General features: G+C 48.6%; 61 protein-coding genes and 1 tRNA gene (1 of these 62 running past the window's edge). 39 read left to right on the top strand and 23 right to left on the bottom strand.

What is annotated here, in order from left to right:
* From BBD38_RS06735 to BBD38_RS06710, 6 genes are all read left to right on the top strand, one after another.
* A protein-coding gene (locus tag BBD38_RS06735) for a transketolase (RefSeq protein ID WP_066686057.1) crosses the window boundary here: on the top strand, positions 1-684 show its 3' portion. Its footprint begins 159 nt before the window's first position; the window shows 684 of its 843 coding nt (coding positions 160-843); its start codon lies beyond the left edge, outside the window; it ends in the stop codon at positions 682-684.
* Between the two features lie 10 nt (positions 685-694).
* Positions 695-1660: a transketolase family protein gene (locus BBD38_RS06730; RefSeq protein ID WP_066686055.1), complete on the top strand. Its 966-nt coding sequence runs from the start codon at positions 695-697 to the stop codon at positions 1658-1660.
* A 5-nt stretch (positions 1661-1665) separates the two neighbouring features.
* Positions 1666-2574, top strand: coding sequence for an allose kinase (gene alsK, locus BBD38_RS06725; RefSeq protein ID WP_066686053.1), 909 nt, complete (start codon positions 1666-1668; stop codon positions 2572-2574).
* A gap of 12 nt (positions 2575-2586) precedes the next feature.
* Positions 2587-4065, top strand: a complete 1479-nt coding sequence (locus BBD38_RS06720) for an L-fucose/L-arabinose isomerase family protein (protein WP_066686052.1) — start codon at positions 2587-2589, stop codon at positions 4063-4065.
* A 101-nt stretch (positions 4066-4166) separates the two neighbouring features.
* The gene (locus BBD38_RS06715) at positions 4167-5189 is read left to right on the top strand and encodes a carbohydrate kinase family protein (protein ID WP_066686479.1); all 1023 of its coding nucleotides are present in this window, start codon (positions 4167-4169) and stop codon (positions 5187-5189) included.
* Positions 5190-5290: 101 nt separating this feature from the next.
* On the top strand, positions 5291-5875 hold the full coding sequence (locus tag BBD38_RS06710) for an HD domain-containing protein (protein WP_066686051.1): 585 nt from the start codon (positions 5291-5293) through the stop codon (positions 5873-5875).
* 75 nt (positions 5876-5950) lie between these two features.
* Here the strand turns inward: BBD38_RS06710 and BBD38_RS15075 are convergent, their stop codons facing one another.
* Positions 5951-6733, bottom strand: a complete 783-nt coding sequence (locus BBD38_RS15075) for a prepilin-type N-terminal cleavage/methylation domain-containing protein (protein WP_066686050.1) — start codon at positions 6731-6733, stop codon at positions 5951-5953.
* A gap of 570 nt (positions 6734-7303) precedes the next feature.
* Between BBD38_RS15075 and BBD38_RS06700 the strand changes: the two genes are divergently transcribed.
* The 7 genes from BBD38_RS06700 (at position 7304) to BBD38_RS06670 (ending at position 12635) form a co-directional block, all read left to right on the top strand.
* Entirely contained in the window at positions 7304-8968 is a 1665-nt protein-coding gene (locus BBD38_RS06700; RefSeq protein ID WP_066686049.1) for a DEAD/DEAH box helicase, read from the top strand.
* Positions 8969-9309: 341 nt separating this feature from the next.
* Positions 9310-9498, top strand: a complete 189-nt coding sequence (locus BBD38_RS06695) for a hypothetical protein (protein ID WP_066686047.1) — start codon at positions 9310-9312, stop codon at positions 9496-9498.
* Positions 9499-9597: 99 nt separating this feature from the next.
* A complete protein-coding gene (locus BBD38_RS06690; RefSeq protein ID WP_066686045.1) occupies positions 9598-10014 on the top strand; it encodes a hypothetical protein in 417 nt (138 codons plus the stop codon).
* Positions 10015-10122: 108 nt separating this feature from the next.
* Complete coding sequence (locus tag BBD38_RS06685) at positions 10123-10479, top strand: hypothetical protein (RefSeq protein ID WP_066686041.1); 357 nt, start codon at positions 10123-10125, stop codon at positions 10477-10479.
* Positions 10480-10608: 129 nt separating this feature from the next.
* Positions 10609-11787, top strand: coding sequence for a tyrosine-type recombinase/integrase (locus BBD38_RS06680; protein ID WP_066686037.1), 1179 nt, complete (start codon positions 10609-10611; stop codon positions 11785-11787).
* A gap of 166 nt (positions 11788-11953) precedes the next feature.
* Entirely contained in the window at positions 11954-12142 is a 189-nt protein-coding gene (locus BBD38_RS06675) for a hypothetical protein (protein ID WP_066523086.1), read from the top strand.
* 295 nt (positions 12143-12437) lie between these two features.
* Complete coding sequence (locus BBD38_RS06670; RefSeq protein WP_066686036.1) at positions 12438-12635, top strand: hypothetical protein; 198 nt, start codon at positions 12438-12440, stop codon at positions 12633-12635.
* 130 nt (positions 12636-12765) lie between these two features.
* Here BBD38_RS06670 and BBD38_RS14475 read toward each other — a convergent pair whose 3' ends face one another.
* On the bottom strand, positions 12766-12942 hold the full coding sequence (locus BBD38_RS14475) for a toxin-antitoxin system HicB family antitoxin (protein WP_147568113.1): 177 nt from the start codon (positions 12940-12942) through the stop codon (positions 12766-12768).
* 197 nt (positions 12943-13139) lie between these two features.
* Here BBD38_RS14475 and BBD38_RS06665 point away from each other — a divergent pair, with 197 nt between their 5' ends.
* The 3 genes from BBD38_RS06665 (at position 13140) to BBD38_RS06655 (ending at position 16450) form a co-directional block, all read left to right on the top strand.
* Entirely contained in the window at positions 13140-13859 is a 720-nt protein-coding gene (locus BBD38_RS06665) for a zinc-ribbon domain-containing protein (protein WP_066686029.1), read from the top strand.
* Positions 13860-14124: 265 nt separating this feature from the next.
* A complete protein-coding gene (locus tag BBD38_RS06660) occupies positions 14125-16182 on the top strand; it encodes a hypothetical protein (RefSeq protein ID WP_066686024.1) in 2058 nt (685 codons plus the stop codon).
* Positions 16183-16373: 191 nt separating this feature from the next.
* A tRNA-Met gene (locus tag BBD38_RS06655) sits at positions 16374-16450 on the top strand.
* A 53-nt stretch (positions 16451-16503) separates the two neighbouring features.
* On the opposite strand, the gene BBD38_RS06650 is transcribed toward BBD38_RS06655, so the two are convergent.
* Together BBD38_RS06650 and BBD38_RS06645 are read right to left on the bottom strand one after the other, a co-directional pair.
* A complete protein-coding gene (locus BBD38_RS06650; protein WP_082903340.1) occupies positions 16504-17718 on the bottom strand; it encodes a tyrosine-type recombinase/integrase in 1215 nt (404 codons plus the stop codon).
* 4 nt (positions 17719-17722) lie between these two features.
* Positions 17723-18859, bottom strand: a complete 1137-nt coding sequence (locus BBD38_RS06645; RefSeq protein WP_066645987.1) for a DUF6076 domain-containing protein — start codon at positions 18857-18859, stop codon at positions 17723-17725.
* A 239-nt stretch (positions 18860-19098) separates the two neighbouring features.
* On the opposite strand from BBD38_RS06645, the gene BBD38_RS06640 reads away from it, so the two are divergent.
* The 3 genes from BBD38_RS06640 to BBD38_RS06630 all read left to right on the top strand — a co-directional run bounded on the left by BBD38_RS06640 (position 19099) and on the right by BBD38_RS06630 (position 20843).
* A complete protein-coding gene (locus BBD38_RS06640; RefSeq protein WP_066645986.1) occupies positions 19099-19305 on the top strand; it encodes a helix-turn-helix domain-containing protein in 207 nt (68 codons plus the stop codon).
* 171 nt (positions 19306-19476) lie between these two features.
* Positions 19477-19782, top strand: a complete 306-nt coding sequence (locus BBD38_RS06635; RefSeq protein WP_052740382.1) for a plasmid mobilization protein — start codon at positions 19477-19479, stop codon at positions 19780-19782.
* Positions 19770-20843 carry a relaxase/mobilization nuclease domain-containing protein gene (locus BBD38_RS06630; RefSeq protein ID WP_066645985.1) on the top strand — a complete coding sequence of 358 codons (1074 nt, stop codon included), beginning with the start codon at positions 19770-19772 and terminating at the stop codon, positions 20841-20843. The genes BBD38_RS06635 and BBD38_RS06630 overlap by 13 nt, the downstream gene beginning before the upstream one ends.
* Before the next feature lie 236 nt (positions 20844-21079).
* On the opposite strand, the gene BBD38_RS06625 is transcribed toward BBD38_RS06630, so the two are convergent.
* The 7 genes from BBD38_RS06625 to BBD38_RS06600 form a co-directional block, all read right to left on the bottom strand.
* Positions 21080-21484 carry an arsenate reductase ArsC gene (locus BBD38_RS06625; RefSeq protein ID WP_066645984.1) on the bottom strand — a complete coding sequence of 135 codons (405 nt, stop codon included), beginning with the start codon at positions 21482-21484 and terminating at the stop codon, positions 21080-21082.
* A gap of 9 nt (positions 21485-21493) precedes the next feature.
* Positions 21494-23233 (bottom strand): arsenical pump-driving ATPase, encoded by a 1740-nt coding sequence (arsA, locus tag BBD38_RS06620; RefSeq protein ID WP_066645983.1) that lies wholly within the window; start codon positions 23231-23233, stop codon positions 21494-21496.
* Entirely contained in the window at positions 23233-23535 is a 303-nt protein-coding gene (locus BBD38_RS06615) for an arsenic metallochaperone ArsD family protein (RefSeq protein WP_082903339.1), read from the bottom strand. Before BBD38_RS06615 ends, arsA begins: the two co-directional genes overlap by 1 nt.
* Positions 23513-23899: an arsenite efflux transporter metallochaperone ArsD gene (gene arsD, locus BBD38_RS06610; protein ID WP_066645979.1), complete on the bottom strand. Its 387-nt coding sequence runs from the start codon at positions 23897-23899 to the stop codon at positions 23513-23515. Before arsD ends, BBD38_RS06615 begins: the two co-directional genes overlap by 23 nt.
* A 22-nt stretch (positions 23900-23921) precedes the next feature.
* Positions 23922-24986 carry an ACR3 family arsenite efflux transporter gene (arsB, locus tag BBD38_RS06605; protein ID WP_066645977.1) on the bottom strand — a complete coding sequence of 355 codons (1065 nt, stop codon included), beginning with the start codon at positions 24984-24986 and terminating at the stop codon, positions 23922-23924.
* 48 nt (positions 24987-25034) lie between these two features.
* Positions 25035-25337, bottom strand: a complete 303-nt coding sequence (locus tag BBD38_RS14280) for an ArsR/SmtB family transcription factor (protein WP_074025754.1) — start codon at positions 25335-25337, stop codon at positions 25035-25037.
* A gap of 107 nt (positions 25338-25444) precedes the next feature.
* Positions 25445-25924 carry a hypothetical protein gene (locus tag BBD38_RS06600; RefSeq protein WP_066645975.1) on the bottom strand — a complete coding sequence of 160 codons (480 nt, stop codon included), beginning with the start codon at positions 25922-25924 and terminating at the stop codon, positions 25445-25447.
* A 337-nt stretch (positions 25925-26261) separates the two neighbouring features.
* Here BBD38_RS06600 and BBD38_RS06595 point away from each other — a divergent pair, with 337 nt between their 5' ends.
* The 7 genes from BBD38_RS06595 to BBD38_RS06570 all read left to right on the top strand — a co-directional run bounded on the left by BBD38_RS06595 (position 26262) and on the right by BBD38_RS06570 (position 31280).
* On the top strand, positions 26262-26672 hold the full coding sequence (locus BBD38_RS06595; protein ID WP_147553983.1) for a helix-turn-helix domain-containing protein: 411 nt from the start codon (positions 26262-26264) through the stop codon (positions 26670-26672).
* Between the two features lie 562 nt (positions 26673-27234).
* Positions 27235-27909, top strand: a complete 675-nt coding sequence (locus tag BBD38_RS06590) for a response regulator transcription factor (RefSeq protein WP_066686023.1) — start codon at positions 27235-27237, stop codon at positions 27907-27909.
* Positions 27897-29063, top strand: a complete 1167-nt coding sequence (locus tag BBD38_RS06585) for a sensor histidine kinase (RefSeq protein WP_066686022.1) — start codon at positions 27897-27899, stop codon at positions 29061-29063. Before BBD38_RS06590 ends, BBD38_RS06585 begins: the two co-directional genes overlap by 13 nt.
* 59 nt (positions 29064-29122) lie before the next feature.
* Positions 29123-29272, top strand: a complete 150-nt coding sequence (locus tag BBD38_RS14670; RefSeq protein WP_172807781.1) for a hypothetical protein — start codon at positions 29123-29125, stop codon at positions 29270-29272.
* A 1-nt stretch (position 29273) separates the two neighbouring features.
* A complete protein-coding gene (locus BBD38_RS15190; RefSeq protein ID WP_066686021.1) occupies positions 29274-30107 on the top strand; it encodes a 4Fe-4S binding protein in 834 nt (277 codons plus the stop codon).
* Positions 30104-30706, top strand: coding sequence for a TlpA family protein disulfide reductase (locus BBD38_RS06575; protein ID WP_082989536.1), 603 nt, complete (start codon positions 30104-30106; stop codon positions 30704-30706). Before BBD38_RS15190 ends, BBD38_RS06575 begins: the two co-directional genes overlap by 4 nt.
* A 34-nt stretch (positions 30707-30740) precedes the next feature.
* The gene (locus BBD38_RS06570; protein ID WP_066686018.1) at positions 30741-31280 is read left to right on the top strand and encodes a TlpA family protein disulfide reductase; all 540 of its coding nucleotides are present in this window, start codon (positions 30741-30743) and stop codon (positions 31278-31280) included.
* A gap of 168 nt (positions 31281-31448) precedes the next feature.
* Here BBD38_RS06570 and BBD38_RS06565 read toward each other — a convergent pair whose 3' ends face one another.
* The 7 genes from BBD38_RS06565 to BBD38_RS06535 form a co-directional block, all read right to left on the bottom strand.
* On the bottom strand, positions 31449-32630 hold the full coding sequence (locus BBD38_RS06565; protein WP_066686016.1) for an ABC transporter permease: 1182 nt from the start codon (positions 32628-32630) through the stop codon (positions 31449-31451).
* Positions 32627-33298 carry an ABC transporter ATP-binding protein gene (locus BBD38_RS06560; protein ID WP_066686477.1) on the bottom strand — a complete coding sequence of 224 codons (672 nt, stop codon included), beginning with the start codon at positions 33296-33298 and terminating at the stop codon, positions 32627-32629. The genes BBD38_RS06565 and BBD38_RS06560 overlap by 4 nt, the downstream gene beginning before the upstream one ends.
* Before the next feature lie 62 nt (positions 33299-33360).
* Positions 33361-34971 carry a hypothetical protein gene (locus BBD38_RS06555; protein WP_066686014.1) on the bottom strand — a complete coding sequence of 537 codons (1611 nt, stop codon included), beginning with the start codon at positions 34969-34971 and terminating at the stop codon, positions 33361-33363.
* A 50-nt stretch (positions 34972-35021) separates the two neighbouring features.
* Positions 35022-35522 carry a MarR family winged helix-turn-helix transcriptional regulator gene (locus BBD38_RS06550; RefSeq protein WP_066686012.1) on the bottom strand — a complete coding sequence of 167 codons (501 nt, stop codon included), beginning with the start codon at positions 35520-35522 and terminating at the stop codon, positions 35022-35024.
* 326 nt (positions 35523-35848) lie between these two features.
* Positions 35849-36358, bottom strand: coding sequence for a permease prefix domain 1-containing protein (locus BBD38_RS06545; protein ID WP_066686010.1), 510 nt, complete (start codon positions 36356-36358; stop codon positions 35849-35851).
* Positions 36358-36690: a PadR family transcriptional regulator gene (locus tag BBD38_RS06540; protein ID WP_066686009.1), complete on the bottom strand. Its 333-nt coding sequence runs from the start codon at positions 36688-36690 to the stop codon at positions 36358-36360. The genes BBD38_RS06545 and BBD38_RS06540 overlap by 1 nt, the downstream gene beginning before the upstream one ends.
* A 103-nt stretch (positions 36691-36793) precedes the next feature.
* Entirely contained in the window at positions 36794-37312 is a 519-nt protein-coding gene (locus BBD38_RS06535; RefSeq protein ID WP_235829108.1) for a nitroreductase family protein, read from the bottom strand.
* 156 nt (positions 37313-37468) lie between these two features.
* On the opposite strand from BBD38_RS06535, the gene BBD38_RS06530 reads away from it, so the two are divergent.
* Positions 37469-38377: a pseudouridine synthase gene (locus BBD38_RS06530; RefSeq protein WP_066686008.1), complete on the top strand. Its 909-nt coding sequence runs from the start codon at positions 37469-37471 to the stop codon at positions 38375-38377.
* A gap of 27 nt (positions 38378-38404) precedes the next feature.
* On the opposite strand, the gene BBD38_RS06525 is transcribed toward BBD38_RS06530, so the two are convergent.
* Positions 38405-39076: an RluA family pseudouridine synthase gene (locus tag BBD38_RS06525; RefSeq protein ID WP_066686006.1), complete on the bottom strand. Its 672-nt coding sequence runs from the start codon at positions 39074-39076 to the stop codon at positions 38405-38407.
* Positions 39073-39930, bottom strand: a complete 858-nt coding sequence (locus tag BBD38_RS06520) for a class I SAM-dependent methyltransferase (protein WP_066686004.1) — start codon at positions 39928-39930, stop codon at positions 39073-39075. The genes BBD38_RS06525 and BBD38_RS06520 overlap by 4 nt, the downstream gene beginning before the upstream one ends.
* A gap of 114 nt (positions 39931-40044) precedes the next feature.
* On the opposite strand from BBD38_RS06520, the gene ispE reads away from it, so the two are divergent.
* The gene (ispE, locus tag BBD38_RS06515) at positions 40045-40902 is read left to right on the top strand and encodes a 4-(cytidine 5'-diphospho)-2-C-methyl-D-erythritol kinase (protein WP_066686002.1); all 858 of its coding nucleotides are present in this window, start codon (positions 40045-40047) and stop codon (positions 40900-40902) included.
* A gap of 86 nt (positions 40903-40988) precedes the next feature.
* Here the strand turns inward: ispE and BBD38_RS06510 are convergent, their stop codons facing one another.
* Positions 40989-41702, bottom strand: coding sequence for an SGNH/GDSL hydrolase family protein (locus BBD38_RS06510; RefSeq protein ID WP_066686000.1), 714 nt, complete (start codon positions 41700-41702; stop codon positions 40989-40991).
* A gap of 253 nt (positions 41703-41955) precedes the next feature.
* Here BBD38_RS06510 and BBD38_RS06505 point away from each other — a divergent pair, with 253 nt between their 5' ends.
* From BBD38_RS06505 to BBD38_RS06475, 7 genes are all read left to right on the top strand, one after another.
* The gene (locus BBD38_RS06505) at positions 41956-42807 is read left to right on the top strand and encodes a substrate-binding periplasmic protein (RefSeq protein WP_066685998.1); all 852 of its coding nucleotides are present in this window, start codon (positions 41956-41958) and stop codon (positions 42805-42807) included.
* A gap of 7 nt (positions 42808-42814) precedes the next feature.
* Entirely contained in the window at positions 42815-43312 is a 498-nt protein-coding gene (locus BBD38_RS06500; RefSeq protein WP_066685996.1) for a hypothetical protein, read from the top strand.
* 145 nt (positions 43313-43457) lie between these two features.
* The gene (locus tag BBD38_RS06495; RefSeq protein WP_046442406.1) at positions 43458-43691 is read left to right on the top strand and encodes a hypothetical protein; all 234 of its coding nucleotides are present in this window, start codon (positions 43458-43460) and stop codon (positions 43689-43691) included.
* 182 nt (positions 43692-43873) lie between these two features.
* The gene (locus BBD38_RS06490; RefSeq protein ID WP_066685994.1) at positions 43874-47092 is read left to right on the top strand and encodes a PD-(D/E)XK nuclease family protein; all 3219 of its coding nucleotides are present in this window, start codon (positions 43874-43876) and stop codon (positions 47090-47092) included.
* A gap of 51 nt (positions 47093-47143) precedes the next feature.
* Positions 47144-50476, top strand: coding sequence for a UvrD-helicase domain-containing protein (locus BBD38_RS06485; RefSeq protein WP_172807780.1), 3333 nt, complete (start codon positions 47144-47146; stop codon positions 50474-50476).
* 35 nt (positions 50477-50511) lie between these two features.
* On the top strand, positions 50512-51261 hold the full coding sequence (locus BBD38_RS06480) for a DUF4190 domain-containing protein (protein ID WP_066685989.1): 750 nt from the start codon (positions 50512-50514) through the stop codon (positions 51259-51261).
* Positions 51261-52001, top strand: coding sequence for an AAA family ATPase (locus BBD38_RS06475; protein WP_066685987.1), 741 nt, complete (start codon positions 51261-51263; stop codon positions 51999-52001). The genes BBD38_RS06480 and BBD38_RS06475 overlap by 1 nt, the downstream gene beginning before the upstream one ends.
* Positions 52002-52022: 21 nt before the next feature.
* Here BBD38_RS06475 and BBD38_RS06470 read toward each other — a convergent pair whose 3' ends face one another.
* Both BBD38_RS06470 and BBD38_RS06465 read right to left on the bottom strand, forming a co-directional pair.
* The gene (locus tag BBD38_RS06470) at positions 52023-52601 is read right to left on the bottom strand and encodes a GrpB family protein (RefSeq protein WP_066685984.1); all 579 of its coding nucleotides are present in this window, start codon (positions 52599-52601) and stop codon (positions 52023-52025) included.
* Position 52602: 1 nt separating this feature from the next.
* Complete coding sequence (locus BBD38_RS06465) at positions 52603-53595, bottom strand: lipoate--protein ligase (RefSeq protein ID WP_066685982.1); 993 nt, start codon at positions 53593-53595, stop codon at positions 52603-52605.
* Positions 53596-53681: 86 nt separating this feature from the next.
* On the opposite strand from BBD38_RS06465, the gene BBD38_RS06460 reads away from it, so the two are divergent.
* The 4 genes from BBD38_RS06460 to BBD38_RS06445 all read left to right on the top strand — a co-directional run bounded on the left by BBD38_RS06460 (position 53682) and on the right by BBD38_RS06445 (position 55854).
* On the top strand, positions 53682-54416 hold the full coding sequence (locus tag BBD38_RS06460) for a PHP domain-containing protein (protein WP_172807779.1): 735 nt from the start codon (positions 53682-53684) through the stop codon (positions 54414-54416).
* 109 nt (positions 54417-54525) lie between these two features.
* On the top strand, positions 54526-54732 hold the full coding sequence (locus tag BBD38_RS06455) for a DUF1858 domain-containing protein (RefSeq protein ID WP_066685978.1): 207 nt from the start codon (positions 54526-54528) through the stop codon (positions 54730-54732).
* 47 nt (positions 54733-54779) lie between these two features.
* Positions 54780-54938, top strand: a complete 159-nt coding sequence (gene rd / locus BBD38_RS06450; protein ID WP_066523108.1) for a rubredoxin — start codon at positions 54780-54782, stop codon at positions 54936-54938.
* A 217-nt stretch (positions 54939-55155) separates the two neighbouring features.
* Positions 55156-55854 carry a hypothetical protein gene (locus tag BBD38_RS06445; RefSeq protein ID WP_066685976.1) on the top strand — a complete coding sequence of 233 codons (699 nt, stop codon included), beginning with the start codon at positions 55156-55158 and terminating at the stop codon, positions 55852-55854.
* Positions 55855-56018: the final 164 nt, after the last annotated feature.

Genomic DNA, 56018 nt, shown 5'->3' with positions numbered 1-56018 from the left:
CCGAAGGACCCGCAAAAAAAAGAACGGGACAGGCTGGTTGTCTCCAAGGGACACGCGGGGCCGGCGCTTTATGCGGCGCTCGCGCTCAAGGGCTTTTTCCCGATGGACTGGCTCGATACGCTGAACCAGGGCGGGACGCACCTTCCAAGCCACTGCGACGGCAATAAGACGCCGGGAATCGACTGCACGACAGGCTCCCTCGGGCAGGGGCTCTCCCTTGCGGCGGGCATGGCGTACGGACTCAAGCTTGACGGGATGCCGAATATGGTATACGCGATTTTGGGGGACGGCGAATGCCAGGAAGGGCAAATCTGGGAGGCGGCGCTTGCCGCGCCGAAATTCGGGCTGGATAACCTCGTTTGCTTTGTGGATTACAACAAAATACAGCTTGACGGCACGGTGGAGGAGATTATGCCGCTCGAAAGCCTGTTTATGAAATTTCGTTCCTTTGGATGGCATACGCAGCAGGTAAACGGCAACGACCCGGCGTCGATCTTCGCAGCCGTGGAGCTTGCGAAAAAAGAGACGGGCCGCCCGAGCGCAATATTGCTCGATACCGTAAAAGGATACGGATGCAGCGAGGTTGCGGCGCTCGGCTGCCTGAGCCACCATATGGATATGCCGGAAGACCTTGCGCAGCGCTGCATGGCGGAGCTTGAGGAGCAGATGAAACAATACGAATAGGAGAAGCGATATGAAAATTCAACTTGCATTTCATAACGAGACGGAAGCCGCGCCGCTGAGCTCGGCCTATACGGATACCATTGCGGAATTAATGGAGGACGACAGGGATGTGGTTTCCCTTGACGCGGACCTCATGAAGGCGATCAAAATCGACCAGATACAGGAACGGTTCCCGGACCGCGTGCTAAACGTCGGCATCCAGGAAGGGAATATGATCGGTATGGCGGCAGGCATGGCGCGCGTAGGGAAGAAGGTCTATGCGCATACGTTCGCGCCGTTCATTACACGCCGGGTTTTTGACCAGATATTTATTTCCTCGGCCTATGGGAAAAACCCGATCCGCCTGTATGGAAGCGATCCGGGCATCTGCGCGAAATTCAACGGCGGCACGCATACCACGTTTGAAGATATTGCCATGATGCGCACGCTTCCGGACATTTACCTGTTCGAGATCACGGACAGCACGATGTTCAAAAGCCTGATGCACGCGACCCGGGACGAAAACAGGATTATCTATTTCCGCGCGGACCGTGCCCCGGCTGTGAAGGTATACGACGACTCGAGCGAATTCGCGCCCGGAAAGGGCGCCGTTCTGAAAGAGGGAACGGATGTAACGGTCATTGCCTGCGGAATTATGGTAAGCGAAGCCCTTGTGGCGGCGGAAAAGCTGGAGCAGGAGGGAATCTCCGCAGCGGTCATCGATATGTTCACCATCAAACCGATCGATCGGGAACTGATTGTGGAATATGCGAAGAAAACGGGCGCAGTTGTGACGGCGGAGAACCATAATGTAAACGGCGGCCTCGGGGACGCGGTGGCGTCCGTACTCGCGGAAGAACAGCCCACGGTGATGCGCAAGCTGGCTGTGCGCGATGAATTCAGCGAGGTAGGCCCGATGGATTACCTGCGGGAACGCTTTCATCTGAATGCGGAAGGCGTGACCGCGGCCGTAAAAGACGTTCTGCAGCATAAATAAGAAAAATGAAAAGCGCGATTGGGATTGACATCGGCGGCACCAATTTCCGGATCGGATGGGTACGCGAAGACGGCGCGGTGCTTTGCTCGGATAAAAAACCGAGCGAAGCCCTGTGCGCGGGCGGAAAAGCGGTGGATTTGCTGGCCGGGGAGATACGGGCGTTTATGGAAGCAAACGGCGTTGGAGACGCGGCGGCCATTGGCATCGGCTTCCCGGCCCCGGTCTCGTCGGACGGGAAAACAGTATTTCCCTGTCCGAACCTGAAAAACCCGGTGGAGGGCTTCGGAAACGTCGATGTGGTAAGCAGGCTCATGGAAAGCACCGGCCTGCCTGTGGCGATTGCCAAGGATACGGATATGCTGCTCCAGGCGGAAATCACGGTGCGGAAGACGGGCCCGCAGGACATTGTGACGGCGTTCTATTTTGGAACGGGCGTGGGCAACAGCGTCTATTACCGCGGGAATATGCTGCGCGGGGCGCACGGAAGCGGCTGCGACATCGGGCATATTCCTGTGCTGGGGGGAACGCGGACCTGCGGATGCGGGAAAAAGGGCTGTATCGAATGCTATGCGTCGGGCACATACCTTGCCTCGCTATGGAAAAAGAAGTTTGCGGACTGCGCCCTTCCCGATATTTTCCGGGTGCATGAAGGGGCCCCCGAGCTGGCGGACTTTATAGAGGCCTGCGCAATTCCCGTGGCGGCGGAGGTCACGATCTTCGATCCGACGCTTGTGGTCCTCGGGGGCGGCGTACTCGAAATGGAACATTTTCCGTATGCGGAGTTGACAGAGAAAATTTACGGGCATGTGAAAAAACCATACCCCGCGGAGGCAATGAAAATTGAACGGGCAATGGCGGGAAAGGATGCGGGCATACGGGGCGCGGCATGGTATGCGCTTGCGCATGCCCTTTAAAGGGGAAATAGTATGAAAAATATACCGGAAGTGCGGCTGGGAATCATAGCCGTAAGCAGGGACTGCTTTGTGGCAAGCCTTTCAGAGCGCCGCCGCAAAGCGGTTGCGGAAGCCTGCGCACAAAAAAAGATCGGTCTTTATGAGGTGCAGACGCTTGTGGAAAGCGAACGCGATGTGCAAAAGGCCCTCGGTGAGGCGCGGCGCGAAGGATGTAACGCGCTCGTCGTATTCCTGGGGAATTTCGGGCCGGAAACGCCGGAAACGCTTCTTGCGGAGAAATTCGGCGGCCCGGTGCTTTATGTGGCGGCCGCGGAAGAAACGGGAAAAGACCTGGTGGGCGGCCGCGGAGACGCATACTGCGGCATGCTGAATTGCTCTTACAACCTGGGGCTGCGCAAGCTGCGCGCGGTAATCCCGGAATCGCCGGTCGGCACAGCGGAAGAAATCGCGGGGCAAATAGGGGAATTCCTTCCCGTGGCGCGCGCCCTGCTGGGGGTGCGTTCCCTTAAGGTGATTACCTTCGGACCCCGGCCGCAGGATTTTTTTGCCTGCAACGCACCGATTAAAGGCCTGTACGACATGGGGATCGAAATCCAGGAGAATTCGGAGCTCGATCTCCTGGTGGCCTTCCGCGCGCATGAAAATGACAGCCGGATCGGCGGAATCGTTGACGAAATGAAGGAAGAACTGGGAGGAGCGCCCTATCCCGACCTCCTGCCGCGCATGGCGCAGTTTGAACTGACGCTTCTCGACTGGGCGGCGGAAAACAGGGGGGCAAGGGAATATGTGGCCTTTGCCAACAAGTGCTGGCCCTCGTTCCTGAAAGAATTTGGTTTTGTACCCTGCTATGTGAACAGCAGGCTCACAGCAAAGGGGTATCCTGTCGGATGCGAGGTGGATATCTACGGCGCGGTCAGCGAATACATCGGGACGTGCGTTTCCGCCGACGCGGTGACGCTCCTCGATATCAACAATACGGTCCCGCAGGACCTCTATGAAGAAGAAATCAAAGGACGCTGGGATTACCGCCTGCACGAAACCTTCATGGGTTTCCATTGCGGCAATACCCCGATCTGCAAGCTTTCGGAAGGGAAGCTGCGTTATCAGCTGATCCAGAACCGCCTGCATGAACAGGGCGGCGAACCCGGCTTTACCCGCGGGACAATGGAAGGGGATATTATGCCCGGGCCGGTGACGCTGTTCCGGGTGCATGCGCATGCGGATACATCCCTTGCGGCATATATCGCGCAGGGAGAGGTGCTGCCCGTGCCCACACATTCGTTTGGCGGGATTGGTGTGATTGCGGTTCCGGAAATGGAACGGTTTTACCGCCATGTGCTGGTCGGAAAGCATTATCCGCACCACGGCGCCCTCATGTTCGGGCATGCGGGGAAAGCGCTTTTTACCGTTCTCGATTATCTGGGGATTGGCGACATTGCGTTCAATCAACCCAGGCATATGCTTTATCCGGGGGAAAATCCATTTGTATGAAAATGCGGATCGGTTTTTCCGCAACGTTTGAAAGTGTGCGGGGCTGCGGAGTCCTCCTGCCGCAGCATCCCCGGCACACTTGGGGAGAAAGGGAGAGAGCGATGAGGGAAGGAATCTGCGTGGCAGGAAGCGTTCTTGTCGATAAGGTATACCCGATCGAGATATATCCGCCCAAGGGAGAGCTTACAACAATTACGGAGGGAATCACCCAATCCACCGGCGGCGCGCTCAGCAATGTAATCCAGGACCTCGCGAGGCTTAACCCAAAGCTGCCGCTGCAGGCGGTCGGCCTGGTCGGCGCGGACGAAGAAGGCCGCTTCATCAGGGACGAATTCGCAAAATATCCGAATATCGACCTGCGCGGGCTGAGGACGGAACCGGACGCCCCCACTGCGTTTTCGTTTGTGATGAGTGAAAACACCACAAAACAGAGAACGTTCTTTTGCTGCCACGGAACAAATTCCCTGCTCAGCGAGCAGGATTTTGTGTGGGAAGAAATTAACGCCCGGCTGCTGCACATAGGATATATCCTTTTGCTTGCACATCTGGATTCACCGGACGAGACCTATGGAACCCGGATGGCGCGGTTGCTTGCGCGGGCGCAGCGGGAAGGGATTAAGACCTCGATCGATGTGGTGAGCGAAGCGGGCGGCCGTTTCCGGCGGCTTGTTCCCCCGGCCTTAAAATATACGGATTATTGCGTAATTAATGAATTTGAGGCGCAGGAAATTACAGGGATACGCCTGCGCGGCAAGGATGGGGCGCTGTACCGTGAAAATATGCCGGATGCGCTTTCCGTGCTCCGCAGTATGGGCGTTGCGGAATGGGCGGTAATCCATGCGCCGGAAGGCGGCTTTGGCATGAACTGCCGGGGAGAGTTTGTGGAGGCAGACAGCCTTAAGCTGCCGGCAGGCTTCATCAAAGGAACGGTTGGCGCGGGCGATGCGTTTTGCGCGGGTATTCTTTATGCGGCTTACCGGGGGCAAAGTCTCCGGGAAGGAATTATTTTGGGGACGGCTTCCGCAGCCTGCTCTTTGTCCCATGAAAGCGCGACCGGCGGCGTGCGCAGCGAGGCGGAGGCGCTCATGGTCGACCGGAGGTACAGGGCCCCGGCGGGCATATAAAACAAGCGAACGGCCAGGCGGCCTCCGGGCCGTCTTTTTTGTTGCGTTTTAAAGAATGGATGTCATATAATAAAAGAAAAACCGGGAAGGCAATACATTCAATGAGTACGCAGGAACAGATCAACGAATTGAAAACAGAATTCAGGGAACTCCTATTATCCACCCAGCGCGACGGGGCCGAAAAACTGCTTGCGTGGCTCGAAGAAACGGATTTTTATTCCGCGCCCGCCAGCACCTCCAAGCACGGCGCGTACGAGGGCGGCCTTTTGAACCACAGCATGAATGTGTACAAGCTGCTTGTGAATTTCAATAAGAACATTAAATGCGAACGTGAGGATTCCCTGATTATTGCCGGACTCCTGCACGATGTGTGTAAGACGAATATGTATGTAAAGGGAATCAGGAACGTTAAAACCCCGGGCAAACGCGAATGGACGGAAAAAGAGGTCTATATGATCGAGGATGAGCTGCCCATTGGCCACGGGGAAAAGTCCGTTTACCTGCTGATGAAACATATCGACCTTACGGAAGAGGAGGCGGTTGCGATCCGCTGGCATATGAGCGGTTACGATGACGCCGCCCGCAGCTATATCGGCGGCATTACCCAATCGAAAGCATTTGAAAAATATCCGCTTGCCCCGGCGCTTGCAATCGCGGATATGTATGCGACCTATTTTGCGGATTGAATTTTAAACGAATTAAAAACACCGGAGCTTCCAGCCTGTTGAAAACTCCGGTGTTTGCTTTCTGTATAAAGATTTTTATAATAACGGCTGCCAGCCATTGGCATCCATTTCCTGTTTAATCTCATTCCACGATTTATTCATGACGCGGATTATACTGCCGTTATTCCCATGATACCATTTTCCGTTTTCAGGGTTAAAGATCAAATCGGCGCGCCAAAGATCGGAGGTGCTTGAACCGTCGTTGGTATTGGCATAAACCGTTACATTTTTGGAAGGATTCTTACCTCCGGCGCTGCTTGCATCGACGTACGGCTGAATATAATAATCGCCGCTGATTCCGTTCCGGTCCAGCACAGAGGACGGGAATGCGGGCCATTTTCCGTCATAAGCGCTGCCCATCAGATAAGTACGGAGGGAATCGTTATTCAGGTATTTGACGGCATTCCCGGTGGCCGCGGCAATCTCGGCGCTTGTCATGCCGGTAAATTGGTACATGTTCAGGTAAGATTCAACCGCAATGTCAAGCGAACTGTTGGGGTCCTTGTGGTAGGTACACATAATGAATATATTGTCACCCAACGAATACCCAACATAGGAACCGCCGCTGGGGCAGGTAGGCGTCGAAGTAAAATATTTATCGCCTTCATTGGCGATGACTTCTTCGATTTTAAGGTCTTCCTTGAATGCGCGCTGCGTTTTATAGGCGCGTATAATTTGCTGGATATTATTATCGCATACCGCCTTTTGCGATGCGCTAATATAACCGATTGCATTTGGAATCAGGATTGCTGCGAGAATTGCAAGGATTGCAATTACGATAATCAATTCAATTAGGGTAAAGCCGCTTTTTTTCTTCATAAAATAATACCGCAATGCTCCAATATGTTATATGTTATTATAGCCCTTTTTGCAGGCGCTTTCAACAAAATCGAAAAAGCTTTTGAATATATTAATCAACCGGAGAGCCCGGAATGGAAAAAAGGGAGTTTTGCGGAATCGTGCAGTATAAATAAAGTGATTTATTAATGTGAACTTCTTTCGCGGTATGATGATAAACAATTTTACATCATAAGCATAGATTGATTTTTAATCCCATAAAGCATGGATTAACTGTTGACTTCCCAGCATTCTTATTATATAATAACTAAGCTGTCTCAAATAGGAGACATCGTAAATACGTCGCGGGGTAGAGCAGTTTGGTAGCTCGTCGGGCTCATAACGCGCGGTCGTACAGAAAAAATCGCATAACAAAGCCAAAAATTAGACCTGTGAATAGAGCGTTTACAGGTTTTTTGTTTGCCATCGAATTTTGCCAAAGTACGCATTTCCCCTCCTATCCCCCTCCTGAGATTGTAAAATTGATGATTTTTAGCTATATTACGGCTATAATGAAATTATAATAACATACAGTGAAGCAGGAGCTTACGAATGACACAGAAAGATAGCGAATCAAGGATAAAGCTAAATTTACAGTGGATAAACGAACTTATTGGTGAAGACTATAAATACTGGAGCGATGGTTCGGTCATAATAATTGAAACTCAAACAGGAACAGGCAAGACAACCTTCATCAAAGAAGTGTTGGTTCCGTTTGCGATAGAAGCTGGAAAGAAAATCTTGTTCATATGTAACAGGATAAACCTAAGGCGGCAAGTAACAGAAGATTTGCTGAAAGTGGCGACAGGCAAAGAAGCCGGCTACTCACCCAAAGAGTTAGACGAGATAGAACTGGACGGGATAACCATTAAAAGCTATCAGAAAATTCAGGAAGAAATATTAAACGATAAGTACAATACTGGTTCCGGTCATGCCAGCACCATAGATATATATGATTACATCATTTTGGACGAATGCCACTACATTTTTGCGGACAGCAATTTCAATAACACAACACGCCTGATTTTTGAAAAGCTGATACAAACATGGCATTATAACGCAGTAAAAATCTTTATAACTGCAACAGCACATGAAATCAAAGATTCCATTCGTAATTATCTAAGTGATCGCTCACGTAAAATAACAGGACTTCCATGGGTCTATGAACATTTCAATATGCGTGACTATACCACGGGAACAGATTATCGGTATATAAATAGTACAAAGTATTTCAAAAATATCAACGATATAATTGCAACCATTCAAAATGATATGTCGGATGATAAGTGGATTGTTTTCGTCTCCAATATAGAAAAGGACGGTAGAGTAATTGAAGCCGCTTTAGGAGAGCAAGCTGTTTTCATAACGAAAGATACAGAATCGAGCAATCCAGAACTACAATTAATAATCAATGAAAAGAGATTCAGTAAAAAAGTACTCATAACCACTAGCACTCTGGATAATGGAATCAGTATTGAGGATGAAAGTGTAAGGCACATTGCCATTATGACATGGAATGAAATCTCTTTTATACAAATGCTGGGCAGACGTAGGGTAAAGATAAACAATGCAGATAAGGTCAATTTGTATATCCACACGCGGGATAGTAGGAGTTTCCGTACATTACAAACAGTCTATGAAAACAAAATCAAAGAAATCGAACTATGCAATGAAGATTTAAACGCTTTCAACAGGAAATATGATAATAGTCCAGACGGGTTAGGACTTCTAAAGGAGCTGTTCTATAGGCACGAGGCTACAGGCGAATGGACAGTCAATCCAATAGGCGCAGATAGGTTATATAGCGATAAAAAGTTTGTGGAGCGAATGATTAAGAGATTTCAAACAGACAAAAAGTTCGCTTTCGTCAAAGAACAGCTATCATGGATTGGGCTGGAAGATACGTTTGATGAATCTAATCTAATAGAGAATGTAATGCCTAATACCATAAGAAATGAACGTGAATCCTATCTGTCCAGTATATATGAAAAAGGTACTGACGGCGTAATGCTGATGAAAGCGGACAGAGATGAACTAATAGAGAAAATCAATATACGCGATGGGAACGGCAGACTGTTCAAAAGCGCCAAAACGTTAAACAGTGCGTTAGAAGAATTGGGAAGCCAGTTCCGCATAAAGTCATTTGAGACGAGCAGGAATGGGAAATCATATAAAAGCGCTTGGAGAATCATAAAGCAGATACCCGAAGAACAGTAACCCCCTTTTTTGGTTGAAAATTAAGTAAGCTTAAAAACCAACGAAATACGGGGGTTATGTTTGTTTCTGTCTCCCAAAGCCTATAGACACCCTATAGCGTTAAAACATACTTTTCCCGAAAAGTTCCCCGTCCAAAAGAGTTCAAAGCGTCTATGCGTCCCACAGAGCGTATAGCATATACTTGCCTCATGTTTTTCCAGAAAATCGCCCTAAATTATGAACATTTTGTAAACAATACAAAAATCCGGTCGAAATCCGGCTGTTTTTTCGCACCGAAAACGTTATTAGATGTATACGTTTCTATATAGGAGCGGAAAAATTTGGAGAGAGGAGGAATAACAATGGAACCAATCAATTTTGAAGCCGACAGTCATTTTATTATAAGCGGGATAAAGCAAGACCTCGTATATTTGCAAGATAGACTGACGGTCGAGCAAGTCACAGGCAAGAAAGCATGGAATCTCGTTTGGAAAATTAAAGACCAGCTAGAAGAATTGGATTTTGTACTTTCACATGCTTGTGGAGAGTAACGCCATTACACACAACTGCGGTGACTGATGGACGGGATAGCGCAATTCTTCTAAAATCACCAAAACAAACAAAGCAAAAAATTTATGGAGAAAAGAAAAATGGAAAAAGCGGTTTTTAAGGAATTACATCCACTGAAACAGGTACTAGAGTTCGAAAACTATGCTGAGGAAAGGAAATTTCCACAGGATATAATGCAACATCTCTCTTGTATTGGTGGGTACTATTACGAGATTTTGACTGAACTGTCAAAACCCGAAATGCGGGATAAGCCTTTAACGCCAGTTGTTCGCTTAATGACTGAAGGCATGCACAACATGTCGTTGCACGTTGGGTTTATGCTTAAATGCTATGACCTACTAGATGATGAATGCTGGCAGCAGTTCAGGAGGCTATGTGAAGAACTAAAAAATTTCGATGAGATGATGGATTTTTCAGATGAAGCTTTCTCAGCACCTAGAGCAAATGACGGTGATGAAAACCCAGGTATAGTCCTTGTTAAATATCCTCGTAAATAAGGAGAGGATAGAAGCAATGTTAGCGATGGGGGGCTACTCGTAGGTAGCTCTCCAATATAACAGCAATGGGAATCAACTGTACACAAACAAAAAATGGAGGTAAGAAAAATGGTTACAAAAAATCACAATAGGAGTCTTGAGAAGGTTCGTAACGAAATAGGGCAGTTTCACGAATATTTAAGGACAAAGCATTTACTGAACGATTGCTTTCAGGGACATATAAACAAACTCAATATTGCTTTGATAAATCTGACGATTTTTCTAAATTCCTCAAAGGCAACTTCTGATGGAAGGCCACGTAGAAGTTTTGCGATAGACCTTTTCAAGGATATACCATATGGCATATTAATTATATTGTTTGATTTAAAGAATATGGACTTGCTGAATGATGACACATGGAGACGGCTGAAGCGTTTTTATGCTAACGTAGACCAAACCTTTTGTGAATTATTCCCACAGCATTAACAAAGAGCAGGTTCCCCAAAGAAATAACCTCTCAGATTAAGAGGTTACAGCCCTTCGTGAGCCAAGTGTATAGTTGTGGGGGCTGCTTCGGGAGTCTCCCAACATACAAAAACTGTGGAGGAAAAAGCAATGGCAAGCGCCAGAAAAAGAGGAAAAGGCTACGAGATCAAGGTATATTGCGGTCTGCGCCCAGATACATTTGGGCGAATTGATAAGTATGAGATGTGGTATCCCGAACCGGGCATGACACCAAAACAGATTGAAAAAGCATTGGAAAAAGAAAAACATCGGTTCGAGGAAGAAGTCAAACATGGGCATATCTATGACGATAAGATGAAATTTTGTGAATTGGTGGAGCTGTGGAAGAACGATTACGCCAAAAATAGGTTAGCTCCTAAAACGTATTCGCGCTATGGGGATTACCTGAAAAGGATTCTTCCCGTCATAGGACACATCAAATTGAAAGACCTGTCCCCTGTCCATCTGAACAGATTATATGAATCCCTTACAAAATATGGGCTGAAACGCGACAGGAACGGACACATCGTAGGGGATGGACGGTTTGCGCCAAAGACCATATTAGAACATCACCGGGTAGTATCGGCAATCCTTTCAATGGGCGTTCGTTGGGGAATTGTAGAACAGAATGTTGCGGCAAGGGCTACCCCGCCAAAGGTGCCGTATAAAGAACGTGCCTATCTAAATGAGGAACAGACCAGAGAGTTAGTGTGCCTGCTTGAAAAAGTACCTATCATATATAAGACCATGACACTACTGTTAATTCATACAGGCATGAGGCGTGGCGAGCTGATGGGGTTAGAGTGGAAAGACATTGACTTTGAAGCAAACACTATGAGGATTGTTCGTACATCACAGATCGCAAATGGAATCATCACAAAAGAACCAAAAACAAAATCCAGTATTCGGACATTGACCTTTGGAAATACAGTCCACAAACTTTTGACAGAATACCGGCTATGGCAGAACAAGCGCCGTCTGAAAGCAGGTGCAGACTGGGTTCAAACAGACAGACTGTTTACGACGAAAAGTGGAGAGCCGTTAAGTCCTGACAGTATATCCTGTTGGTTCAAACGGTTCATCAGGATTAGCGGATTACCAATCGTAACATTACATTCCCTGCGTCACAGCAACGCTACGCTGATGATTGCGGAAGATGTAGATATTGCCACAGTATCAAAACGGTTAGGACATTCCAACACCGCCACGACTTTGAATATCTATACCCATGCTTTGAAATCTCGTGATAAAGTAGCTGCTGAAAAACTGGACTCTATCTTGGCATTATGAGAGGATGGGACAACTGGGGCAAGTATATAACACCTTAATAGCCAAAACAAAGAAAGTGTAACAGAAGTGTATAACATTTGCCCCTTTTGCCCCATCTAATATAGCAGATGATATATCTGCCCGAATTGTTGCGTGTTATGCCAAAGAATATTCGGAGAAAGTAATCATGATTGCAGTAAAAGAGAATGCGGAGTATCAGGTTGGGTTTGAAGTATCACAAGCAGTCGGGCAGCTTCAAGGGTTGAAAAACGAGATCGAAAATGGTGGTTCAATCAGCAAAGCGGATATAATATCAAGATTAGATGATATTTTAAATAAGTTAAGCAAAATTCACAGTATGATGACTGAAAAGTAACTGAATGTGTTGCAGGCTGTATAGCAGGAAAACCGTTTGAGGCGAAGCCCTTTCCGCGAAAACATTTCAAAACCGTCTATGAGGATCATGGAGTCCCGTAGGCGGTTTCTTTTTGCCATTTTTCAAAGCAACAAACCTAACCCCCGTTTTTTGCTGAAAATTAAGCTAACTTAACTTTCCACGAAATAGGGGGGTTAAATGTTTTGAACTTTACAATTAAGAGGAAAGAGGGTTTTGTGAGGGAAAGCTAAGTTGTGGGAGTTTCCCAAAATCATATTGAAAAGAGGTCAGAAGAATGAACGAAAACAAAATCATGGAACAGCTTAAAAGTGCAAAAAGAATGATTATCACCTTGCTTGAAAATGTAGATGAGAACTATATTTTTGATGGCAAGGACATTAAACGATTACGGAAAATGCTTGGCGATATTCGATTGATGGAGCAAAAAGCAAAATTTCAAATGGAAACTTTTGAAACGGCAATGATACTATGAAGCTCATATACGTTAAAAAGTCGTTTGCCGGACAGGTGGCCGAAAAAGTTTTAAAAAACTGTCTATGGGGCTGTAGGAGTTCAATAGAATGTGGTTAAGGCATAAAAAGAGTTGGAACGAATGCGATTCTTCAATCAGAGGTCGGTTTAATGTTTTGCAAAGCAAATTGAATACATTGGTTGATAAATTCATTTCGGCTTATATCGGCTTCTGTTGCACTTTTGTCAACATTTTTCAACAAATCAGTCGATATACGAATAGAAATAACTTCTTTATCTGGCTTTTTGGGAATGAATTGCTTGACCATAGCTTTCTCCTTGACATAATTGTATTCGATATACTATAATTTGTATGTATTCTAAAAACGATATTGAAAATCGAATATTGTGTAAAGAGTACCGCCAAACGCAGAGAGATTATTCCCATTTATTAAGCACATAGCTTAGGACAAAATAGAACTGTTTTCATATAATAAAATATATTGATAATAATGGAGGAAGAGGAATGAAATACTGTAATCAATGTAAAAAAGAGGTTTCTGATGGCGCTAAATACTGCATACATTGTGGCGCAGATATAGTTGAACAGCAGGAAAAATCAGTAAAAGGGAAATCTACGAAACAAAATTTGCGCAAATGGATATGTATTGCTCTTGCTGTTTTACTAATCTTTGCAGGACTTGTACAGGCAACAGGGGGAATGGATGAAGTAAGAATCGGTGGAGCGGGAGCGTATGGCGGCTCTTCTATGGCGACAACAGTTTCCGGGTTTACAGCAGTTGGTAGTGCTGCTGTATCAATTTTCTTAGTTGCCACTCCTGCTGGGTGGATTACCTTGGGTATCAGCGGAGTAGCGTGGATTATTTCACTTATTGCCGATAATTACAAATATTCCAATTCTGCATTAAAGGATGTAATAGACGCATATGATGAGCAAATTGATATAATGAATGAAGAATATGATAAGGAAAAGCAAAATATTGAAGAAAATAAGGCAGACCAAATGTCGCAGGATGAATTCCGTAGTAACTCTGAAGCGATGAGCTTCTTAAAAGAAAGTGAAGAAGACTTAATAACAAAAGCTCAGCAAAAGATAGTATCAGAAAGACAGGAAGAATATTTGAAAATGTTGGAAGAATCCCATAATAAGGCGATTGAAGAACTTACAAAAGCAAAAATTTCTGCTTGGGAACAACAAAAAGCGGCTTTGGATACAGTTGCGTAACTTCGGTATGATAAAAATAACATGAACTGATAGAAACCCGCTTAGCGAAATGTTAGGCGGGTTCTTATTCATCTAAAATAAGCAAATAGTTAAAAATATTCCCAATTATTTTTAACCAGATAATATCGAAAAAATATTTAAAGTCACGAATTCGTTGAATATGTTGATACAGCAACAATATAGTGATAATATTGAAATTAACATCTTTGTTTTTGTCTATTAGCAATAAAAAATATGCGATTCAATCGGCTCTGGAGGAATTCGAATGGCTGAAAAAATTACAGTAGCATTAGATTTGATGCGATTAGAAGGCATATGCAAAATGTTACTTGATACTATTAATGAAGACGAACTGAAACAAAAATATCTATTCGTCACGGGCCAAGGAAAAGTTGACAATTTAAAAAGTGCATTATCCCAACTTTCAAAAGCTGATCTCTACAAAATTATTAAGCGTTCACCTGAAATTTCTGAAAGTGTAATTAGAAGTTATTATGAAGAATATAGGTACGGAAGAAAGCCAGGATTTGTTCTATACTGGGCCAATAAGTTTGTTGGAAAGAAAATCAATGAGTCCAAATTAAAAGATCAAATGGATGAATTCCTTGGAACAAAGCATTATAATGTGGATGCGCGGTTTAAGGATTTAAAATGTATTGCGATCACTAAATGGACGGAAGAATCATCGGAAATTTTTGAAGTAGGCTTAACGTATCTCAAAAAATATAGCTACATTACTCCCCAAAATAGGTTTGATTATATCCATGAATTGACAGATTGCTTTGTGTGGATTAACGTTGAAAAAGGATTTGCGGCATTATATAATATGCCTCCTACAATTGAATATATAATTCGAAACGCAATTCTGGAACTATTCGATGTGAAGTTGGTGGGATTATCCTTAAACAAGGCAGTTTTAGATACAATCTTTAATCCAGATGATAGAAAAAAAGTGTCTCTTACAAGTACAATTTTAGATGAAAACAAACCTCAAAAGGTCACATTCTCTGACCCTGATTTAGCGCACAAACAGGATTCATTTATGAAAGGGTTCGAAGAGCATGAAATTGCAGCAGCTCTCTATAATGAGCAGATTGACAATGATATTATTGCTACTTTAGGTGTGAACAGTAATAGAGGGAAATTATATATTAATCAAAATTTAACTACTTCACAATTCAGAAAATGGAGCATAAAGCGAATTGTGACAATTATCGATTATTTTTCTGATATCTTTTCCGAGGATGGTATAGAGAAATTTAGTCATATACAGTTGTTTAGTGGCGGCGAATGGGGACATCTTCGACTCGAAAGCAGGGAGATACTTAATGAAATTGCTCGAGTAATATTAATCTGCAAACAGAAACACGTGGAACAGTATCCCATTAATATTTCCCCTATTGCTTTGTACAACGCTTTCCCCAAGCAGACTGCCTATAGTTATCTTATCGTTTGCGAACGATGTGAGGATACAACAATTCCGAGTTGTATACATTGTCAAAAAAGTATATTTAAGTTAAGCCCGAAAAATACTTTGTCCTGTGAGTCGTGTAAAGAATCGATCACAACGGTTAAATGCGTAGAATGCGGGACGATAAAACCCATTAGAAATATTGATGAAATTCTTTCTATTGCACTTAACGATGAATTTTTAATAAAAATCATTTCTGAATTACAAGCAATTGAACCCAAACTTAAATTGGCTGATAATGAATATGTAACCGTCTATAATGGTCACTTAAGGATTTTAAATGCCGGTGGCTATAAAAGGCTTAGGCCAAAAGATATTCACCATTTCAAAGATTTATATGAATTTACACCTAGCGTATCGGACATAGAACGTGCAAAAAATATTTTGAGAAATCTTGGAGAAAAATGCAAGAAACATCCAACAACAGAGATGTGCGAGGAATGCCGATATAAGCAATTTGATTCAATAGAATCGGTTGAGTGTCTTCAACAACTCTTTTGTTATTTTGATGATTTTATTCCGCAACCACATCAAGGGCAAGAGTATGGTGATATATCAATTACCATAAATCTTGATGGCAGAGATCAAAACATGCAGGGTATTATGAAATCTGAAAATAGAAAAATTACACGATCGTCTAAAACAGGGCGTGAAATACTTGATCAAACACTGAAGGGGTTACAAGATGTAAGGACTGAAATAATTTCTATTATCGTCCCCGCCACTTTGGATACTCAATTGATAGAGGCTTTATTGCTTTTGGCTAAAATACTTAAGAAAAAAGTAATAATATTGGATAGTGATTTTATGATTCGTTTGACTCTTGCATATGAAAAGAAAAAGCTTGTGTGAAATATATAGTATTGTGTCAATAACTCCCCTCCTTTTGCCCTCGACATAGAATCGCCAAAGTTTTGTGCTATTGGCATATAATAAAATATATGTGCGATTTCATCATACAAAAGGTGCTTTTCCCTTGACATCCTATGCCACCTGTTATATAATAATTAAGCTGTCTCAAATAAGCGGCACATAAAATACGTCGCGGGGTAGAGCAGTTTGGTAGCTCGTCGGGCTCATAACCCGGAGGTCGCAGGTTCAAATCCTGTCCCCGCAACCACAAAGAAAACCTGATAACCATGCGGTTTATCAGGTTTTTTCTTTGCCCATTTTTCATCGTTTACCCTTTAATTTACCCTTTACAGAATTGATGTAGCTTTGCATTCTCTGCGAACTTTCCTTTTTCATCGTTTCCGTAACGTGCCCGTAGGTGTCGAGCGTGAACGCCGCCGCATGATGTCCGAGATTTTCCTGCACTGTCTTAATATCATCGCCGGAACGTATTGCGGCTACAGCGTAGGTATGCCGCAAATCGTGAAAACGAGTGTCCGGCCTTTTTAACGATCTCATAATATCCTTGAAATTATTATAGATCGTCTTATGGCATAAATGCCCACCCAACTCATTTGTAAATACTAACTTCTCATTTTGCCACGGTTCCCATGCTATCCCCGCTTTTAGTTTCCATTTCTTTTGGTCTATATTTTGCTTGCGCAAAATCTTCATAACTTCGGGTGCAGGCGATAGTTTACGTGCCTTATTATTTTTAAGTGTTCCAAACAAATACTGATCTTCTACTTTCTGTAATTGTCTATAAACATAAATCGTTCCCTTTTTGAAGTCGATACAATCCCACGTTAGCCCCAGAATTTCTGATTGCCGTAACCCCGTGAATAGACCAACCAAATACACCCGTTCATATTTGTGTCCTTTAATCGCATTCAGAAATTCCGCTATCCCCGTATCGTCAAGTGGTTGTATCTCCGCTTTAGTGATACGCGGGAGCTTACAGGCGTTGGCGGCGTTATACTTGATATATCCGATCTCTACAGCCTGTTCTAATGCCCTGTGAAGGATTCCGTGTACGTTCTTGACCGTCTTAGGGGATAACCCTTTCTTATCCTTCATACCGCGGTGCAGCTTGTTATAAAAGGACTGTATCATGTGCGCGTTCAACGCCTGTAACTTGACCGCTCCGAGCGCTGTTGAAATATGGTTATCAATCTGCGCCTTATATTCCGTTCTCGTTCGCGGTTTTAACTGTCCCGTGTATTCTCTATACCAGATTTCAAGCCATTGCTTTACGGTCATTTTGGACGGCTCAATATACATGCCGTCATCAATGGCGGTTGTGGCTTGCTGTAACTTTTTCCGCACATCTTTCTGCGTTTTGGCATAGACGGACTTCTGTATCTGCTTGCCAGTGCCAGGATCGCGCCCTACAGTGTAGCGGGCCTCCCATGTACCATCTGCACGCTTGCGCATCGTACCGCCGCCTTGTGCGCCCCTTTTTGTCCTGCGGTTTTCCGTATCTTCATTCCTTGCCATACGATCACTCCCCATACTTGAGCCAGTCAAGAAATCTATCTGCCTGCATCAAGCCATTTTCTACATCTTTTCTTAACTTCTTCGCTTCCTCTTTCCACCGTTCAAAATCAGTTTCGGAAAGATCGCCTTTCTTCATTTTCGCAAAATTGTTTTTGTAGGCTTGCCTGTACGCCTTTTTTTCAGGCGATCTATCCAGATTCTGCATGTACTGCGCCATAGCTCCTATTTGTCGGCAGGTGTTACCTTGCGCGTCTATGGTGCGCTCACAGTAGACGGTTCGTCCCTGCGCCACAAAATACCGCCCACAGTGCTTGCATTTCCGAATGACAACCTCCTGCTCGATCATATCCTTAATGTATGCCACTATGACGCTTTGCAGGGTATCATCTGTATGGATATAAAATTCCAGACGGCGCATATCGCCCTCAAGCGCGATCATTAGCTTTTGGCTGATTTCCGCGTCGTGCAGAAACGAATAATCCGAGGGAGCCATGAGGTCAAGCGGTACTTTTGCTGAAATCCCCGTATTAGAGGTTATATCTTCCGTTTTTCCTTTCGGGGCATGGAACGACTCATTGACACGTTCGTCATGTGCTCCCAACAAATGATAGATCATATCCATGCGTATATCTGCCGTCGCTTTCTGACCATATATCTTATCTGCAAATACATTCGCGTTCAGCAAGGTCTTTACCTGTTCAATATAGGTTGAAATGACATGGGCGTTTAAAAATATGTCTTTGAAGCCCTCTAAGACGGATTGCTTGTTCCATTCCTTCCGCCGGAGCAAGGCATCTACCACGCGCAAACTCTTTTCACGGTATACGCTGAAAAGATCGGGAAGGACGGAGAGCAACGGTTTTGTAGTCTTTGCCAATGCTCTTAGTTCGTCTTTTATTGCTTCCGCTTCCTGCATGTTCATGCTTGTAAGCAGAGCGGCGGCGGGGAGCGAAATACGTTCAAAAACCTGCGTATCTGCTTCCGCAAGGTCAAGCAACATAGTACCGTATGTGAAACTTTGGAGGACATCATTTTGCGTTTCCAGATATTCCGGATTTGTGTCCTCAACATAACGGCAGATTCGCTTTTCTGTAAACTGTTCATAGTCCAATGTAAACAACATTTCGGTTAAAATCTGCATTGTAGAACTCCTTCGACAATTTAATAATATAATTATAAATTGTACAGCCATATATGTCAATATATAAAAGAAAAAAAGAGACAATATATTTATGGATATATATTGACATAAAGCTTTGCTTGTAGTATGATAAAATGCAAGACAATATTTATATATTATAAATATTGTCTAAAAGAAGGAGGTGGAATATCCACGGTTTACGCACTACCGCACATTGAAAACAGAATAAGGAGGAACGCATGAAGCAGACGCAAACATCATACGAGGAACTACCCGTAACATTGACTGCCGATATGGTGGCGCAGGCGTTAGGCATTTCCAGAACGGGAGCATATGAACTGATGCACTCGCACGGTTTCCCAACCCTGCACATCGGAAAGCGGCTGATCGTAGGAAAGGAGCAGTTTATAAAGTGGATCGACGCAAACAGCGGCAAGGCCGGATAAGCGCCCACTTCCCCGAACGATACAGCAGACAGGAATACCGCCTTGTGGCGGTACTCCTGCTCCGTATCGTACAGAGGAAGGCAAGCTCCCCAAGTGGCGTGCCACTTGGACGCTTGCAAAGGGGAGAACCCCCTTTGAACCCCCATGAGCGAAACCAAAGGAAGGTGGAACATGGCAAACCGCAGCAGGAAACATTGCGTCAGTATCAGGGTATCGGACAGGGAGCTTGCGGCAATCAGGGCGAAAGTCAAGAGGTCGGGCTTATCGCTTCGGGAATACGCTCTGCGCTCATTGCTCGGAAAAGAAATCCATGTAAAGGAAGGTGGGCTTGAAGTAGTGAAGGAATTGAAAGCGATTGGGAACAACGTCAATCAGATCGCCTATCATGTGAACGCCGGATTGATAACGGACTGTTCGCCGGAGCTGTCGCAGATGTATTCTGCGCTGAAGGAGTTGATGTGTGAATGGCAATCATAAAAGCAGTCAATTCAAAGGCCAGTATCGCCAAAGCGATCAACTACATCATGAAGCATGAAAAAACTGAGCGGCGTCTGGTCGGTGGGTACAACTGTAATCTTGCAACAGCGATTGACGATATGAAAGCGACAAAACGGGCGTGGCGTAAAACGGGGGGCAGGCAGTATAAGCATTTTATACAGAGCTTTCCGAAGGAGGAAAATATAACGGTTGAAGAAGCAAATCAAATTGCCTACGAGCTTATCACCCGCAGCCCCATGTTTCGCGGTTATGAAGTGTGCTTTGCCACCCACAAGGACAAAGACCATATCCATACGCATTGGATCGTCAATTCGGTCAGCTTTGAGCATGGATATAAATTTCGCTATTCCAAAGCAAAATTGCAGGAATTAAAGGATTTGTCCGACGTGATCGTGCGAGAGCACGGGAAATCCATCTGCCAAAAGAACAATGAAATCACGACGTTTGATATGGGGATGTATAAGGCGATTGAAAAGGCGGTGCAAGGTACTTACCAAAGTTGGGTGTTCGATACGATGAAAGCAATCGTTAAGGCAAAATCCACAGCTTTAAGCCGACAGGTGTTTATCCAAAACATGAAGGAGCAGGGCTTTGAAGTCCAATGGACAGACCGCCGGAAATACATTGTTTTCATCGACAAGGACGGGCATAAGATACGCGACCGCCGCTTATCCCAAATATTCAAGATCGACATAAGCAAGGAGGGCTTGGAGTATGACCTACGAGGAAGCATTGAAGAAACAAGAGGAAAACGGGTGCCTGAAAGTGACGATCACGAACCCGGAAGGACTATTGGATACGAGGATCAACGTGGACGTTCTCACGAAACAGTACATGGAGCTAACCTCACTGTGGAAGAAATCCGAAGAAAGCTCACGGAAATTCCAGGAAGCGATTACGAGCGAGTATTCCCAGATCAATCAGACATTGGAAGAAATGGACATGAAAATGAAAGAAATCGAGGTGAGCAACGAAATGCTCAAGGACAGCATAAAAGAAGCCACAGGCACATTAGTCACGACGACGAACGAAGTTTGTGAGACACACCTGAGCGGATTTGATAAATCAATAAAAGAAGTCAAGAACGCCAGCAGATCATACGTGAATACGGTGACGCAGGACATCAAAAAATCTCTCAATGTGCTGAAAACTTGCAAGGGACTGTTTATCGCTCTTTGCGTCGTTCCGGCAATATCGGGATTGTGGTATATTTTGACAAGAATATTCTAGTAGCGCACATATATAAAAACGAGGCCGCAACCATGCGACCTCGTTTTTATATTTTGCGCTTACTATTTATTCGCTTTTTCAAGTCTAATATATGGGATTCAATTTCTGAAATTACCGCTAAAAAGAAACTATCGTCCTTCCCGGTTGGGTCGTCAATGCCCCAATCTTCCCTGTATTTGCAGGGAAGAATCGGGCAGTTGACATTACACCCCATTGTAATAACCACGCCAACAGGGGGAAGTTCCGATAATAGCTTTGAATATTGTGTTTTTTCCATATCTATACCATACTTCCGCTTCATAAGCCGTACCGCATTCTTGTTGATATTGGGCTTTGTTTCTGTTCCTGCTGAATAGCTTTCAAATACATCAGATGCGAGATGCTTTCCTAAGGCTTCCGCGATCTGTGAACGGCAGGAGTTATGAACACACACAAAAGCTACCTTTTCCATAGCTGCTCCTTACTGGATAAGTTCTTTCAGCTTATCTCCCTTTACCTCGTCCGCATTCCACGGAATTACTGCGAAATTTCCATTGGAATGTTCGGCAACTTTGTTAATCCAACGTATTTCATTGCTTGCCTTTGCCGCCAATAGCTTATTGGTAGTGTGTGTATGATAGAGCGACGAGTTAATAACCCACCATTTTGTGGCAATATCAGCACGTTTCAAATCATCTTCCAAACGCAATGCTTCGTAGACAGGCGTTGTTTCCGCAAGAGTAACAATGATAACCTCCGTTTCGTTTGAACGTAAACGCGGAAGCAGCTTTTTAACCGATTCGGGTATGTCCCCCTGCGTGCGTTTTACTTCCCGGTGATAACTCTGCGTTGAATCCAGCAAGAGCAAAGTATGTCCCGTTGGAGCGGTGTCTATCACAACAATTTGATCTTCCGCTTTTTCAACAATTTCAGCAAAGCGACGGAATACGGCGATTTCCTGTGTGCAAGGGGAGCGTAAATCTTCTTCAACATACGCAATATCATCTTCGCTCATTGTTTTCCGTGCTTTTGCTAAAACTTCTTCCTGATATTTTTTAAGCTCTGCGTGTTCGTCAATATGGCTCATTGTAATGCTGCTATTTTGGTCTATAACAAACTTCAAATGCGCCGCTGGGTCAGTCGTCGTTAAATGCACTTTCTGTCCTTTTTCAGCTAGGCCCAGTGCAATAGCCGCCGCAACCGTTGTTTTGCCGACCCCGCCTTTTCCCATTGTAAAAATAACTTTTTTGTGGGAACGGTAAAGATCGTCAATCACATTCTTCAATTCTGGGATTCTATCGGGAACTATCGTATCATGCGCGGCGGCAACGTTGTCATGCGCCAAAAGCGCCCGGATATTGTCAAGGCCCGTAATATTATATGCCCGTAAGGGAACCTCAAAAGTGGTAACGTCTTTTAGGGAATCGGGCATATTTGCGAGTGATTTTTGTTGCTTTTTATACAGGCTATCGGATATTACATCATCATGCGTTTGCAGTACGCCGTTGATTACCATTGCTTGATTTCTCACACCGAGGTCGAACAATTCCTTTGAAGCGCGTTCCGCTTCTTTTAGCGGCGTGTCCTCTGGACGAGCAACCAAAAGAAGTGTAGTCTTGTTGCCGTCTGATAATGTTTCTACTGCTTCTTTATATACCGCCTTTTTACTTTCAAGCCCGGAAAGCTGCCCCAAGCATGACGCGCCGTGTGTACTTTCGCTAATAAAGTTACTCCATGCAGACGGGAGTTGTAACATACGCAAAGTATGACCCGTCGGCGCGGTATCAAATATGATCGTGTCATATTCATTTTCTACCGTGTCGTCCGTGATAAAGTTGGAAAACTCGTTGAATGCTGCAATTTCTACCGTACAGGAGCCGGAAAGTTGTTCTTCCATATTGGCAAGTACAGCGTCCGGGAGTTTCCCGCGATAGGGAGCGATTACACTTTCCTTGTATTCAGCCGCCGCCTGTATCGGGTCGAGATTAGCGACAACAAGATTGGGAACGTCCTTGATCGGAACGCCCTTGTTTGTCAGGTTTGTTTCAAAAACGTCCTGCAAATTAGAAGCGGGGTCTGTGCTGATTAGCAACACTTTTTTGCCACTATCCGCAAGGGAAACCGCCGTTGCACACGCGACAGAAGTTTTACCAACGCCGCCTTTTCCTGTAAAAAACAAGTATTTTGTTGATATGTCTTTCATTGGGTTAAATAAATTCATTATCTTTTGCCTTTCATGTTTCTAATTTCTTCATCTGACGGGTATTTTTCCAGCTTACATAAAGCCCCGTCGATAATCGTTATGGGTAACATTTCTACTCCCGCACAGCTTATTACATCATTCACATCGCGGTTACTCATACATTCTTCTTTGCTGTCCTCATAGAAAAGTCGTTTGACGGGACAGCAGGAAATATTCTTTACTCGCTTTTCAAAAGCCGAGCATTCCAGTTTGTTGTCGTTACAATATTTCCGCGATTCGTAAAATGTTAATGAGCGGTCAGCAGCACGAACCATTATCATCACCGCCACAACAACAGCAACCGCCGCTTTCTTCTTTGTCAAGTTCCTTTAGTAATCCCTCCGGAAGATCGAGCAGCTTCGTAAATTCTTCATTTGTTGGATATTTGCCAGTCATGATAATTTCACCGTCAAGTAACACGGCGGGTAGTCCTTCCGGGCCTTGCTCGTTAATGTATTTGTTTATGACTTCATTGGTTACAAATTCCATAGGCGCACTATTCAGATTGAAACGTTCAATATCTATGCCGTTGCCTTTCAGCGTATTTACCACTGTTGAAATGCGGAGCAGTTCGGGGTCAATAGATACTCCGCAAAGCCCTGTTTCACAGCACATTGCCGGTTCAAATATTTGCATTTTTTTCATTTTTATTACCTCTTTCTTTATACTATATTTCTTTTATTTTTAGTGGCGGGAACCACTTTTGAGTACGATTTGCAATTTTTACAAGCGTCAGCATAACAGGGACTTCTACCAATACGCCAACCGTTGTTGCAAGCGCAACGGGGGAATTTGCTCCAAACAGCGCGATTGCTACCGCTACCGCCAATTCAAAAAAGTTTGACGCGCCAATCATGCCAGCCGGAGCCGCTATGTCAAACGATAGCTTTAGCAGTTTACAAGCAAAGTACGCGATAAAGAAGATCAGGAACGTCTGAATAATAAGCGGCACAGCAATCAACAGAATATGCACCGGATTTGCAAGTATCGTCTGTCCTTGAAACGAAAACAGGATAATAAGCGTTAAAAGCAAACCGATTACCGTGACATTATTGAATTTCGGTACAAACTTTTGGTTAAAGTAGTCAGTTCCTTTTTTCTTTATCATCAATACCCGTGTTAGGATTCCAGCAGTGAGGGGAATAACCACAAACAGGAGAACCGATAAGAACAGCGTATCCCACGGAACCTCAACATTGCTTACGCCAAGTAGGAATTTTACAATCGGCACGAATGCAAAAAGGATAATAAGGTCATTTGTCGCCACTTGCACCACGGTATAGGCAGGATTGCCCTTTGTAAGTGTGCTCCATACAAACACCATTGCGGTACATGGCGCGGCCCCCAAAAGCACAGCCCCGGCAAGGTAATCTTTTGCAAGTTCCGGGGGAATGAGGTTTTTGAATACCACATAGAAAAACAAGGCGGCAATACCGAACATAGTAAACGGCTTAATCAGCCAGTTTGTCACCCATGTTACAAAAAGCCCTTTCGGATTTTTTCCCACGTCTTTTACACTTTTAAAATCCACTTTCATCATCATAGGGTAAATCATAATCCAGATCAGTATTGCAATCGGGATTGATACATTGGCATACTCAAATTGATTTAAGAAATTTGGAATCTGCGGCAGAAATTGGCTAATAAGAATCCCCGCGACCATACAGATAACTACCCATACCGTCAGATATTTTTCAAAAAATCCGATTCCTTGCTTTGCTTTCACTTCCATAATGCGCTCCTTTATATAGATGTTCATCTATGTATTTTTCAAAAAAAATTACTCGTTACAAATACAGTCCTTTTCAGTAACCGTCAGCATATCCATAAAATTACGGATTTCATTTAGCCGTTGTTCATTCAAAGAATAGTGTGTCCACTTTCCGTCTTTTCGTGGAATCACAATACCGCTATCGCATAATACTTTCATGTGGTGGGATAAAGTCGGTTGCGTAATATCAAACTTTTCGTGGATTACACACGCACAAAGTTCACCGCACGAAAGCATATCTATAATTTGTAATCGCGTAGGCTCGGCAATCGCTTTAAAAATATTTGCATAACCTGTATAATCTGTTTTCATACTCAACCTCACATTGATGATTGTCTATATATAATATATACCACACATAGATGTTTGTCAATCTGTTTTTTGAATTGATAATAATTTAAATGATATAATGAGATATACTATAAGGATATAAAATCAACATTGCAATTAAGAATTTTAGCTAAAATAACCATATCATTCGTAGAACGATCAGGTTGTTCTGTTTGGATTACAAGTAAATTGTCGCAGAAATCCAAAAGCTGTGACGAGCAGATAAACATAAGATCGCTGTAAGATTCCTGCGCACAGTAATAATATTTACATTCGAGCTGCGCCATATATGATTTGCGTTTTTCGCGCTCCTCTGTACTTAGGCTATCAAGCCATGTACAATATGGCAGAAGGACGCTAATTGAAAGGTCTGGATAGTCCTTTTTTAGCTTGAGGGCGGTTTCCATAAAAAGCATATCCGCATCATTCATAAAGCAAACAGTATAATCGAACTGTTTATTTTCCAGCCGTTCAAGTAATTTGCTCTTAATGATCAAAGCAGCTCTATCTATTTCAGAATGGGGTATGCTGCAGTTTGCCCAGATACCGCAATTAGGGCTTTTTTTCATAAATTTTCCGGCTTTCTTTAGATGCTGGCGCGTTGAGGAGAATACAATTTGAGCAAATAGCGATTACTTCACGACATCAGTGTCTTACTGAAGATAAGAATATAATGCTCTTAAAAAAGTTGAAGGGCTCGCAGTCATATTCTCTCACGCACCAAACGAGATTAAATTTCTTCGGCAATGCTTCTTTTGAAGCATTTTAACCCATGAAAAGCATTTCATCATGTAAACTATAGATCAGGTTTACAAAATAATTATAACACCCTGCGCGTCGGAAAACAATTAGATTTTCCGATGCGTAAGACGAATCGCGTTATGCAGTCAATCTTATACTATAGCTATGGATAATGAAAAAGAAGTAAGAGAATTTGTTTTAAAAAGAACGAAACAGCTTATTGATTCGTCTGATGTAAAAAGTTTAAAAACATTAGGCGAGTTAATGGGACATTCGGAAAACTTTTTGTCAGCAATGTTTCGTATGAAAAGAATGCCTAGTATAGCAAGTATCAATGATATTTGTAATTATTTCGGCATTACTTTATCTGAATTTTTTGCGCCCAAATATAGCATGGATAAGTCTGCTGAAAGTCTGGTGCAGATGACTTCAAAAAAGTTAAGCCCCAAAGTTATTACAAAATTGTATGATGTCATTGAGAATTTAGATGAAAAAAGCATAGATGCACTGTTAACAGCTATAACAAATTATCATAGCACCAAAAATAGTAATACAAGACGAAATAAGAAGGGCTGAAAAGTCCTTTTTTATCGGATTTCTTGATGATATTTACCACCCTTTAATTTACCCTTTACAGAATGTCAGCAGGAAATTTGAGCAATATAGGCCGAAACAAGGAATGGCTTAACCATGCGGATTTTGGACGGAATGACATTGTATGAAACAGGCTGAAATAGGCGCGAACAAATTCAAATCCTGTCCCCGCAACCACGTCGCAGCAAACTACGCTGCACTTCAAAGCCTCGCTTTCAGCGAGGCTTTTGCGTATGCTCCGTTGCTGCTCCTTTCCCCACTGAACTCATTTCGCTGCGCTCCATTCGAGTTCAACGGGCCCCCGGTTTCGCTGCATCTGTTTTGTACTAAAAGGCCATACCGGAACAAAGCGTTCCTTGTTCCAGTTGTATATATCTTTTTCCAATCGCATTGTGCTTGCGTTCCTGGAAGTACGGTATTCCTGAACCTATTCCGCTTCACTTCATTATACAGTACGATTTAGCCATCCATGTATTAAATGCTATAATAGTAGATAAATTCTTGATAAATACAAGTTATTATCATTTGTTGAGGCGGTGATAAAATGCAATATCAAATACTCATTGCAGACGACGAACAGGATATCGTTACAATGCTGCAAAGTTTTTTTGAAAGCAAAGGATATGCCGTGCTGACTGCGAAAAACGGGAATGAAGCCGTAACGCAGTCTGAAAAACAGCCGGATATCATTCTGCTGGATATCAATATGCCCGGAACGGACGGGCTCTCCGTCTGTAAACGTATCCGTGATTATGTTTCCTGTCCCATCCTTTTTCTGACCGCCAAAATTGAAGATGCCGACAAGGTGAAAGGGTTTGCGGTTGGCGGGGACGACTATATCACAAAGCCCTTTTCCCTGGCTGAACTTGAGGCGCGCGTTGCGGCGCACCTGCGCAGGGAAATGCGCCGCAGGACAGAGGGGAAAATCAAATTTGATGATACGCTCTCCATCGATTATGCGGACAGGAGTGTGACATATAAGGATCGGCCGATCAATTTTGCCAAAAAGGAGTTTGATATCATCGAGCTGCTTTCCCAAAACGCCGGCCAGGTTTTTGACAGGGAACGGATTTATGAAACGGTTTGGGGATACGACAGCGATGGAGACAGTAGCGTCGTGACAGAGCACATCAGACGCATCCGGGCAAAATTCATCGAGGCGGGGCGTGAAGCAAATATAGAAACTGTCTGGGGGTGCGGTTATAAATGGCGAAAATAAAGTCGTTCTTCAGGAACCTGTCTTTCCGCGCAAGCTTTATCCTGTATGTCTGTGTAGCGCTTTTTGCCGCATATCTTGCGAGCGGATTCACCATGGGCTACTGCAAGTCGGAAATTTTTATGACCGAAGCAAGGAATTATGAAGTTGTCGAGGAACCGATGACGTTCATGACCGAAGACGGCCCAAATACATTTCTCGGCAATGTCCGCGTCTACCCGGAGGAAGACAAGCAAAGAATCGACTTCCTGAACAGCATCAGCTTCTGGTGTGTCCCGCTGTACGTCGGGGCCGCCGTTGTCATTGCGGCAATGCTCTTTTACCGCAAAAAAATGAAAAAGCCTTTATCAGAACTGGACGAGGCGTCCGCGCGTATCGCCGCGAATGATTTGGATTTTGCCCTGGATTACGAAAGCAGGGATGAAATGGGCAGGCTTTGCGATTCCTTTGAAAAAATGCGCGCCGCCCTGGAAGAAAACAACCGGTTGGTATGGCGCCGGATGGAACAACGCAAAAGGTTGAATGCCGCGTTTGCCCATGATCTGCGGACGCCGCTCACCGTGCTGAAGGGAACCCTTGAAATGCAGCAAACAGGCGGGCTTGAAGCCGACAAAGCCGGAGACGCTATGATGAAACAGATAGACCGGCTGGAACGGTATGTGGACAGCATGAGCAGTATGCAAAAAATGGAGGACATGCAGCCGCAATTCCATAGCGCCAACTTACAGGAACTGATACAATCCATCAGGCAAATGTCCATGCTTGTCTGCAAGAAAGCAGGAAAGTACCTGGACTTCCAAAACCGGATTCAAAGTGAAACGGCTGTGCTGGATGAAAGCATCGTCTGTCAGGTTACGGAAAACCTTGTAGCGAATGCGGCGCGGCATGCAAAGAAGCGGGTGACGGTTTGCCTCACTGAAAAGGATGATATGGTTTTCGCGACCATAAGGGATGATGGCGGCGGATTTTCAGCCGAAGACATGGAACACGCAACGGAGCCATACTATACGGCCGACCCGGACAGATCGCACCATTTCGGGCTGGGCCTGTATATCGCAAAAATACTTTGCCGGCACCATGGCGGTGATATTGCAATAGAAAGTGATGGGGCCGGGGCAACCGTCACGGCCTCCTTTCGGGCAAAATCCGGCGAATAGATAAAAAGTTGATAATTAGCAGTTACAATTCCCTTATCTTATTTGGTAAGGGATTTTTTATGGAACAAACAAAAAAAAGCAAATATACCAGGATTATACTTTTGTTTACGGCGGCCTGTTTCATCGGCCTGGGGATATATTTCGGCGGTTATTTTGACGCCCTTGCAAATGCGGCAAGGATATGCCTTTCATGCATGGGGATCGGATGATATGAGGCGAAGGCGGATTATACAGCTGCTCTCAGCGCTGATATACAATGCGAACCTACCGGGCTTCGCCGCGGGCAGGATATATACCAAACAGCCCAAAGGCTTGTGCGTTCCCGGACTGAATTGCTATAGCTGTCCCGGGGCGGTGGCCTCTTGTCCGCTTGGCACACTGCAAAACAAACTGGTATCAACGCCGGACAAAGCCATGTTTTATATTATCGGCATACTGCTATTATTCGGCGTATTGTTTGGACGGCTTATATGCGGGTTTCTGTGCCCCTTTGGTTTGCTCCAGGAACTATTGCATAAAATCCCTGTGCCCAAGCTTCAAAAAAGCCGCGTCACACAAAGGATTTCTTATTTAAAATATATTGTTCTTATCCTTTTTATAGGCATTCTTCCCGCTGTCACCGGCTCTCCGGCTTTTTGCCAATATATTTGCCCGGCGGGCACCCTCGAAGCGGGTATCCCGCTTGTGGCCATGAATGAGGGATTACAGGCGATTATAGGTGGTTTGTTCCAATGGAAGGTATTTATACTGGCGGGGCTTGTAATCCTTTCCGTATTCGCGCACAGGGGATTTTGCCGGTTTGCATGTCCGTTGGGTGCGCTCTATTCATTTTTCAATAAGATATCGGTGTTTGGTATCCGGGTAGAAAAAAGTACCTGTAACCATTGCGGAAAATGCATCAGGGCCTGTCCGATGGATATTAAAATGCCGGGCGACCGCGAATGCATCAGCTGCGGCAAGTGCATTGATGTATGCAGCCGCGGCGCTGTTTCATGGAAGCATAAACGCGATAAAAAGCGAAAAGAAATGGAGTGCGAAAGATGAGAAGACGGACAGCAGCCACATTTTTGCTTTTGGCAGTATTATTTGTTCTAACAGCCTGCGGCCAGGCGGACGGAGGCGGCAGTGCTTTAACGGAAACAAGCGGTAACGCCGCTCCTGCTCAGGGAGCGGATGACAGTAACAACAGCATGCTTTGGGAAATACCCGACGAATACCGGGTCGGCGATATCCCTGCGGATTTTGAGGTGGAGCTGCTGAACGGCGAGATGATAACGCTTTCCGACCTGAAAGGGAAAGTTGTGTTGCTCAATTTTTGGGACCTTAGCTGTAAACTGTGCCTGCTTGAAATGCCGGCGTTCGATATGTTGCTTGATAAATACGGCGATGATTTGGTTATTTTGGCAATTAACTCGGGCGACCGGAAGGAGAAAATAGAAAAATACATGAGCGAAAACAGTCATTCGTTCAAGGTCGGGGTCGACAGGGCGCGGGTCATCCAATTCCCGGGCGACGCGATTCCTTATTCACTGGTCATTGACCGGCAAGGGACCATACAAAGCGTCCACACTGGCGGAACGGGAGAAGCAGATCAGGATTTTATCAGGTATGATTCCGAAATTGAAAAGCTGCTGGGTCAGTAAGGCGCATCAATTTTGATTTTAAGGAGGAAAGAATATGAAAAGGAAAATGATATTGGCTTTGGCGGTGGTTATGGCGATAATGGCTTTCGTCTCCTGCGGACAGGCCGAAGAAAGCAATAGCCGTATGTTCGGAGAGATACCGGACGAATACAAAGCGGGGGATACGCCCGTTGATTTTGAAGTAGAGCTTTTAAGCGGCGAACTGGTGAAGCTTTCCGACCTGAAGGGAAAAGTTGTACTGCTGAATTTCTGGTTTATCAGCTGCCCCCCGTGTGTCGCTGAAATGCCCGCCTTTGAAAAGCTGAAGGGGGAATATGGTGATGACCTCGTTATTTTGGCGGTAAATTCCCGCGATAAAAAAGAAAAAGTAACTGAGTTTATTGAGGAAAACGGATATACGTTTAACGTGGGGCTGGACCCGGCGGGAGTGATCAAATGGCCCGTTGGGCACGCGCCTTATACGCTCGTCATTGATCGTGAGGGAGTAATAGGCTATGTCGGCATGGGCGCTAAGGAAGACGTTTGGGAACCCATGTATGAAGAATATAAGGCGGAAGTAGAAAAACTTGTTTAATTGGCGGGGAATTTTTCGTATAATGTTGTTTATCGACGATCGGAAAACCTTTGTGTAATCGTGCTTTCCGTACAAATCCCATATCGCCGATGCAGCCATGTTTACCAAAAACGGAGTTTAAAATCTCTTCGACTTTAAACTCCGTTTTGTTTTTTTATAAAACCTTCCTTATTCATACCGCAAGGCCTGAATCGGCTGCAGCTTGGAAGCCTTGTTGGCTGGGTTAATACCGAATACGACACCGATTGCAATCGAGAAGCCCACAGCCAGTCCGACAACACCGGCGGACATATCTACTGCCAGCATATCCCCAGCGATTACGCCAATCAGTTCCAGCAGGGCCCACGATCCCAGCAGGCCGATCCCGCAGCCAATCAGGCAAAGGACAAGGGCTTCGATCAAAAATTGAACCAATATGCTGCTTCGACTGGCGCCGATGGCTTTCCGGATACCGATTTCCCTCGTCCGCTCCGTGACGGAAACCAGCATGATATTCATGATTCCAATCCCGCCGACGATAAGGGAAATTGCGGCAATTCCTCCTAAAAGCAGCGTCATTGTGCTCGTTACCGTATCTATCGTGTCGAGAAATACCGACTGGTTGAGCACACTGAACGCATCCGCATCCCCGCGGAACCTTTGTAACATATACTTATTGAGCGCATCCTCCGCTTCATCAATACTGTCGTCCGTGCTGGGAGAGACGGAAAACGATGTAACATAGGGCTGTTTCGCCATGCGGGATTCCACTGTGAACGGTATGTATAGCGCAGGGTTATCCCCCATGACCGCCGTGGTAATATCCTCGGAATCCTCCAGTACGCCTACCACAAGGAACGACTGTCCATCCAGCGAAAACCGGTTTCCGACCGAATTCAAGGTCCCGAACAGCTTATGGCTTGCATTTGCATTGAGCACCGCCACGGAGGAACCGTTTTCCACATCCGCGGTCTTAAGGAACCTGCCGCTTCCGAGTTTCAAGTTGTGAATATCCGCATAAGCCGCAGTTGTGCCGTTCACCTGCGCCGTTTCATTGATTACATTTTTCTTTATTGTTCCGACTGTCGTCCCGAGCGGGGCAACCTGGCCAAACGAATCGTCCTGCCGCTCCAGCGCCTGGATATCTGATAGCGTCAGCGGGTGGCCTTTGTCGTCCGAAATTGTGACGGACAGCGCATTGGCGCTGACATCCTCTATCTCGCCTGTGATCGACGATGTCGCCCCTCCGACCAGGGAAACCAGTACCACGATTGCAATTACGCCTATGATAATACCCAGCATCGTCAGGAACGAACGCATCTTGTTGGAGGCAATCGCACTCCATGCCATCTTGAATGTTTGTCCAATCATGCCGGCACCTCCTGCACACACCCATCCAATATCCGCACGAGCCGTTTTGCATGCGCCGCTACGGAATCGTCATGGGTAATGAGCACAATGGTATTGCCATTTTTATGCAGTTCGTCAAACAGCTTCATAATTTCCGCACTCGTTTTGGAATCCAGGTTTCCCGTCGGCTCGTCGGCAAGGATCAGCGCCGGACTGGTTGCGAGCGCCCGCGCGATTGCAACGCGCTGCTGCTGCCCCCCGGATAATTCTGTCGGCTTATGCTGCATGCGCTTTGTCAGATTCACCCGCTCCAAGGCAACCGCCACCTTTTCCTTCCGCTCGGCAACGGGTATACCCTGGTAAATCATCGGCAGTTCGACATTTGCTTCGGCCGTCAGCTTCGGCAAAAGATTAAACCCCTGGAAAATAAACCCTATTTTCTGGTTTCGTATTTTTGCGAGTTCTTTTTCGCTATATTGCTTAATTTCCAGCCCATCCAGCAAATAAATTCCTTCGTCCGCAATATCCAAACATCCGATAATGTTCATGAGGGTCGATTTGCCACTGCCGGACGGGCCGATAATACTCACATATTCCCCGCGCTTAATACGCAGGTTTGCGTGATCCAGGGCATGGATTTTCTCGCCCCCCATTGAATAAATTTTAGATACGTCCCGTAACTCTATCATATCATCTGTTTTGGGGACGTCAGATTCTATTTTTTCATGCTTTTTATTCATGGAAAATCCTCCTAGCTCGCCGAGCTGAAAAGTCCGCCATTCTGTATAAAGTCAACTACCGTACTTCCGGCGGATTCATTCAGGTAGACAATTTTGTCTCCCACATTGAGACCGGATTGTATTTGCACATTGATACCGTCAGACACTCCCTCCGTGACTTCTACGCGTCGGCGGTCCGCTCCATTGCTGTTATCGCTGGGCGACACCTCCACAAAGGTGCCATCCTTGTCTTCCTGCACCAGTTCAAGCGGGACCAGCACGGTATCCTCAATTTGTTCCGCTACGATCGTCGCAGAAGCATTCATGCCTTCAAAGAAACGCTCGTCGCTTTTTTCCATCACGAGGACGACGTCATAAGTCGTTACGCCGTTTGCAGAATTTCCTATCTTTGAAATGCGGTCAACTTTTGCAGTAAATTGTTCCTCTCCTAGTGCATCAACGGCAATCACGGCTTCCTGTCCCGGTTTAATCGCCGCGACGTCCATTTCGTCAATTTCTATAGGCAGTTCCGTCACCCCGCCCGCGCTTAATTCAAATACCGTACGCTCTTCGGAGCTTGCTGCATCGGCCGATACGGCGGTACCCTGTGCTGTGTTTGCCTGCTGCGTTTGCTGTAACGCGGACATATTGAGCGCTGCGCCGCCTATCATACTGCCCGATCCGCCTTGCTGCGCTGTTGGCGCTTCGTCTATTGTGCGGACAATCCCCGCGACAGGCGAGACAATAACCGGATTCTGTAAATAGCCCCGCGCTTCAGTCATTTTGTCTTCAATGTCCTGGCGTTCATCAAATTTTTCCTGATAGCTGTCTGTTGTAACTTTGTTCTCCAGGGTAACCAGGGTGTTGCCCGCGGAAACGCTGTCGTTTTCTTCAACAGTTATGTCTTTCACAATTCCGCCGTCAGCAATAACCTTGATTGGGGCATTGATTTTAAAAGTTCCGGTTCCGATCAATTCATCATCAAAGTAAATTTCAGCGGTTCCGTCCAGCTTCGGCCCGTCGTCCGGGACGGTTACCGTATATCCGTCGCCGGTTTTAGCCAATATAGAGCCCGTCTTTTCATGGCCGTCACCATATTTGACTTTTACCTCTTCGGTAAGGGCAATGGCCTTTTCCGTCGATACGTCCACTTTCATCTTACCGTCGGTAGAAAGCAGCATAACATATTCATAATCCCCGACATTCCCGCCTTCTTCAATGAGGATTTGTTTGATCCGGCCCTGCATCGGGGCCTTAATGGTTTCGGTCTCCCTTTCGATCGTCATCAGTTCGCGGTCCACAGCATTTAATTGGGCAGTCAGTTCCTTGTAATAACGATTGACCGAGTCAGCGTCAAGCGTAGCAAGCGTTTGTCCCTCCGTCACGGAGTCCCCAACATGAATCATTGTTTCGTCCAGCTCGATCGCCGCAGGAAGGTCGACTTCAATATCGTCCTGTGCCTGTAAGGTGCCGGAAGCTGTCACACTTTTTGTGATATCTCCCGCTTCTACGGTATAAACCTCATAAACCGGCTGGGATGCCGCTGAGGCGCTTACCTGTACTGCAATGATTGCAACTACAATTACAGCTGCAATTATCCCAATCACAATCGGCCATTTTTTCCTTTTTTGAACCTGTTCCATTTTTATTGCCTCCAAATTTAAACTCTATCTCAAAATGATAAAACACCAAATTATTTGCCTGATTTTTTGGATTCCTGCATTTCCCTGTTCACCTCCTGGAGTACATCGGCAAATCCGGTGATATATTCCGTCATCTTCCTGATATTTTCCTTGCCAAACCGTTCAAAAATGACCTGGAGAAAGCCTTCCATCTCTCCCTGCGCTTTTTGAACCGCCGCTTTTCCCTTTTGTGTCAAAGAGACCGCCACCCTGCGCCTGTCCGCTAAATCCGTTTCGCGCGTAACCAGCCCATTTTTCTCAAGTACACTCAATGTCTGCGATACGGCTGATTTTGTAATGAAAACATTGCTCATAATGTCGGAAACATAAGTGCAGCCGGAATCGTTCATATCGTCGGGGCTGCCCAAAATATTTGCCAGAATCAGCATCTCGTTCACATTAATGTCCATAAAATCCGAAATAGCAGGAAGGGCCTGCTTTATGCGCAACATCGACCGAATAAAATTTTGTTTCAGGCCTTTATCCAATACCTTTTCTTCCTTTGTACTCATTTCACCCACCGCCTTTTAGTTCAGTACTAAACTATTTATTATAAATTAATTTAGCACTAAACTAATTGAATGTCAATAAAATTTTCACTCTTTATGACACTAATTTGTTTGAATGAAATTACTTTTTGTTCAAAGAGGTTATTTCCCAACGATGGCTTAATCCGGCTTTTTCCAGAAAATGGTATATCCAGGTAACATAAGGCGATATAACAATAAAAGGCTCCCGGATTCGTCCGAGAGCCCTTTACTTACCGCTTCTTACAATTTAACAGCATGGTATCGGGGAGTATTGCTCCCACGTTTTTGATGGAACGGCGACTACGCCTTTAAGCGTGATGGACCCGGTGTCCGTGCTTTTCACACGCCTGCCGGAGCGCCGGAATAATGAAAAGCAGCGCGGAAACAATCAGCGGAATCCAGAAAAAGGGACGCGTATCGGAAGGGCCGTCAGGAGTTCTCATCATTGGCTCCGGCGTAAAGAAATTGGCTCCGGCCGGTAAATAGCCGTTTAAATAAGCCGATCCCCAGACATATGCGTTCCAAATGGCGAACACCGCCGTCAGCGTCAGGAAGATTGTTCGCAGCACAAGCAGCAGCGGGAAGTCGCCCTTGTGCACCGTATTCATTTCCTGCACAAGCACGTCGGGGGAGCCCATGCGCACAATGGTCTCCGTTTCCGCATCCTCCTGCGAAAGCCCGCGCTCCTCCATAAGATTTTCAACGCTTTGCGCAATGTGGTCCAGAAGCTCCTCACGGAAATTCCCGCGTGCGTCGTCCGCCCTGATTTTACCGCATACCTGTTCAACATATTTGAGCACAATTGCACCGGGTTCCATTACGCCTGCCCTCCGATCATGTCTTCCATCGCCGTGGAAAAAGCGCGCCATTCCTTCTTTTTGGCGTGCAGCTGCCTTCTGCCGCGTTCCGTAATTTTGTAATATTTGCGCAGCCTGCCGTTTTCCGCCCGGACAGCATAGGATTCAATATAACCGTCCTTCTGCATGGCGTGCAGCACGGGATAGAGGGTGCCTTCCTGGAATTCAAAAATATTGCCCGACCGGTCGGCGAGCTCGCTGATAATCTGGTAGCCATACATATCTTTGGCTTCCAAAAGGTGCAGGATTAAAAGGGAAGTTCCCACCGAGGTCATGTTTTTATCGAATTTCATGGGCTGCGCTCCTTTCCGAATCAGGAATGAAAAATACCTTGAATATCTATGCTTGAATTATACATAGGGATTCAAGGTATGTCAAGTGTTTTGCAGACAAGGCTTAATATTTGTCGTAATGCACGCGTTCGGGCACAATTTCAGGATGCGGGGTTGCATGTTCGGCGGGATGGCCAACCGAGATCACACTGAAAGGAATGATATCCCCGGGAATTTCAAGAATACGGCGAACGCCTTTCGGCCCTTCCTCCGTAGGATAGCACCCAAGCCATACCGCGCCCAGCCCGAGGCCTTCCGCGGCAATCAGGATGTTTTGCGTGGCGGCGGCGCAGTCCTGGATAAAGAAGTCCTTATTTGAACCCTGATAACCGCGCAGGTTGGCGCAAACGATGATTGCGAGGTCCGCACTTTTCAGCATCGGCCAATACGGCCGCACCGTTGACAATTTTTCAAGCCGGTCCCTGTCGCGCACGACAATAAATTCCCATGGACGCGCATTCCTGGCGCTGGGGGCGCTGAAGCCTGCCGAGAGCAAAAGGTCCTCGTGCTCCCTGGACACGGGTTCGCCCGTATATTTACGCACGCTTCTCCGGCCTAAAACACAAGATAACTGTTCCATCATCAAAACCTCCTAAACTATGATAAATTATTCATAAACAAATTCACTATAACTTATCCCCGTACAATTTGCAAATTTTACATATGGGTACTATAATACAATATGTAGTACAGATGAAGAACGCCGCAACACAACTAGGGGCGTGAAGGGGAAACACACATGATCAAGCTGGAAATCACGCAGGAGCACCAGGGATATCGCATTACGCAGTGCGTGGCGGAATTCTTACCGGAGCTTGCCTCCGTTAATTTGAAAAAAATGATAAAAGCCGGGGACATTAAGCTGAACGGCTGCCTGATAAAAAAAGATTTTGAGGTGGAAGCGGGCGACATCATTGAAGTATATGTTCCCGTCGAATTCCAACGGTTTCCGTTGCTCGACATTGTCTATGAAGATAAAAATTTCATCGTCCTCAATAAACAGCCGGGCACTGTTGTCGTAGGGCGCACAGACCGGAACACGCCCGAGCTGATGTCTATGGTCATCAATTATATGCGCGACGCGGGAGAATATTCCGAGGAATCCGGCTGCATTCCCTTTGCCTGCTTCAAACTCGACGTGTATACGGGCGGGCTTGTGTTGTTTGCCAAAAATGCGGAATATTTTGAAGCGGTTCGCGAGGCAGTCCGCCAGCGGCGGCTCCAGCGCACCTTCCGCGCCATCATCAAAGGATGCCCGGATTATGAAAACGGCGAATTCCAGCATTTTTATGTGAAAGACAGCGACGACAAATACCGCGTCTCCCAAAAGAAAATGCGCGGCTCGGTGCCGATCTATACGCGTTACCACGTCCTCGAAAGCAACGGAATATTCAGCATTGTGGAAATTGAACCGGTGACCCAGTACCTGAACCAGGAGCGCGCCCATATGGAAGCCGCCGGTTATCCGGTTTTGGGCGATAACCTGTACGGCGACGCGCGTACCAATAAGAAGCTGGGAATCAAATACCAGGCGCTGTGGGCCAATAAAATCAGCTTTAATACGGGTGTAAACAATATGCTGGAATACCTCAACGGGAAAACAATTGAAACCGATGATATCGATTTTCCCCTTGTAAACTTTGAGTAGGCGGAACGGAAACGGGCGGATACGAATTTACCGGGAAGGGATTTCAAATAAATTCCATGGGAAACGATCGGGCGGGAGGCATGCAAATGTCATCCGCTCTTTTTTTGTGGGATGCAGGAAGGAAAGGCGGTACGACCACAGGCACAGCCTGGGGTTGTCCGCTCCGCCGTATTTTGCGTCGCCGACGAGCGGTGCGCCCGCGTGGGAAAATTGTACGCGAATCTGGTGGGGGCGGCCGGTTTTCAGGGAGATATCGGCCAGAAGATAATTTTCTTCTTTTTGGAGGATACGGTAGGAAAGCACGGCCTGCTTTGCGCCTTGCGTCCCCGGTGGAACGACGCGCGTCATATTCGTACGGCTATCCTTTAAAAGCGCGTCCGAAAGCGTCCCCTCCGGCGGCAGCCCATTCGCGACGACTGCATAATATTGCTTTTGGAAAGAGTGGTCCCTTACCTGTGCGGACAGCCGCGCCGCCGCTTTCGACGTGCGCGCGAATACCATCACGCCGCCGGCGGGCCGGTCGAGGCGGTGCACAAGCCCAAGGTAAACGGCGCCGGGCTTTTCATATTTTTCTTTTATATACTGCTTCAAGAGGGTCAAAAAGTCCATATCACGCGAAGCGTCCGCTTGGGAAGGCATATTCTGCGGTTTCACCGCAACAATGACGTGGTTGTCCTCATAAAGGATTTCGGGAATCATATATGCCACCTTGTCGTTGTGCCGCAGGGAAGCACAACATCCTGGCCCTCTATGGGCAGGCACAGGTCGCCCGCGTCAATGGCGCCGCCGCGCCCGGGCAGGCAGATGCTGAGCAGGTTTTTGCAGACCACGGAAGAAAGGCCGGTGGTATAGGAATTGATGATAAAAAAGAGGGGCGTATCGGAAAGCAGCTTTGCGGTTTCGGATACCAGGTGGAAAAGGTCGTCCTCGGTACGGAACACCTTGCCGTCCGCGCCCCGGCCATAGCTTGGCGGGTCCATTACGATGCCGTCATAGCGGTTGCCCCGCCGCTGTTCGCGCAGCACGAATTTCAGGCAGTCGTCCGCAAGGATGCGGACAGGGCGGTCCTCGAGGCCGGACAGCGCAAGGTTTTCCTTTGCCCAGCCGTTCATGCTTTTCGCCGCGTCGATATGCGTGACCTGTGCGCCAGCCTGCGCGCAGGCGAGCGTCGCGCCTCCGGTATACGCAAAGAGGTTTAAAATGCGCGGCTTGAAGGAGGCCGCCTTAATCATCTTTGCCATGAAATCCCAGTTGGATGCCTGCTCGGGGAACAAGCCGGTGTGTTTGAAGCCGGTAGGGCGGACATAAAACCTAAGAGGGCCGTACGAAATGGTCCACCGCTCAGGCAGCTTCCTGATGAAATTCCACTGGCCGCCCCCACGGTCGCTGCGCACATATTCCGCATGTGCGGCCTGCCACAGCTCCGGGGCCTGCTTTGCCCAGATCACCTGCGGGTCAGGCCGGGACAGAATCACATCCCCCCATCGTTCAAGCTTCATGCCGTCGCCCGTATCGAGCACCGTATAATCCTGCCATCCGTTTGTTAAAAACACGTCAGTACCTCGCTTGCAGCTATAATTATATTACAGCTATTTTAACATAAACATGCGCATGGATACTATCATATATGCTATAATATTTCTGCCAGAATTTAGCGGAGGCGTTTTATGAAATTAAAAGCATTTGCAAAGCTGAACCTGTCGCTTGCGATTACCGGAAGGCGCGCGGACGGAATGCACGAGCTCGATATGCTTATGCAGAATATTTCCCTCGCGGATGAACTGGAAATTATTCCGGCGGACGATATTTCCCTGCAATGCGAGGGTATCCCTGCGGATGAACGCAATACGGCAATCCAAGCGGCCCGGCTGTTCTTTGATACGGCGGGAATCCGCGGCGGTGCGCGGATGACGCTGAAAAAGAATATTCCGGCGCAGGCGGGCCTCGGCGGGGGCAGCAGCGATGCGGGCGCGGTGCTGGCTGCGCTCAACATGATTTATGATGCGCGGCTTTCCCGGCGGGAGATGGGCCAACTTGCCGTGCGGATTGGCGCGGACGTTCCCTTTTTCCTGAGAGGCGGGTGCGCGCGCGCGCGGGGAATTGGGGAAATCCTTACCCCGATCCGCAACAATTGCGGTTTTTCCTATCTGCTTGTGAAACCGGAGGAGGGGGTCATGACTGGCCCGGCCTACGCGAAATACCATGCGCTTCCTGCCGTGACGCCGGACATTGAAGCCGCCGCTGCGGCGCTTGAGGAAGGGAACCGCGCGGGATATTTCCGCGCGGCGGGAAATTCCCTTTTGCCGGCGGGTATCGCCCTGTGCCCCAGGGTGGATACGATTCTAAAGGAATGCATGGACTGCGGCGCGGAATTTGCAATGATGACGGGCAGCGGAAGCTGCGTATTCGCGGTGTTTCCCGGTACGGATGAAGAGGAACGGGCGTATGCGGCCCTGCTGGGGCGGTATCCCTTCTGCGCGCGCGTGCACAATACAAAAGAGGCGTTCGAGGTAGTGGAACCGTAAAAAAAGAGCGCAGGCCATCGGCCGCGCCCCGGATTTACATAAACGGGCAAAAGGCTATCGCGTGATATGCCCTGATGAGAACCATATTATGCCATCATATATGCGGCATGCTTTTCAATATAGTCTACAAAGGTTTTTTCCATCAGCGCCTGCCCGGCCTCGCTCGGGTGGATTCCGTCTTCACAAATCAATGCCTGGTATTGCGGATGGCGGAGGAAAGCGCCGCGCACGTTGACCATATGCACGCCGGTCGCCTGTGCGATCTTTTCAATGGTGTAGGAGTATTTTTCCTGCCACCAGTAGATTTTGGATACGTCGTGCAGCCACTTTAAAATGTTATGTGCGCGCTGCGGGTCGTTTTTTGTGAACCAGCGGAAGTAAGAAGCGGCGTTGAGCGGCGGAAGGTTCATCAGCACGGGAATTTTATTCAGCTTCTTGAGCGATTGCACCATGCGCAGGATATTATCCTCAAACACCCGGATCGGGGTGTTGGGAAGATGCACGGCCATCGGGTCTTCGGCGACCTCGTCCCATTTGTAATCACAGTCGTTCCCGCCGTATTCGATCAGCACAAGGTCGGGGTTCAGGTCGGTCAGCTTTTCAGACAAAAGCTGCTGCCCGTAATCCGACGTCGTCCCGAATTTTGAAAAATCATGGACGCTCGGGCGAAGAATAGATTTTAATTTCCGGATAAAGCCATCCTTTGAAAAAACATAACGTTTCTTTTCCGGATGGAACACGACGCCCTTGGCGACGGAGTCCCCCATTACCAGAATCGATTCGACAAATTTTTGAGCCATTGTTTCCTGTCCTTCTTATTCCACTGTTGCAGGCTTCCGGCTTTCCGGCAGGAATTTTCCCCGGGAGGGAAAGGCCTGTTTTTTTATACCTGTACAATATTAACCCCAATTTACCATTTTAAAAAATTTTTTACAAGGGGAAACAGGCAAAAAAGAAGATGTTCAAAAAGAATTCAGAAATTCATTTGCGGCGTTTGTTGAAAAAGGCGGAAGAAATCATTATAATTGTTATAATGAATCAAGGAGATACGGTTTGAAAAAATACTCCGCGGAACGCCGCCGCGATACGCCGGCGCGCCGGTTTGTACAGGCAAATAAGAAAAGGCTGACGGTGCTTTTGTGTGTTGCGCTGGCGGTGCTGGTTGTAATCTTCCTGATTATGAACCTCGCGACCAGGCAAGGCTTTGAATCCAGCTTCCTGATGACGCGCGATACGGTTAAAATCGGCCTGCGCACGGACGTCAAGGGTTTTGGCGGCGTGGATGAAAACGGGAACCTTGTCGGCTTTGACAGGGATTATATCGATGCGGTCCTGAATGAACTTTTGGGCGGGCAGACAAAAATGTACGAATATTATCCGCTTACCTCGCAGGAAGCGGGCGGGGCCATCAAATACGGAACGGTGGATATTGCGCTCGGCCTGCTGACGGAAGGAACGGATAAAACAAAAGGCTTTACGCTGACAAAGCCCTATTATACGGACGACGTAGTCGTCGTTGCGCGCGCCGATTCGCGGGCACAGGGGCTTGCCGATATTGAAAGCGAGGCGATCGGGCTTTTTGCCACGGCGGTCCCGGCTTCAGATTTTGCGGACCGCCTGGAAAGCCAGGGGCTTGATTTTGAGATACTGCGGTATGCGGATTTTGAAAGCGCCACGCTTGACCTCGACAGCGGGCACGTCGCGGCGATCGCGATGCCGCGCGCACTGTCGAAGCAGTTTGAAGCGGCCGGGTACCGGATTCTTGCGGAACCGGCATACGAGGTGGGATACAGCATTATGCTTCCCACGGGGCAAAGTGCGGTAGAGACGGAATTCAACCGTGTGATCGCCCAGTTTGAAGAGGATGGAACCACGCTTGCTCTGAAACAAAAATGGGGGCTATGATCCGCTGATGGAAGAGATGGAACAGGGTTACGAGCCGGAACTGGAAAAGCTCGCACAGCAAATGAATAAACTGGAAGAACTCCCGGCGCTGGTTGAGGAACTCCGCAGGCAAAGCGGGGATATGGCGGAAGCGGAAAGCAAGATGCGCGGACTGGTGGAGAATTCCGCGCGCCTTGTCAACGGAATGATTACCGTCATGGAAGCCATGCAGCGGGAACAGGTGCAGATTCGGTATGCCGTGCTTGAAAAGACGGGGGACCTGAAAAAACGGATCGACCTATATTCGGAGGAAACGAACAGGCGGCTCGACGCCATTGAACGCAGGCAGGCGGACTATGTGGGCAAGGAGGGAGAGACGCAGGCTTCCTTCTTTGAAAAGCTCGAAAAAAAGGGAAAAGCGGGACAAAAAAAGAACCGTTCCGAGCTCAGGGTGATCAAGGTGCTGGTCGCGGTGTTCGGGAGCGCTATTGTGGCCCTGCTCATACTTTTCCACTTCTTTTTGTAGCCGTTATCTTCATGAAAATGTTTAGCGCCGTGCCAATGTGGTTATATTGACATTAGGTAGGGCTGTGTGTTAAGATTAGCACATAGGGTGAGCTCCAAAAACTCCCCGGAACCCACAAATAAAATGTGTCAGGAGGACAAACGGAGTGAAGATTAAAAACATTAGCGAACCGCAGAAATTCTTTGAACTTCTCAAAGACTGCAAGGGCAAGGTGGAACTGGTTACGTCGGAAGGTGACAGGCTGAACCTGAAATCGACGCTGTGCCAGTATATCGCACTGACGCAGATGTTCAAGGATGCGCAGATCGACGAACTGGACCTGATCGTATCCGAGCCCGAGGATTTAAATCTTTTACTGAACTATCTGGTAAGAGGTTAAAACCCTTACGAAATATCAAGGCTATGGTCTTTTAAAAAGACGATAGCCTTTTTTGTTTGCGCCGGGAGACGTCCCGACGGCTGTAAATCTTATGTAAAAGTAAAAATCCCCCCGCAATTTCACAAAATCCGGCCAATCTTCATGTTATAATAGAAACAAAACAAGAAACAGGAGCGTTTTTTATGGGCGTTACCTTTGTGCTCGGGCGCACCGCGTCACAGCGGGACGAACGGGTTATCGGGAAAATCAAACAGATTGCGGAAAAAGACCCGCTTGCGGAGGTCCTTGTCGTGGTTCCGCCGCAATCCACATATATTACGGAAAAACAGCTGATGCAAGCGCTTCACGCGAAGGGCCTGATGGGCATATGCGTGCAAAGCCCGGCCCGCGTGGCCGACCGCGTGCTGGAAAGCACATACGGCAGGACGGTGCAAAGCATCGATACGGCCGGGAAAAGCATGCTTTTGCGCGCTATTTTAGACAAGGAAACGCCGGAGCTCTCGGCGCTTGCGCGCTGCGCGGGCAAAAGCGACCTCCCCGTGCAGCTTGCTGACCTCATTTCCGAGCTGAAAACATTGGATGTGACGCCGGAAATGCTTCTCGGGGTAGAAACGGAGCATGCCGCCATGCGCGAGAAGCTGAAGGATATCGCCCATCTGTACGGGCGCTTTAACGAAGCGGCGGAAGGGCTCTTTGATACGGAGGACAAGATCAACCTTGTGATCGACCATATTCCGGAGGCGGATTTTATCAGGCGGTCGCACCTGGTGATTCATGGCTTTGACATCTATAACGCGCAGACGGTGCGGTTTATGAAGGCGCTGATGCATACGGCAAGGGATACGGTGATGTCCTTCTATTATGCGCCTGCCGGAGCGCCGGACGCCGCGATGTATGAAATTTGTAATGAAAACCGGAACAAATTCCTTGCGGATGCAATGCGGCTTGGCCTTGAGACGGAAATTGTCACGGAGGACCGGAGGATTTCGCCGGATATACTGCACATCGAAAAAAACCTGTACGCCTATCCGGCAAAACAAGCCGGTTATGCGAAGGATGTGAGCGTCACGCACGCCGCGGATGTGGAAGAGGAAGTGCGCGCGGTATGCGCGCAGGTGGTATGGCTGAACCGCAACCGCGGATATGCCTACCGCGATATGGCGGTGGTGTGCGGCAGCGGACAGCGGTATGTGCCAACGGTCACACGGGTGTTCCGGCAGGCGGGCGTTCCCTGCTTTGCGGGGGAAAAGCGGACGCTTGACCAGTGCGCGTTCAGCGCCTTCCTGCTTTCCACGCTGGAGCTTATGCAGGGCAAACTGAAAAAAGATACGCTGGTCGCCCACGCGAAAACGGGGCTGTGCAACCTGACGGAAAAGGAAATCTGCGCGATGGAGAACTATGCGTTTTCAAACGTGCGCGACGGGTTCGCATTTACCTTCCCCTTCCGGGATGCGGGCGCGGAGCAGGCGCGGGAAAAGCTTATGGAACCGATCCTGCGGATGCGGGAGGCCGCCAGGACGGCCGGAACGGCCGGACAGCTTTTGAATTGCGCGGCGGATTATATGGATGCGCTTGACGCGGTAAAAAAACTGAACCGGCAGATTGACCGCGCGCAGAAGGCGGGCCTGATGGAAAGCGCGGAGTGGAACGCACAGGTGGCGGAAAAAACGATGCGCATTTTAGGGCAGGCGCGGGAAATACTCGGGGATATGCCGATGAAAAAAACGCAGCTTGCAGGGCTGCTGAAAACCGGCCTGCGGGCGCAGAAGGTGGGCGTGATTCCCCCGGGGGCGGACGAGGTTGCCGTGGGCGAAATTTCCTATATCCGCCTTGGAGACGTAAAGGCGGTGTTTGTGCTGGGTGCAAACGACGGCATTCTTCCCAATTACGAACAGAGCTCCGATATTCTTGCGGATTACGAGCGGGAGCTGCTGCTCTCGCAGCTTGCGGGCCTTCAATTTACGGACAATGTGGAAAAACAAAAGTTGGCAATTTTAAAAACGTTTACCAAGCCGGGCGAAAAACTCTATTTGAGTTTTGTGGACGACGGAAGGGAGAAACCCTCGCCGCTGCTCGATAAGCTGCACGAGCTCTTCGGCGGAATCCGGCAAAATGAAGCGGGCGGCATTGCGCTGATGCTCAAGCAAAACGCATACCTCAAAACAGCGCAGGCCCTGCGTTCCTTTGGAAGCGGACAGGGACTTACATGCGCCGGGGAGGTTGCGGCCGCCGTATTGCAGGACGAAGAATTTCCGCGGAAGCAGCGCGCGATCCTGTGGGGGGCGCGGAGCGCGAATGCCGCCCGGCAGCTGAAACCGGAAACGGCGGGGGAGCTGTACCGTGAAATGAAGGGAAGCGCAAGCAGGCTCGAACAATATTACGAATGCCCGTACAAGCATTTTATCGGCTATGGACTTAAGGTGCGCCCGCCGCGGGAATATACCATCGACCCGCTCGACGTGGGAAATTATGCGCATAAAATACTCGAGACGCTGACAAACCGGTTCCGGGAAACGGGCGAACGCTGGGCGGACGTCCCGGACGGACGGTTTGACGAATACCTTTCGTGCAGCGCGCGGCAGGCACGGGAGGAACAAAGCAAATATACGCTCAACAAACACAATGAAAACGTGCTTCGCGCGGTGGAGCGCGAGGTTGACCTGGCGGCGCGGGCCATCCGCAGGCAATCGGGCCAGTCGGCCCTGCAGCCTCGCGAGAGCGAGTGCTGGTTTGAAAAAGAGTTTCCGGACGGCCTTACGCTTACGGGCAAGATCGACCGCATCGACACCGCGGAGCTTGACGGGACCCTGTACTTTGAAATTGTGGACTACAAAACAGGGGAGCCGCATTTTTCGCTGCGCGAACTCGCGGGGGGGCTGTCGCTGCAATTGATGATTTATATCATGGCCGCGGCGGAACTGCTGGGGGAGGATGCGCAATTCGCGGGCGCGAATTATTTCAGGATACACCTTCCCGAATTTGGAGAGGAAGGGAAAAACCCGGAAGAGGATTTCAATATGGAAGGCGTATGCGGGGTGGATTTTGATACCGCGCAAAAGCTTTACGGCGGCGAAGGAGACGTGGTTATGACGGTCGCCCTCAGCCGGAAAAAGGATGGCGGGATGCGGCAGGGCACCAAAGAGAGGATGTTTTCCGCACAGGAAATCGGCACGCTCCTTTCCTTTACCAGGGAACTGGTGGAACGCGCGGTACGCGGGATGCGGCAGGGCGATACGCAAATACGGCCCTATTTAATGGACGGCAGGATGGGCTGCGACTATTGCGAATTTGCGGGCGTGTGCATGTTTGACGAAGCCTACGGCGGAAACAAGCCGCGCGTCATCGAAAAAACGACCCGGGAGGAACTGCTCGGCGGGACGGAAAGCGAAACAGCCGGATAAAATTCATGCCGGAAGCGCATGGGATTTGAAGGGATTTATTTGGAGAGAAACGTGAATTTAACGGAGAAACAGGCGAGGGCGGTTGAAACAAAAACCCAAAACGTGCTTGTGTCCGCGGCGGCGGGCAGCGGAAAGACGAGCGTCCTTGCGAAACGCGTAGCGCGTATCATAGAAAACGGGGGCGATGTGCGCTCCATGCTCGTCATGACGTTTACAAACGCGGCGGCAGCGGAAATGCGCCAGCGTATTGCGCGCGAGCTGCGCGAGGAAGGAACGCGCAGCGGTGACCGCCGCCTGCACGACCAGGCGGAGTTTGTTGCGGCGGCGGACATTTCGACATTCCACAGCTTCTGCGGCAAGGTGGTGCGTAAAAATTATGCGCTTCTGGGCCTTTCGCCGGGGGTGCGTATCATGGACGAGGGCGGGATGAACCGCATGAAATCCGCGGCGGCGCGCGAGCTGTTCGACGATTTGTATGAAGCGGAGGATGCGGAATTCCTGCGGCTCCTCAGGCGGTATACGCGGCGCAGCGACGACCGGACGCTCGCGGATTATGTGTTCCGCATTTACGATTACCTTATGAGCAAGCCCGACCCGTTCGGATGGGCGAAATGGTCGGAAGAAAAAAATAATCCGGACTATATTGCGTGGCTGGAAAAACAGCACGATGAAAGCATTGCGGAATGCCTCGCCGCCGCAGGAAGCTGGATTGCCGCCGCGGCAGAGGTATCGCGCGGAGAGGAAGAAAAACAGCTTGCGCAGGATATGGAATGCATGGCCCTGCTGGGAGAGATGCAGGAATGCGCCGCTCGGGAGGGGGCGCGGACTTTTTTTGCGCGGTACGGCGGCGCGAAAATACCGAATGTGACCAAGGGCCTGCACGAAAGCCGCAAAGCGCGTATCCAGAAAATGTATGGCGAAGCGCGTAAAAAGCTGAAGGAAGCGCTTTTTGCCGCCGCCGAGCCCTTTGCCGAACGCGCACACGAGGAACTCGCCCACACCCAGCGAGATGTCTGCGCGATGATCCGGCTGGTGCGGGCGTTCCATGAACGATACGCGGAAAACAAGGCGGACGCGAACGTGCTCGATTATTCGGACATGGAGCACTTTGCGCTTAAGGCCCTCGGGGACGAGGGGGTACGCGCGCTGTATGCGGACGCCTATCAATATATTTTCGTGGACGAATACCAGGACACGAACCCCGTACAGGAAGAAATCGTCCGCGCGGTTTCCGGCGGAGGGAATCTGTTTATGGTGGGGGATATCAAGCAGAGCATTTATAAATTCCGGCTGGCCGACCCTTTTATTTTCCGCGAAAAAGCGCGGGAATTCCGTATGGAGACCGAAGGCGGCGAGCTGATTCTGATGAACGACAATTTCCGCAGCAAAAAAGGCGTGATCGACGCGGTGAACGGAATCATGGAGCGCGTGATGTGCGAGCGCCTCGGGGAAGTGTGCTACGACGAAGGCGAACGCCTGTGCGGCAGCGCGGAGGGCGGCGGGGCGCGCGTCCTTTTGTGCGGGGAACGGGATGAGGGCGCGGAGCGCGGCAGGCACGCCCTGCAGGCGGAGATGATCGCCTCGGAAATTGAGCGCGAGCTTTCCGGCACGGTCACGGATAAGCAAACGGGCCGGCCCCGCCCGGCGGCATACGGCGATATTGCGGTGCTCTTCCGCTCGCGCGGGGAGCTGATCTACCTCCTGAAAGCCGAATTGGATAAACGCGGGATTCCCTGTGCCGTGGACGTAGAACAGGCAAAGGATTTGAAGGAAATCGAGCTTTTTGTCAATGTGCTGCGGCTGGTGGATAACCCGCAGCAGGATGTGCCCCTCCTTTCCGTAATGCGTTCCTTTATCGGCGGTATGGACGAGCAGGAGTTTGCGCAAATCCGCGTTGCGGACGGCGCGGCGGACGCCCCGTTTTACAAAAGCGCGGAGCGGTATGCGAAGCGGGACGACCTTCTTGCCGGAAAATTACGCTCTTTGTATGCGCGGCTTGGCTTCCTGCGTACCTGCGCGGCTTCGCTTTCCACGCCCGAGTTCCTTGCGCGTGCGGCGCAGGAGCTCGATTTTGAAACCTATCTCGCGTGCACGCCGGGCGGGGAGATGAAACGCGCGGTATTTTCACAGTTCCTTGCCATGGCGGCAGAGCTTGCATCCCAGGAAAACAGCCTTTACCTCCTGCTGCGCGCGCTGCGGGAGATTAAAAGGAAAGACGGGGCATACCTTAAGGCGGCGGTTCATACGGGCAGCTCGGACTGCGTGCATATCACCACTATCCACGGTTCCAAGGGGCTTGAATATCCGATCGTTTATGTCGCGGGCCTCGAACGCACGCTCACCGTGCAGGATTTTAAAAACAGGATGCTGATCCATGCGGATTATGGCCTTGTGGCCCAGTATATCGACGAGGAAAAGCTGGTGCGCTGCCCAACCGCGGAACTGGAGCTTGCCAAGCGGCAGATTCGGCGCGAATACCTGTCGGAGGAGCTGCGGGTGCTTTATGTGGCAATGACGCGCGCGCGGGAAAAGCTGGTGCTTTCCGGCAGCGTGGGCGATATGGAACGCGCGCGGGAGCGGTGGCGGCTCATGCACGATATGGGCAATTACGGGGATGCGAAATCCATGCTCGACTGGATTATGGCGGCGAACGCGGACGATATCGTCCCGGTGCGGGTTTACGGGGGCGCGCCGGAGGCGGAAGAGCGCAGCCTGCCCGACCTTGACGGGGAAATCGAGCGGCTGCGCGGCCTTGCGGACAGGGCGCGGCTCCTGAGCGCCGGAACGCACGACGCGGTGCCGGCAAAGGTTTCCGTGAGCGCGGTGAAGCAGGCGAAAAGCATCCGCCATTTCCTGACGCCGGTGCTTCCGGAAGAAGACGGGGAGATTACCGGGGCGCGCCTCGGCACGCTTGTGCACAGCATGATGGAGCGCGCCGTATTTTCGGGTGGTGCCATAGAAGAAGCGGCGCGGGATATGCTGGAAAGGAAACTGCTCACGCGGCGGGAATATGAAGCGGTCATGGACCATGAAGATTGGATTGGCGGCTTTCTCGAAACGCCGCTTTACGCACGGATCAAAAATGCGGAAAGGGTCCTGCGTGAGCAGCCCTTCAACCTCGAGGTTGAAGCGGGAAGTATTGGCTTTGAAGGCAATGAAAAGATGCTTGTGCAGGGAATACTCGACCTTGCGTTCCTTGAGGACGCGTGGGTGCTGGTGGACTATAAGACGGACCGCGTTACGGAAAAGACGGTCGCCGGGACCGCGCAGGGGTATGCGGTGCAGCTTGAACTCTATGCACGGGCCCTGCACGAAATCACGGGGATACCCGTGAAAGAGAAGTATCTGTATTTCCTGCGGCTGCAAAAATGTATAGAATTGTAAGGCCAAACAACGATTAACGATTAGAGGAGGAATTTATGGCAAGGTTTATCGCGGATTTTACAGTGGCACGGCCGGACGCCGACCGGTTCATCGGCTTTATCGTGCGGGATTTTTTCCAAAAAGAGGGATTTAAGTATACGGAGTTCAAAGGCGAAAATGTCTGGAAAAAAGGGACAGGCGCGCTTGCGGCCCCGCAATTTATCAAACTGCGGTTCAAGAACGGACAGGTGCACCTCGAGGCATGGCTGCGCGCGGTGTGGCTGCCGGGCGTGTACGGAAAGGAAATGGATTTTTCAGGCGCATGGGGATTCGCGGTCAAGGAAATGTTCCACGGAACGGTAAACCAACTGATCGGCCTGCTCCTGCAACCGCAAATGATTGACGGCAATGCAAACGCACAGCCGCAGCAACCGGTTTACGGGCAGCAGCAAGCCTACGGGCAGCAACCATACGGCCAGCCGCAGCAGTATCAGGCCGGGCAGCCCGTCCCGCAGCAGCAGGCGGGGGCGCAGGCCGGGCAGCAGCAGGTTCCGGTAATTGTGCATAACACCAAGGGAAGCGCGGTCCTGGCCCTTGTTATGGGGCTTGTCGGCGTCCTCGGAATATGGGTGCCGCTCGTCGGCGTTATTTGCGGGATTGTCGCGATCCTGAGCGGGAAGAAGGGCAGGCATTCCCCGGCGGCGGGCATGGCGACGGCGGGCATGGTGCTTGGAATCGTATTCCTTGTGATTGCAGTCATCGGATGGGTGCGTAATATTATCCTGTTCGCCGCACTTTTATATTAATGTATATCAGGCAAGTCGCACTGCGTGAGGATAAAAGGAAGGACATGAAGCAGTCTTACCTGTCGTCGATTCCGGCAATCCGGAAACTGAAACCGCTTTCCCTCTCGAAGCCTGTGACCTTCTTTGTGGGTGAAAACGGTTCCGGCAAATCGACGCTTCTCGAAGGAATTGCGGTGGCGAGCGGTTTTAACGCGGAGGGCGGCTCGAAAAACTTCACTTTTTCATCGCGCGACACACATTCAAAGCTGCACGAATATTTGCGTATTGCCCGGGGAATCCCCTTCGCGAAGGACGGCTTTTTCCTGCGCGCGGAGAGCTTTTACAACGTCGCTTCCAACGTGGACGAAATGGAGGAGGAAGACGAAGGGATATATGATTCGTACGGCGGCGCGTCCCTCCACGCCCAATCGCATGGGGAAAGCTTTATCGCGCTTGTGCAGAACCGGTTTTGGGGAAACGGCCTTTATATCCTCGACGAGCCGGAAGCGGCGCTTTCGCCCGCGCGGCAGCTTGCGCTGCTTTCCCTGATCCACGGCCTTGTACGGCGGAACTCGCAATTTATTATTGCGACGCATTCGCCCATCCTGATGGCCTACCCGCAGGCGGATATCTTTGTGCTGGATGAAACCGGCATTGTCAAAACGCCTTACGAACAGACGGAGCATTATTTTATCACCAAGCGTTTTCTGGACCAGCCGCAGCGTATGCTGAAGGAGCTTCTGGAGGACGAAAAGCAATAAAAAAGAGGCGGAGCCTCTTTTTTATTGCTGGTAGCGCCCGGGGAATTCGCGCCGCGCAGCCCTTGTGTATTTTTGGATAAATTCCGTTTTGGCTTCCGTATATGCATCGCGGTCGTGTTCGTATTTTTGCGCGAGCCGTTTTTTCAACATGCCGTATTGCAGTGCAATATCCCCATGCATGCGCAGGTAATCCCGAAAATACAGTTCGTCGGGATCGCCGGGGTAGCGCACATGCAAATGATATACCGGCGGGACGAAGCCCTGTTCGGTGTAGCCTTTCATAAACATCATGTGCGGCGCGGGCTTCCCGGGCTGCGCGGAATAAATATAACCGTTTTGCCCAAGGGATGCCCCCAGCCGGTTTAAATTGCAGCGGGGGATGATTTCGAGCAATATATCCACCGTTGGTTTGGCGGGAAGGCCGCGCACGGAAGTGCTTCCGATGTGGCTCAAGCGAACCGTTTCTTCCGGGAAAAGTCCTGCAAGCAGGCGGGATTCGTTTTCATACCATTCTTCCCATAGGGGATCGTGTTCCCGTATGACGATGGGGAATAATTCCCACAATTCGCTGAGCGGAAGCAGGGAAAGGTTTTTTCCCATATCAGTATCCCTGTCCCTCGATATATTTCGCGATATCCGCAATAATTTTTTGCTGTTCCTCCGTTTGGGGCAGGGCGCGCAGCCGCTGCGCCAAATCCGCGCTGCGGAACGCGCAGCCGATGAGCGCGGGGGCGATTCCCGCGATAAAATCCGCGTCCATTGCGTCGGAGTAGAGTCTTGCGTCCGTCACCTTCCCATCCTTTGTGGACAGAAGCAGCTCCATGCCGCCCCACGGAAAGCGCGTTTTGATGGTGATGTCAAATTTCGGGGATTCCCCGAAAATCCATTCCCAGCTTGCGTTGCGCTTTTCAAGACCGGCGATTTCGTCCCATGCTTCCTGCGTGAACGGATACTCCTGCGGCTCGCCGTATTCGGCGGCAAACGCTTTTTTCAGGGCTTCCGTCATTTTGGCGGGCGTAACCTCCGGGTTCAGCTCCGCGAGGTTCACTACGCGGGAACGCACGGAGGAGATTCCCTTGGATTCGATTTTATCCTTGGGAACGGCAAGGTATCCGGCCAGCTTACCCATATCGGAATTGATGAGGATGGTTCCATGGTGGAACGCGCCGTTCTTACGCACGCAGAAAGCGTTACCCGAAAACTTCCGGCCTTCCGCCAGGATATCGTTCCGCCCGGAAAATTCCGCGTCGATTCCGAACGCCTTGGCCGCGTCCAGCATGACCTTTAACTGGCGGTGGAGGTCATAGCGCTCCTTATCCGCGATAAAGGAGAAATTGAGGTTCCCCGTATCGTGAAACACCGCGCCGCCGCCGGAAATGCGCCGCGCAAGCTTTCCGCCGTCGCGCTCGAGCTTTTCATGCCGGCATTCCCCCCAGGCGTTTTGGTTTTTACCGATAATGACCGAATCCTTGTGCGTATACAAATAAAGCACGACGTCGCCCGGCTTTATATGGGTCAGGATATATTCCTCCACCGCAAGCGTACGGTGTGGATCGTTGCTGTCAGATACATAGAAATAATGCTGCTTTTGCATGCCAGCCTCCTTTGGCGTTTTTTCCATTATAGAAAAAAAGCATGAACAGCGCAAGTTTTCCGTTGCGCGCGCCGCTTCTTTATACTATGATAGAGATTGGAAGGAAGGGAAGCGGCGTGAAATATTACCAGGCGGAAACACATTGCCATACCAGCGAGGTCAGTCCCTGTTCGCGTATTCCGGCGCAGTATCTGGCGCGGGGCTATGCGGATGCGGGGTACCGTTATATGATCGTCACCGACCACTACCATCCGATCGTTTTGGAGAAGCCGGATTTGCACGGAAAATCGTGGGCGGAGCGCATCGATTATTTCTGGAGCGGTTATGAAGCGGCGAAAAGCGCGATGGAAGGAACGGACCTGGTTGTGCTGCCCGCAATGGAGGTTGCGCTGAACATCCAGGAAGAGAGCGGGCTTGGCGACGATTTCCTTGTTTACGGGGTCACGAAGGAATTCCTGAAAGACGAACCCTACCTTTACCGACTCGGCTACGAGGCATTTTATAAAAGGATGCATGAAAACGGTTTTCTCGTGTTCCAGGCGCATCCTTACCGCTATGGGCGCCATCCGGTGGAGCCCGTTTGCTATGACGGGATCGAGATGGTCAACACGCATCCGCGCCATTTTTCCCGCAACGCGCTTGCGGTTGAGTTCGCGGCCAGGCACGACCTGCTTGTAATCGGCGGGAGCGACGCGCACGGCGAGGAGGATATCGGGCGGGGCGGCGTAATGCTGCCGGACGGAATTGCGAGCGCGCAGGATTTTGTACAATATTATAAGGAAAACGGATCGCCGGAATTAATCGTTACGTTTGGGGCATAAAAAGCAGTTTACCCGGGCGCCCCGGTGGGTATCAATGAAATGAACCACATTGCAGACGGCAGACGCCGCCTGTTATGGATAAATGATTGAGGGAAAAGAGGTAAGAGAAATGGCACAGAAAGTTTCGAAGGATATGAACATTATGGACATCCTGCAGATTGACGAAGGACTCGCGCCGATTTTTATGGAAGCGGGCATGGGATGCCTTGGCTGCGCGGCTGCGCACTTTGAGAACCTTGAGCAGGCATGCGCGGTGCACGGAATTGATGCGGATGCGCTTGAAGGAAAGCTCAACGCATATCTGGAAGCAAAATAAAAGACGGCCGCGGCCGTTTACATTACAAATCAAAAGGAGTTAGGCGAATGGAAAAGTATGTATGCACAGTTTGCGGTTATGTTTATGATCCGGAAGCGGGCGATCCGGACAACGGCGTTGCTCCGGGCACAAAGTGGGAAGACGTCCCGGCCGATTGGGTATGCCCCCTTTGCGGCGCAGATAAGTCTGCCTTTGAGAAGGAATAAGCCGCGGGCTGTATCCGTAACATAAAGCAGAAAATAGTCAAAGACCGGTCCTTACGGCAGGGCCGGTCTTTTGTATGTCCTCGGCGTTGCGGGCGCGGCCCGCGGCTTGACACATATCCCCGGTGACGTTATGATAAACAATACATATGAAAAATGCAAATGCCTATGATCGCCTCGCCGGACAAAAACGCCGGATATATTTTGAGGAAACAATTATATGAAAATAAAGTTATGCTGTATCATATGCGCTGTCCTTGCGGCATTCCTATTCTATGGCTGCATGGAAGAAACGGGCGGGCCGGTTGCCACGGCGTCGGTTTCCACCGTGCAGGAAGAAGAGCGGACGGCATCGCCGTCGCCCGCCATGCAGGAAGCCGGGGAAGCATGGGAGAGCGCCGACCCTGAGGGCACGACTGTGACCGGGGAGTTCAATCCGGAGGCGGCAGGTTCGTCGGACCCGCCGTCCGCGCAGGAAGCGCCCGGGGCCTTTATCTACAGCGAGCGCTATGAAGGAGACGGGTATGCGTTTTATTATCCGAAGGGAACGGAAATCCTCAGCGATGAAGAAACGGTAAAATCCTTCCTGCTTCCGGGGAAGGAATATGCCCTCAACGTCACGCGGCTGAACCTCAGCGGCCAGGACGTTACCCTTTCGCAGGCGCTTCCCGTTTACAAAAAGGCATTGGAAGACCGGGGAAACACGATTACGGAAACGGGAACGGTGGACGGCTTCCCCTATGAAAATGCGCTGCTTGAAGGAAGGATGAAGGAAGGGAATTCCGCGATGGATTCAGTGCAGGTGTTTTTCCTTGCGGAGGACTATCATTATACATTTACGGTTTCCTCCCACGGCGGGGATATGGATATAATGAAGGAAATTATAACCGAAATTGTAAAGAGCTTTACGGCGGATTAAATAATGTATTTAGTACGGAAACGGACACGGCAAACCGCCGTGTCCGTTTTTGCGTATAAATAGCGCACTCATATGATAAACACAAGGTCTCTAAAAAAAACAAAAAATTCTGAAAAAAGATGTTGACAGGAGGAGGGGAGTTTGGTATTATAAATAAGCCGCAA

It is taken from the genome of Christensenella intestinihominis (genome assembly GCF_001678845.1).
GTDB lineage: Bacteria > Bacillota > Clostridia > Christensenellales > Christensenellaceae > Christensenella > Christensenella intestinihominis.
The sequence above is the reverse complement of the archived record's forward strand: the minus strand, read 5'-3'. Positions and strand labels throughout refer to the sequence as shown.

Coding starts and splice junctions, on each gene's coding strand:
- BBD38_RS06685 (WP_066686041.1), top strand. CDS start 10,123: ATGGTTACAAAAAATCACAATAGGAGTCTTGAGAAGGTTCGTAACGAA.
- BBD38_RS06680 (WP_066686037.1), top strand. CDS start 10,609: ATGGCAAGCGCCAGAAAAAGAGGAAAAGGCTACGAGATCAAGGTATAT.
- BBD38_RS06525 (WP_066686006.1), bottom strand. CDS start 39,076: ATGATTCCCGAAATCCTTTATGAGGACAACCACGTCATTGTTGCGGTG.
- BBD38_RS06640 (WP_066645986.1), top strand. CDS start 19,099: ATGAAGCAGACGCAAACATCATACGAGGAACTACCCGTAACATTGACT.
- BBD38_RS06595 (WP_147553983.1), top strand. CDS start 26,262: ATGGATAATGAAAAAGAAGTAAGAGAATTTGTTTTAAAAAGAACGAAA.
- BBD38_RS14280 (WP_074025754.1), bottom strand. CDS start 25,337: ATGAAAACAGATTATACAGGTTATGCAAATATTTTTAAAGCGATTGCC.
- BBD38_RS06490 (WP_066685994.1), top strand. CDS start 43,874: ATGGGCGTTACCTTTGTGCTCGGGCGCACCGCGTCACAGCGGGACGAA.
- BBD38_RS06600 (WP_066645975.1), bottom strand. CDS start 25,924: ATGAAAAAAAGCCCTAATTGCGGTATCTGGGCAAACTGCAGCATACCC.
- BBD38_RS06715 (WP_066686479.1), top strand. CDS start 4,167: ATGAGGGAAGGAATCTGCGTGGCAGGAAGCGTTCTTGTCGATAAGGTA.
- BBD38_RS06695 (WP_066686047.1), top strand. CDS start 9,310: ATGGAACCAATCAATTTTGAAGCCGACAGTCATTTTATTATAAGCGGG.
- BBD38_RS06460 (WP_172807779.1), top strand. CDS start 53,682: ATGATAGAGATTGGAAGGAAGGGAAGCGGCGTGAAATATTACCAGGCG.
- BBD38_RS06545 (WP_066686010.1), bottom strand. CDS start 36,358: ATGGAACCCGGTGCAATTGTGCTCAAATATGTTGAACAGGTATGCGGT.
- BBD38_RS06720 (WP_066686052.1), top strand. CDS start 2,587: ATGAAAAATATACCGGAAGTGCGGCTGGGAATCATAGCCGTAAGCAGG.
- BBD38_RS15075 (WP_066686050.1), bottom strand. CDS start 6,733: ATGAAGAAAAAAAGCGGCTTTACCCTAATTGAATTGATTATCGTAATT.
- rd (WP_066523108.1), top strand. CDS start 54,780: ATGGAAAAGTATGTATGCACAGTTTGCGGTTATGTTTATGATCCGGAA.
- BBD38_RS06530 (WP_066686008.1), top strand. CDS start 37,469: ATGATCAAGCTGGAAATCACGCAGGAGCACCAGGGATATCGCATTACG.
- arsA (WP_066645983.1), bottom strand. CDS start 23,233: ATGAATTTATTTAACCCAATGAAAGACATATCAACAAAATACTTGTTT.
- BBD38_RS06625 (WP_066645984.1), bottom strand. CDS start 21,484: ATGGAAAAGGTAGCTTTTGTGTGTGTTCATAACTCCTGCCGTTCACAG.
- BBD38_RS14670 (WP_172807781.1), top strand. CDS start 29,123: ATGGAACAAACAAAAAAAAGCAAATATACCAGGATTATACTTTTGTTT.
- BBD38_RS06500 (WP_066685996.1), top strand. CDS start 42,815: ATGGAAGAGATGGAACAGGGTTACGAGCCGGAACTGGAAAAGCTCGCA.
- BBD38_RS15190 (WP_066686021.1), top strand. CDS start 29,274: ATGAGGCGAAGGCGGATTATACAGCTGCTCTCAGCGCTGATATACAAT.
- BBD38_RS06630 (WP_066645985.1), top strand. CDS start 19,770: ATGGCAATCATAAAAGCAGTCAATTCAAAGGCCAGTATCGCCAAAGCG.
- BBD38_RS14475 (WP_147568113.1), bottom strand. CDS start 12,942: ATGGTCAAGCAATTCATTCCCAAAAAGCCAGATAAAGAAGTTATTTCT.
- BBD38_RS06700 (WP_066686049.1), top strand. CDS start 7,304: ATGACACAGAAAGATAGCGAATCAAGGATAAAGCTAAATTTACAGTGG.
- BBD38_RS06455 (WP_066685978.1), top strand. CDS start 54,526: ATGGCACAGAAAGTTTCGAAGGATATGAACATTATGGACATCCTGCAG.
- BBD38_RS06585 (WP_066686022.1), top strand. CDS start 27,897: ATGGCGAAAATAAAGTCGTTCTTCAGGAACCTGTCTTTCCGCGCAAGC.
- BBD38_RS06465 (WP_066685982.1), bottom strand. CDS start 53,595: ATGCAAAAGCAGCATTATTTCTATGTATCTGACAGCAACGATCCACAC.
- BBD38_RS06570 (WP_066686018.1), top strand. CDS start 30,741: ATGAAAAGGAAAATGATATTGGCTTTGGCGGTGGTTATGGCGATAATG.
- BBD38_RS06540 (WP_066686009.1), bottom strand. CDS start 36,690: ATGAAATTCGATAAAAACATGACCTCGGTGGGAACTTCCCTTTTAATC.
- alsK (WP_066686053.1), top strand. CDS start 1,666: ATGAAAAGCGCGATTGGGATTGACATCGGCGGCACCAATTTCCGGATC.
- BBD38_RS06445 (WP_066685976.1), top strand. CDS start 55,156: ATGAAAATAAAGTTATGCTGTATCATATGCGCTGTCCTTGCGGCATTC.
- arsD (WP_066645979.1), bottom strand. CDS start 23,899: ATGAAAAAAATGCAAATATTTGAACCGGCAATGTGCTGTGAAACAGGG.
- BBD38_RS06635 (WP_052740382.1), top strand. CDS start 19,477: ATGGCAAACCGCAGCAGGAAACATTGCGTCAGTATCAGGGTATCGGAC.
- BBD38_RS06730 (WP_066686055.1), top strand. CDS start 695: ATGAAAATTCAACTTGCATTTCATAACGAGACGGAAGCCGCGCCGCTG.
- BBD38_RS06480 (WP_066685989.1), top strand. CDS start 50,512: ATGGCAAGGTTTATCGCGGATTTTACAGTGGCACGGCCGGACGCCGAC.
- BBD38_RS06650 (WP_082903340.1), bottom strand. CDS start 17,718: ATGGCAAGGAATGAAGATACGGAAAACCGCAGGACAAAAAGGGGCGCA.
- BBD38_RS06555 (WP_066686014.1), bottom strand. CDS start 34,971: ATGGAACAGGTTCAAAAAAGGAAAAAATGGCCGATTGTGATTGGGATA.
- BBD38_RS06560 (WP_066686477.1), bottom strand. CDS start 33,298: ATGATAGAGTTACGGGACGTATCTAAAATTTATTCAATGGGGGGCGAG.
- BBD38_RS06575 (WP_082989536.1), top strand. CDS start 30,104: ATGAGAAGACGGACAGCAGCCACATTTTTGCTTTTGGCAGTATTATTT.
- BBD38_RS06510 (WP_066686000.1), bottom strand. CDS start 41,702: ATGGCTCAAAAATTTGTCGAATCGATTCTGGTAATGGGGGACTCCGTC.
- BBD38_RS06470 (WP_066685984.1), bottom strand. CDS start 52,601: ATGGGAAAAAACCTTTCCCTGCTTCCGCTCAGCGAATTGTGGGAATTA.
- BBD38_RS06535 (WP_235829108.1), bottom strand. CDS start 37,312: ATGATGGAACAGTTATCTTGTGTTTTAGGCCGGAGAAGCGTGCGTAAA.
- BBD38_RS06690 (WP_066686045.1), top strand. CDS start 9,598: ATGGAAAAAGCGGTTTTTAAGGAATTACATCCACTGAAACAGGTACTA.
- BBD38_RS06475 (WP_066685987.1), top strand. CDS start 51,261: ATGTATATCAGGCAAGTCGCACTGCGTGAGGATAAAAGGAAGGACATG.
- BBD38_RS06550 (WP_066686012.1), bottom strand. CDS start 35,522: ATGAGTACAAAGGAAGAAAAGGTATTGGATAAAGGCCTGAAACAAAAT.
- BBD38_RS06665 (WP_066686029.1), top strand. CDS start 13,140: ATGAAATACTGTAATCAATGTAAAAAAGAGGTTTCTGATGGCGCTAAA.
- BBD38_RS06615 (WP_082903339.1), bottom strand. CDS start 23,535: ATGATAATGGTTCGTGCTGCTGACCGCTCATTAACATTTTACGAATCG.
- BBD38_RS06710 (WP_066686051.1), top strand. CDS start 5,291: ATGAGTACGCAGGAACAGATCAACGAATTGAAAACAGAATTCAGGGAA.
- BBD38_RS06565 (WP_066686016.1), bottom strand. CDS start 32,630: ATGATTGGACAAACATTCAAGATGGCATGGAGTGCGATTGCCTCCAAC.
- BBD38_RS06675 (WP_066523086.1), top strand. CDS start 11,954: ATGATTGCAGTAAAAGAGAATGCGGAGTATCAGGTTGGGTTTGAAGTA.
- BBD38_RS06660 (WP_066686024.1), top strand. CDS start 14,125: ATGGCTGAAAAAATTACAGTAGCATTAGATTTGATGCGATTAGAAGGC.
- BBD38_RS06670 (WP_066686036.1), top strand. CDS start 12,438: ATGAACGAAAACAAAATCATGGAACAGCTTAAAAGTGCAAAAAGAATG.
- ispE (WP_066686002.1), top strand. CDS start 40,045: ATGAAATTAAAAGCATTTGCAAAGCTGAACCTGTCGCTTGCGATTACC.
- BBD38_RS06590 (WP_066686023.1), top strand. CDS start 27,235: ATGCAATATCAAATACTCATTGCAGACGACGAACAGGATATCGTTACA.
- arsB (WP_066645977.1), bottom strand. CDS start 24,986: ATGGAAGTGAAAGCAAAGCAAGGAATCGGATTTTTTGAAAAATATCTG.
- BBD38_RS06645 (WP_066645987.1), bottom strand. CDS start 18,859: ATGCAGATTTTAACCGAAATGTTGTTTACATTGGACTATGAACAGTTT.